Source organism: Streptomyces sp. NPDC027189 (assembly GCF_055566975.1).
In genome coordinates this window covers 1-55,397 of sequence record NZ_JBVHRI010000021.1, presented here as the reverse complement: position 1 = coordinate 55,397, position 55,397 = coordinate 1, and the positions used below count along the sequence as shown (strand labels likewise).

The following is a 55,397-nucleotide window of genomic DNA, read 5'->3' as shown; positions in this document are numbered from 1 at the left end:
GGTGGTGATGCCCCGGCGCACTCCGGGGGAGACCGGGCGGCTGCGCGCGAACGAGCTCATGGAGGGGTACCGGGCCGAGGCGCAGCAGCACGGTGTCGACGTACGGCACATCCGTGAGGACACCGGGAAGCTGGCCTCCGTCCTTGAGCCGAAGTACCGCAAGGCCACGGTCGACGACATCTTCAGGATGGAGATGAGCAACCAGGGTTACATCGCCGCGAAGGACCTGGCCACCTACCTGCTGCGGGCCAACGAGACCGGCCTGAGTCTGGACCTGTCGCACCACCACATGACGGCCGCGGAGTGGGACGCGGTTCAGCGCGACCCGCGGTTCTCCCCCGAAGTGGCGGCGCCGTTCGACTTCTCCACCGCCGAGCTGAAGGTCGTCGACCTCTCGCACGGCGAGGACGCCAACATGCGCAACGTCCTGAACGCGGGCTTCGAGCCGATGACGGAACAGCACGGCGACGCGAACATCGAACCCCAGATGATGCGGCACCTCGACGTCTTCGCCATGTACACGCGGGAAGGTACCCGCGGGCAGGAAGTGGCCAAGACAGCCGCGAACATGCACATCGGCTATCTCGCCAAGATGGCCCAGGACCAGGTGCTCAACGGCAATGTCACCTTCAACCCGAACGACTACGACAAGCGGTTCCGGCCCGACACCATCAATCTCGCGGCCGACAACGATCTGGGCGCCAAGTACAACCCGCAGGACGCGAGGCGCCACGACATCATCGGCCGCATGGCCATCAGCGCCCTCGCCGACGGCATGTACGCCGTCTACGGCACGCCCATGACGCCGCCCGGCGGGACCAAGCAGGACATGCCGGTGATGCAGATCGACCAGGCGACCATGGACGCCACCACCATGCAGGCCTTCCAGGTCGGCACTGTGCGGGTGCTGCCGCAGCTGAGCCTGGGCAAGGACAACCAAGGCGCCTGGCGTAAGGAACCCACACAGGATCCGAGCGACCTGACGAATCTTAAGGGCGAGGAGGTCACCCTCACCCAGGCCAGCAACATCGGCGTCAGCCAGGCGGCCGCGGCGGGCATACCAGGGCTGGACAAGCCGGCCCACCTTCCCTACACGGAGCACTACTCCAAGTCGGGCGGCAACTCCCCCGCCCGCACACCGAGTCCGGACTCCTCGAACGAGAGCGTGGGGACCCTCACCAGGCAGGTGGCCGGGCTGACAATGCCCCGGACCCCGTCCCCTGAGGGGCCGGACGCCACCGCCTCCGCCGCCGTCCCCCCGCCGCCGCCGAGGCCGGGGGCGAAGCGGGCGGCCACCACCGGGCCGGGGAAATAGCGGCTGAACCGCCGACCGTGCCCCGTCCGTTGTGCCCCTGGAACCGGTGATGGCGGCCGATGGGTACGCCGCAGCCGACAGGTCAGGGAGGAACTCACATGGCCGAACGGAATCCGGCCGGTCGTTTCGCGTCACGCGGGCTGTTGGCGCGGCGCCGCGCCTCGGAAGGCCAGGCAGGTCAGACAGGCCGTGCAGGGCAGGCAGCCCCAGAAGGGCCCTACTCCCGGCCGGCCCCGCCGCAGTTGGCCGGCCGTGCGCCGCGGCTTCCCGCGTCCCCGCTGCCCGCGTGTCTGCTCCCGCTGCCGCCGGGGTTCGAGTTGTCGCCCGCGGCTGCCGTGCGGCCGGCAGACTCCGGGCACGAGCAGTTCGCGGAGCGGTACGCCGGCTGACCGGGCTTGCGACGCCCTGAGAGGGCCCCGGAGCGAGGGGCGGTCCGTCCATGGCATCCATGGACGGACCGCCCCTCGGCCGTCTGCCGTCTCAGGCGCCCGGCCGCACCACCCCGAGAATCTCCATCGACCCCGCCGGCGACACGTACACCACCCGCCCGGGACGGGGAGCGGAGATGATCTTGCCGTCGCCGATGTAGAGGGCGACGTGGCTGGCGTCGGAGAAGTAGATGATGAGGTCGCCGGGGCGCATGTCCGCGACGGGGACGTGCTTCAGTTGTGCCCACTGGAGTTCGGACGTACGGGGGATGGTGACCCCCGCCGCCAGCCAGGCCTGGGAGGTCAGGCCCGAGCAGTCGAAGGAGTCGGGGCCCTCGGCGCCCCAGACGTAGGGCTTGCCGAGCTGGCGGGTGGCGTAGGCGATGGCCTTCTTGCCCGCGGCGGTCGCATCGGTGCCGACCTTCTCGAGGATGCCCGTGCCGACCCACTTCGCCTGTGCGTCCTTGGCGGCCTTCGCTTCGAGCGCGGCCAGTTGCCGACGTTGCTTCTTCGCCAGGCTCGACTCCAGCTTCTTCGCGGTGGCGATGTGCTCTTCGATCGTCTTGCGGTCGGCGTCCATGGTGCGGCGGTTCTTCTTCAGGCGCGTCAGGACGCCGGATGCGTCGGCGGTGCGGGTACGCAGGTCCTTGCGAGTCGCCGTCAGGGCGGTCAGCACGTTCTGCGTGGAGTGTTGGGCCCGCCGGGCCAAAGAGGCGTTGTCCAGGGCGTGTTCGGGGTCGGAGGCGAGGGCGAACTGCACCTCGGCGGGCAGGCCGCCGCTGCGGTACTGGGCCCGGGCCGCCGCCCCGGCCAGCGAGGTGAGGCCGGTCAGTTTCGTCTCGGCCGTCTTGACCTGGGCGTTGAGAGTGCGGACACGTTTCTCCTGCTTGGTCACCTGCACATCGACGGTGTTGTACTTCTCCGTGGCGACCTCGGCGTCGTGGTAGAGGCGCTCGAGTTCGGCGCGTACCTCGGTGAGGGTCATGGGGTCGGCTCGGGCGACCTGCTGGGTCGCCGCCGTCAGGGCGCAGGCCAGTGCGACGGCTGCCGCCGTCCGACAGCCGTGTGCGCGCGGGGGCCGTCTCATGTGGGCCGAAGCTCCCTTCGTCCGCGTCGGCCGGGTCGATGCCCGGAGGGTCCGCCCGCACAACGGGGGGATGCCGTCCTGTGGTTCAAGGGGGTGTGAACCAGGTGGTGCCCGGCATCCGTTGTGCGCGGGAAGGACGTGCGTCAGATGAAGGAGTCTTTATGGGCGCGGAGTTGGTGCTGCCGGGGCTGTGCGCGGGGTTCGGGATCGGGTTTCTGGTGCTCGCCGTGCGGACGGCTGTGGCGGCGCTGCGGCTGCGCGTGCGCGGACTGCGGGTGATGGGTGTCGTGACGGCGCGGGTGGCGGCCGACCGGCGGAGTGGCGGGCTCGTGGTGTTCTCCGATCACCTGGGGCGGGTCGTCGTCCTGGATCCGGGGATCTACGGGCCGCTGTGCGGGCTGCCGCTGGTCGGCGGGAGGGTGCCCGTGGTCTACGTACGGAACCGGCCCGCCGCGGCCCGGTTGTGGAATTCACGGCATCTGCTGGCACCGTCGTTCGGATGGTTCCTGTCGTCGACGGTGGCGTTCGGTGCCGCGGTCGTGGTGTCGCCGTGAGGTGGGGCCAGGGCCTGTCCCGCGGATCAAAGTGCAGACGCGGGGCCTCGCACGCACTCCCCCACTGCCTGAACGGGGTGGGAGTGCCCCAGCGGCATTGTCGTCGGGTGCCGTGTCCGGGTCGGCACCGCGCTCCCCTTCGCCGGATACGTGGCGTTGTACGCGGTCCAACTCGCCCTCGGCGTAAACCTGATGGGGCGAGTGCGGTACGGGCCGGTCGAGCTGTTGCTGCGTGCAGTCATGCCGACGCGGTATCCCGGCCGGCGGGTGGCTACTTCTCCAGCGTCAAGCCTGGCAGACGGCGTGCGGCCCGTTCGGTGATGGCCGCCGTCTCCGCCTTCGCCGCCGCCGAGATGGCGCCGGCGCCGGGCTCCTTGTACCAGGGGCGCAGCCGGATCAGGGCCGGCCGGACGCCGGTGGCGAGCAGGAGAGCGGTGCCCTTGGGCAGGGCGCGGATCTTGTCGGGGGGCAGGACGGCCTCCTGACGGTAGGAGTAGGAGCGCGAAGTGCCGTCCTTGCTACGGGAGATGCTGGGCGTACGGACGTCGTGCTGGCCGACGAGGGTGGAGATCTTCTGCACGAAGTCGGCGTCGTCCAGGCCCGCGCCGAGCAGCTTGACGGTCGCCGCGCTCCACAGGGCGTCCATGCCCACCTCGCCCCACACCCGGGCGCCCTGCCGGTAACTCTGCAGCAGTGTCACGACGTTGATGCCGCGGGAGCCGAAGTGCGAGTACAGGTCGGGCAGGTCGGAGATGCGGCAGACGTTGGCGGCCTCGTCGAGGACCGCTGTCAGCGGCGGGTCGAGGCGGCCGCCCATGCGTTCGGCGGCGACCACGCCCGCTCGCATCGTCGCGTCGGCGATGCCCGCGATGACGCCCGCCGCGGAGCCGCCGCCGTCCTTGGACAGGAGGTAGAGGGTGTCCTGGCCGAGGACATGCTCGTGGGGACGGAACTCCGGCATCTCGGGGTCGGGTGTGACCCAGGCGAGGATCTCGGGGTCCAGAAGGCAGGACACGGTCTGGCGGGCGGTCTCGTAGATGCCGTCCCGGGTCTCCACCGCGCCGCGGACCGTGCCCTGCAACTGCTCGGCCATCGCGACGAGTCCGGCCTCGCGGAGCAGGTCGACGGGAGTGCGGTCGGCGGGGTCGGCGAGCCAGCCGAGGAGGTCGACGACCCGGGCCTTGCCGCGGGCGGCGGCGAGGAAGAGGGCGGTGAGGGTGTTCTGGGCGGCCGAGATCCAGAAGTCCTTCTTCGCGGTGTCGTCGTTGACGGACGCCACGAAGTGGCCGGCCAGGCGGCGGGCGCCCTCGATGGTGTGGCACTCGCCGAGCAGGTTCCACCACATGGCACGCGGGGTGTGGGCGATGCCCTGCGGGTCGAACGTCCAGACCCAGCCCACCTTTTCGCGTTCGGCGCGGGTGGCGGCGTACACGTCGGCCTTGTTGGAGGTGAGCAGCACGGCGCCCTGGGCGCGCAGCACCCGGGGGACGGCGATGCCGGTGGACTTGCCGGCCCGGGGTGCCATGAGGTCGAGTTCCACGTCCTCGTAACTGCTGCGCAGCTCGGGGCCCTTGGGGTCGAGGTCGCCGAGGAGGTTGCCGGTCTCGTCCGGGTGCAGCCGCTCGCGGCCCTTGAGGGTGGGGCGCAGTTCGCGGGCCCGGGTCTCGATGCCCTTGGGGCACATGGCGGCGAGTTCGCGCCGTCCGGCGAGGCCCTTGGTGCGGCCGGCACGGTCCATGAGGAGGCGCACGCCGAGCGCGACGGGCACCGCGATGAGCAGCAGCAGGCCGAGCATGCCCGCGTAGACGGCGGCGGGCGGCGCCGTGGGCCACAGCGGGGCCGGTCCGTCAGTGGTCAGGCGGGAGACGGTGGACAGGGCGAAGGGCGGGGCGTCGAAGCCGTGGCCGGAGAGTCCGGCGCCAAGGGTGCCGCCGGCCCAGACGACGGTGAACAGGGTGAGGCCGGTGCCGGCGATCCCGGCGATGGCCCACGGCAGCTGGTCGGACAGGTCGCCGCCGGTGCGCGGGCCGCTCATGCGGTCCACCTCCTCGCCGCTGCTTCCGTGCCGGGTGCCGGTGGCAGCCCGGGGGCGCTGGGCATCCCGTAGGCCTCCTCCTGGGCGGCGCGTGCCACCTGCTCGGCGGCGCGGGCGGCGGCCTGCTCGATGGCCTCCTCGTTGGTCGTCCAGCGCTGGTTGGTGTTGTGCAGACGGCGTTCCGCGTCGGTGATGGCGACCTTGATGGGGATGCCGGGGCGACCGCCGACCTTGATGAGGAAGCGGCCGCGGCCCGGCGGTTCCTCGTTCTCGCCGTTGACGCCCCAGCCGGGGGGTGAGGACCAGGACGACACGAGTTCGATCTCGCGCCGGGACAGTCCCACCACCTTGCCCAGGTCCTCCATCTCGGCCTTCGGCAGACCGGCGCACACCACCATCCCGGCCCGTTCGACGAAGCCGCGGGCCTTGGCACGGTCGGCGTCCGTACCGAGTGCCTCGGCGTCCTTGAGGGTGTGGGTGATCTTCGCGTCGCCGAGGCCGAGGGAGCGGTTGAGGCGGGTGAGCGCGTCGATGCGGTCGACGATGCCGGTGGCGGCGCGCAGCGGGCGCCACAGCTCGTCGAGCACGGTGAAGAACCAGCGCCGGGGTGCGAGTCCGGCGTCCGCGAGGGCGTGCGAGGCGGCCACCGTGCCGAGCCCGTCGGACCAGGCGGCGAGCATCGCGGCGGCGGTCAGCTGGGTGTCGGCCTCGCCGATGCCGGAGATGTCGATGCACACGGCGGGCGCGTCGGGGTTGATACGGGTGGACGTCTCGGAGGCGAAGGTGTCGCCGAGCGGGCCGTCCAGGATGCCGAGCAGGGAGCGGTGCAGCGGGTCCACGGCGTCGCGGTAGCGGGTGTCGTCGCCGCGGTCCAGGGTGACCGCGCGGACCCGGTCGGGGCCCTCGGTGAGCACGCGCAGCAGGTCGGGCAGCAAGACCGTACCGCCCTCCGGGGTGCGTTCGCGCAGATGGTGCAGGCAGGCGCTCAGCACCGACTGCTCGTGGTCGTCCATCGGACGGCCGCGCACGATGGTGATGAGGGCGGCGACCATGTTCAGTACCCGGCCGTGGGCCTCGGCCTTCAGGACCTCGCCGGCCTCGCCGCCGATCTTCGCGGCGGCGGCGCCCATGGCGCCCGGGTCGAGGACGTTGATGCCACCCCGGCCGCGGCCGATGGAGATCACCTGGCCGCCGAGCGCGCGGATGGTGTCGGCGTAGTCGGGCTTGAGGTCGCCGAGGACCAGCGGGACGACGCCGGTCGCGGCGAGCCCGATCAGCATCCGGTTGACGAGGGTGGACTTGCCGAGGCCCGGCATGCCGAGCATGAACAGGGAGGGGTTGGAGATGTAGCGGGCCCGGGTGAACCAGTTGAGGGGGTCGCCGCAGACCGTGGCGCCGGTGAACAGGTGCTGTCCGAGCGGTACTCCGGTCATGGGCGAGCCGGAACCGGCGGCGAACGGCCACATGCCGCAGGCCTGCACGGTGGTGGCGCGCCACATGGTCGGCGGGTCTATGTAGCCGACGCGTCCGCCGCCCACGCCGTACCAGCCGCGGGGCGGGACGAACAGCTCCTTGGGGCGGGCCGGGGCTTTCTGCTTGCCGCTCTGCCGCGCGCCGGACTTCGACCTGCCGGACTTCTTCCGCCCGGACTTCTCCGTCCAGGACGCCTCCGTCCAGGGCTCTTCCTGCCCGGGCTGCTCCGCGCCCGGCGCCTCGCGCGCCTGCTCTTCGGCCAGCCGGTCGGCCCGTTCGGCCTTCTTCTCCTCGCTACGGCGGCTCACAGCGCCTCCTGCAGTTCGTGCGGGATGAGGGTCTGTTCCCACGGGAGGATTCCGGCGGGCAGCGTGCAGCTGAACGCTGCCGCCTGCATCCGGTCCGCGGGCCGCATCAGCACCCGGGAGGCCGCGGTCAGGTTGCGTACGGTGACGCTGGCGTCGGCCAGCTCCGCGATGTCGTCGACGGTGACCGTCAGCATCAGCGAGAACTCCACGAGCCCCGCGCCCGACGCCTCTTCCGCCGCGGTCTGTTCCGCCGCCCGCACCTCGGAGGCCGCACGGGCCTGCACCATGCCCTTTCCGGACGTCGCCATGAACTGGGCGCTGCGCCGGTCCGCCTCGACGATCCGGGCCGAGGTGGCCGGGTCGATGGGCCGGTAGACCAGGGCGACCCGCTTGCGGCGGGTGCCGGGGGCCGCCTCCAGCATGCCCCTCAGCACCGAGGACCGGATGGTGCCGCGCGGTGCCAGGGTCATCAGCCAGGTCCGGGACACGCCGGAGTCGTGGTGGTAGCTGCCCACGGTCTCGACGGCGGCGGCGGGGCCCGCGTCGGCCCACTCCAGGCCCGTTCCTCCGTGCGTGGCGCGGGCGTCGAGGACATCGGCGGCGACGCCGGGGTCGTAGGCGACCCGGATCACCTCGGCGATCCGCTCGGCCGACAGCGGGTAGGCGGCACCGCCGCCGGCCGCGACGAGCCCGCTGAGCAGGCCCGGGATACGGATGGCGAGGTCGGTGATCACGTCGTCCTTCTTGCGCCGCTGGCCCGGCGGGACGCCGTAGGTGAGCGTGATGTAGGTGTGCATCTCGGAGGAGGCGCTCGGGTAGCGGTCGACGACCTCCTCCATGACGGCACGGGCGGCGGGCGGCGCGTCCGGGTGGATGCGGGGCAGCACCTCGTGGGCGAGCCGGGTGCCCGGGTCGGGGGCGGTCTCCACGATCACGGAGGCGCCACGCAGGCCGGGTTCGTGGGCCAGCCGGGCCAGCCACTCGCCCCACAGCGCGACCCAGACGTCGACCTGGTCCGGGTCGATGAGGGAACCGCCGTCGGGGTCGCAACCCAGGACGATCGTGTACAGGTTGCGGTCCGGGTGGTGCAGGACGCCGAAGGGGCGGTCGTAGGCGTCCCGGCCCTCGGTCGCGGTGACCTTGTTGAGCAGACCCGGCGGACGGAAACGGCCGCCGGGCCGGGCGGACAACGGGCCGGAGACATAGAGGTGCGCGCCCTTCGCCTTCCGGCGCCACCAGCTGATGCGCAGCGTGATCAGCTGGTAGACGTTGCGCCCGTCCTGGGTGCGGATGGCGAGCGGTATCAGGAAGACGAGGACCGGGAGGGCCACGACGATCGCGGCGTACAGCGAGATCAGCGACGCCAGCAGGGTGGCGATGAGTCCGCCGAAGATCCCGAAGGTGCCGACGAGCCCGAGCGGCCCGAGCCCCGGCCGCCGTGGCCTGCGCCAGTTTCCGTAGGTCGGATGGGTGGCGGCTTCCGTGGACATGAGGATCCGGTTTCCCTTCGTGAAGTGGTGGGGCTACGGCGTCGCAGACACGGCGGTGGTGGTGGGACGGAGGCGGGGCGGGGAGACCGCCGAGCTCCCTCGGGGAAAGGAGCTCGGCGGCCGTTCGTCAGGGCAGGCGACGACGGGACGTACGGATGTACGGTCCGGGCGTCGTCGCCCTCCTGGGGATCACTTGTTGTTGCCCAACTCGCCGTCGGCGCCTTCGACGGCGCCGGAGACGGCGGAGCTTGCGGTCTGCGCAGCGGCCACCGCCGCGAGCACGGCGACACCTGCCGGGCCGCCGGCAGCCGCGCCCGCCGCACCGGCACCGCCGGCACCCGCACCGCCCGCGCCGGCGCCCGCGGCACCGGCCTTGCCCGCTCCCGCACCGGCACCGGTCGCACCGGCTTTCCCGCCCGAACCGGAGGAGCCGCCCGCACCGGACGAACCCCCGGTTCCCGACGCGCCGCTCGGACCCATCTGTCCGCCGGAGCCGCCGCCGCTGCCGCCGCTGGCGCCGAGCTGGACCGCGCCGCTCGCCAGTTGGCTTCCCGCCTGCCCCATGCTGGACATGGGGTTGCCGGTGCCCATGGCGGCGGCGGCGGGCACGATGAGCTTCAGCAGCGCGGGCAGGGCGATGGCGGAGAGCAGCATCACGCCGATACCGGCGATACGTGTGTTGATGGCGACGCCGTCGTTGCTGGCGCCGACGCCCCTGTTCTGGCCCGCGGTGATCATCGCCATACCCGCGTTGAGCACGAGGGCGACCGCGGGTTTGTAGATCAGCCAGGAGACCATCCAGCCGATGTGCTTGCGCCACCAGCCGGCGCCCCAGTCCGTCATCGAGGCCGCGGCGGCCAACGGGAGGGTGCCCAGCATCAGCATCATGACGCCGAGCCGGATGTACATCAGGACCGTGTGGATGATGCCGGCGATCAGCAGCAGGAAGGCGAGAATCAGCATGAGGAAGGACTCGTCGATCCCGCCGCCGCTGCCACAGGCACCGACGTTCTGCAGCGCTTTCTTCACGGCGTCGTTGAACAAGTAGTCGGAGTAGCTGTCCGCAACGCTGGCGGCGGCCATGACGACGGTGGTGGCGGCGCCCGAGACGAGAACCACCCGCATGATGCCCTTCAGCGCGGTCTTGCCTGCGTCGCCCTTCCGCTCGATGGCCATGCGGGCGGCGGCGAAGAGCAGCGAGCCGACCGCGAGATAGACCACGATCCACTGGGTGTCGCTGCTGATGCCCTTCGACGTGTCCGTCTGCTCCAAGGTCGGGACATGGGTGGCCAGCGCCCCGAACACCGCGACCGCGGCCGCGAGGATGGTCTTCGCGATCAGATCGATGATGGTCCCGATGGGGTCTCCGAGAAAGCTGAAGAAACCCTTGATCAGGTCGAGGGCCGGATTGCCCTGACTGCCGCAATCCACGTCAAACCCCCCAGAGAGTGAAGTCGTTGGTGTCGGAAACGGACGACAGCGGCGTGTACAGGGACCCGTCGCCGTCGGGCAGGACCTTCCAGTCACCGCCGTTCCAGCGCAGATCGATGGTGGTCGCCGTAAACCCCTGGGAACTCTTGAGAAGCAGTTTCACGCTCGCCGCCGAACTCTTGTACGAGGTCACCGAGAAACCGACGTACGAGGCGGGTGTCGCATCGGTGCTGTCACTGTCGCTGTCCGTGAAGGTGGCGCGCTTGAACTCCCACATCTCGCGTCCCGACCCGGCGACGACCTGCCGCTCGGTGACGGTGCGCCAGTTGGATCCGCTCATCTGTGAGGGGATGGTGGTGGCGGCCAGCGCGGCGCCGGTGGGTGTGTGCGCGAAGCACCACCACAGGTCGCCGCTGATCCGGATGGGCCCGGCCGAGGCGGAGACGGGCACCTGCACGACACCGAGCTTGCGCCGCTTGACGTCCTTGGGCGCGGCCGTGGGCAGCGCGGCGCCCGCGCTGTCGTCGGTACGGCAGCCGTGCGGCCGGCTGTCCTTCGCGCCGGAGCTGTCGGAGCTGCCGGAGTCGTCGGACAACGGGCCGTCGGACGCCGCCGCGTTCGCGCGGGCAGTGGTGGTGTCGGGGCCGCCGGACACCGCTGTGACGATCAGGCCCACCACGAGCGCGACGCCGAGGAATCCCGCCGACAGCCGCCAGTTGCGCTGCTTGTAGTACGGCCCGGACTCCTCGACCCGCCGCTCCCTGCGTTTGAACATCTCGACCGCCCGCCCGGCCTACGCGAAGACGAAGTTGACGAGCGGGCCCGCGGTGGCCACGAGGACACAGCCGCCGAGCACCATGCCGAGTCGGCTCATGTGCTCCGAACTCTCGCCCCGCTTCACGGAGATGGCCATCATCGCGCCGGTGATCAGCACCCCGGCGACACCGGCGGCGGTGCCGGCCCAGGCGACGATGCCGAGAACCGTGTTGACCTTGCCGGTGAGTTCGTCCGGGGCGTTGCTCACCGGCTTGGGCACGGTGCCGTCGGCCAGGAGGTGGGAGGCTGCGAGGAGAAAGGACATGAGGATCTCCGAGGAGTCGGCGCCCGGCATGAGCGGCGGGCGAGAGGGTGACTGAGTGATGGAGGGATGGAGTGACTGACAGCGCTGGAAGGCGTGTTGGGGACCGGAGGGTGTGAGGGGCTACGGGCCGCCGAGGAGCCTCAGATCGCCCAGAACGATGACGAGCGGTTGGGCGGACGTGGCGAGCAGGCAGGCGAGGGTGACGTAGAAGACCCCACGGAAGTGCTCGCCGCCTTCGCCCGGTTCGCCACGGCGCAGCTGGAGTGCCATCAGGGTGCCGACGGTGATGAGTCCGAAGACGCCGGCGGCCGTGACGCACCAGGCGAGCAGGTTGATGATCGTGTGGGCACCCACGGGCGGGGCGTAGTCGGCCAGGAGCCGGGCATCCGGCAGGGGACGGGTCACGACACGGCTCCCTCGCCGTAGTGCTCGCTGCCCACCAACGTGCCGAGCGTGGCGAGTTGCCTGGGCAGGGACTTCGGGCGGTCACCCGTACGCCATGCCGGTATCCACGGCACCCGGTGCACGCGGGCGACGGAGCGCAGCACGCGGATTCGGCGCAGCAGACTGAGCGGCAGCCGCCCGGGGGCGTCGGCGACGAGGACCACGCCCAGCAGATCGAGCCCCTGCGGGGCGCTGCCCTCCTTGAGCGCGCCCAACGCCCGGGAGACGGACCGCAGTCCGCGCGCGCTGGTCCTGCCGACCAGCACGATCCGGTGCGGTTCGCCCCGCGCGGGCTCCGGCCAGCGGGCTCCTAAGTCCACTCCGCCGAGCGTCTCGACCAGCGAGGTCACCCCGGCTCCGCCGTGCGCCTTGACCCACCCGACGTCGTCACGCGACCTGCCCCGGGCCGCCTTGGGCCGTTTCGGCCGAGCCGGGCCCGGCTCGGGGACCCGAGCCGGGGCGGGACGGCGCGCGGGGGCGGCCTGCGGGGAGACCCGGGCCGCGGGCCGGGGTGCGGTCCGCGGGGCGGCTTGGCCGTGGGGTACCGCATCCGCCCGCCGTCGGGCGGGGACCTGCGGGAACGCCTGTTGCCCGGCGGGAGCCGGGTGGCCGCCGGGTGCTGCCGGGGCCGGGCCGGCGGTCCTCCCCGGCGGGACGGCCCGACCGCCGCCCGTTCCCACTGTTGGACCGGTCGCTTCGCCGTCGGGAGCGGGCCGCGTTTGCGGGGGTGTCGGCCGTGGGGTCTTCGGTCCCCGTTCCCATGACTGCGGGCCCGACGGCGTTGCCGAAGGTGTGCCCATGTGTGCCCTGCCCCCCTCTTCGCTCGAACTTCCGCTGCTCTGGCTCATCTGGTTTCGACTGGTTTGAACTTATTTGCACCGAGGCCCGTTTCGATCTGTCGAGCCCGGCGGACAGCACAACGGGCCATGTGGCCACCGCGGTTCAAGGCGAGGGGAAGAAGGCAGGCGCTCATGAGTTCAGCCATGGGAGGGGGCGGAGGCGGAGAGAGCGGCATCTCGACCGCGCTCAAGGCCCTCATCGGCGCCGGCACCGGCTGCGGCTGCCTGCTGGCCGGGGTGCTCACGCTGCCCATCGTGATCGTCGTCGTGATCATCTACGGCGGGTTCGGGGTCCTGCTGGCCCCGCTCATCGCGCTGTACCTGCTCTTCCACGGCGGCAGCGGGGACCCGCCCAGCCAGGACGACGGGAACCAGACGCTCCAGATCTTCCAGGGCGACGGCAAGGGCGAGCTGGACACCTCGACCGTCCCCGAAGACCTGGTGGACCCCATTCAGAAGGCCGGCGCTCTGTGCGACGCCATCGGCCCGATCGTCATCGCCTCTCAGATCGAGAAGGAGTCCGGCTTCAACGCGGACCTGGTCGGCCCGAACGGCGAGCAGGGCCTCTCCCAGCTGCCGCCCGACATCTTCAAGCAGTACGGCAAGGACGACGACGACAACGGCAAGGTGTCCGCCCTGGACGCCAAGGACTCGATCATGGCGCAGGGCCGCTACCTGTGCGATCTGGCCGACCAGGGCCAGAAGCTGCTCGACAGCGGCGAGGTCCGGGAAACGGACGACGGCCGCGGGACCACCAACAGCGTCCTGGACCTCGCCCTGGCCGGCTACGACGTCGGGATGGACGCCGTCCGCGCGGCCAAGGGGGTGCCGCAGACAAACGAGGCTCAGGGCTACGTCCTCGCCATCCGCGCCCAGTTCGCCAAGTACCAGGGCATCGGCGCCCCGCCCTCGGGCGCCACCCCCGGCGTCACACCCAGCCCCACCGACTCACCGTCGGTCACTGCTTCGCCCACCGCATGAGCATGAGGAGGACAGCCATGGCCCACTTCGAGGTGCACATCTCCGACGAAGGGCTCGCCGAGATCGACGGGGACCCCCTCGTCCCCGAGCCGGGTCAGTCCGTGCACGAGGCCGTACTCGACCAGTTGCAGCGGTACGCGCAGGAGCGCGGCGCCGCCGTCGAGGCGACGGTGAACGACGGCCCCGGCGCCGCCCACTTCGCCCTTGAGATGTCGCCGGACGGTTCCAGCCGCATCCTCGTACCGGAGGAGCCACCGGCCCCGGAACCCGGACCGGTCCTCGTGGCCTCCGTGGCCTCCGCCTCCGCCCCCGCCCTCGCCCTCGCCCTCGCCCTCGCCCTCGCCCTCGCCGAGGCTCCTGCCCCCTCCGCCATCGCCACCGCGATTGCCCGTGCCCGCGCCACGGCCGCTGACCGTGTCGCCGCCGCCCCGGCCCAGCTCTCTGCCAGGACCATCGACCTCCCCGCCGAACTCTCCGAACTCGCCGAACCGATCGGCCGTATCAACGCGTTGGCGGGCGTTGGCCGGCTCGACGAGGCGTTCGCCGACGCGACCGCGCTGCGCGAGAGGCTGACCGGATCGATGGGTGCCGAGCATCCGCACGCGCTGGAGGCGCGGGCCGTGGAGGCGTACCTCGCGCACCTGCGCGGCGACCCCCGCGAGGCCACCGTGCTGGCCCTGGCCGTGGCCCGGATCAGGTGCGGGGCGGGGGACGACCGGGCGCCGGAGGAGGTGGCGCGGGCGGCGGCCGCCTGGCAGCGGCTCGACGACGACCAGGCCGCACTCACCCACGGGCGCGAACTGCTTCACATGTGGGCCAAGTTGGAGCACCGCGGACTGCTGCCACCCGGCCACTCGGAACTCGCCGAACAGGTCCGCAGACATGTGGAGGCACTGATGGCGTACGCCTGACCCACCCACGGGCAGGTCCCTCCCGGCACAACCGCCCCACCCTCCCCGGCCTGCTCGTCCATCGACTCGTACACCGAGCGTCAAACGAACGTGGAACTCACCTCGGAACACTCCGTTCCCCCGGAGGCCCCGGTTCTCAGTCCCCGGACTGGGGGCCGGTCATCCCAAGGAGCAGGAGCACACCATGAACGTGAAGGTCATCGGATCGGCCGGCGCTGAATCCGTCGAGGAACGAGCGCTGCGCGACCTCTACTTGGAACACGGCCCGGCGCTCTACGCGTACGTGCTGCGCATGCTGGGCGGGGACACGCACCGCGCGGAGGACGTCATCCAGGAGACGCTGCTGCGGTGCTGGAACAAGCAGAATCTGGTCGACGGCGAGGGGATGGCCGTACGCCCGTGGATGTTCCGGGTGGCCCGCAACCTCGTCGTCGACGGGCATCGTACGAGGATGGCGCGGCCGTTGGAGATCGGCGGCGCCACCTGGCTGTCCGAGCTGGGCGCCGAAGTGGACGACATCGAGCGGATGTTGTCGTCCATGGTGGTCCGGGACGCCTTAGAGGCACTGACCCCCGCGCACCGCGAGGTGATCAGGGCGACCTACTTCGCCGACCGTACGACCCAACAGGCCGCCGACGCCCTGGGCGTCCCGCAGGGCACCGTGAAGTCCCGCGTGTACTACGCCCTGCGCTGCCTGAGGACGGCGTTGGAGGAGCGAGGGGTGCGGTGAGGGCAGGGAGGAGCCGGGCGGAGGAAAGCTGAAACGTTGCCGCGGCTGGTGGGTCAGCGCTGCGGTCCGCCTTCGTCGCCCTCGTCGCCCTGTGCCAGCTCGCGCAGGGACTGCCGGACCTCGTCCGCCTCCGTGTGGCCGCCCTCCTCCAGCAGGGCGAGCGCCGCGGCCCAGGCCGTGCGGGCCGAACCGTGGTCGCCGGCGGCACGATGGGAGTCCCCGAGGTGCCGCAGGGTGTCGGCCTCCAGGTAACGGTTGCCGAGTTCCTGGTACAGCTCTACGGCGAGTTCGAACCGCCTGACGGCCGCGTCGTACCGGCCGAGATGGTGGTGGGCGTAGCCGACGCTGTCCTGCGCGGAGGCCTCACCGTTGAGGTCGGCGGCCTCCTGGTGCAGGGAGACGGACTTCTCGCAGTGTTCCAGCGCACGTTCGGCGTCGCCGAGCAGGATGTACGTCCAGCCGATCTCGTTCAGGACGCTGGCCTCGCCGCCGTGGTGGCCGAGGGACCGGTACAGCTCGCCGGCCTGCGCGTAGTGGTCGAGCGAGTCGTCATAGCGTCCCGTCTCGTTGGCCAGATAGGCGAGGCAGCGGTGGGTGCGGGCCTGGCCGAAGGCGTCGCCGGCCTGCTGGAAGAGGCCCAGTGCCCGGCTCAGCAGCCGTAGCGCCTCGTCCGTGTGCCCGAAACGGGTGTGGCCGAAGCCCAGACTGCGCAGGGCGTGCGCCTGGCCGACGGGGTCGCCCAGGGCGCGGGCGGCACGCAGCGCGGCCTTGTTGATCTCCATCAGGTCGTGCCGGTAACCGAGGCGGTCGAAGTACAGGTCCAGTGCGTAGGCCGTGCGCCAGGCGTGGTTGTGGTGGCCGTCGTCGGCCGCGTACTCGACGAGCGAGCGCAGCACGTGGCGCTCGGCGCGCAGCCAGGCGGTCGCCTGCTTGCCGTCGTTGAACCGCAGCGGCACGCTGTCCGATCTGCCCGGCGACAGGGGGATGGTCTCCCGGAACGGGTCGAGGACGGCGGACGCCTGGTGGGCGGTGTGCAGATAGTGGTCGAACAACCGCAGCACCGTGTTGTCCCGTTCGTACATGCTGTGTTGGTTCGTGATGAGTTCGTGGGCGTAGGCGCGCAGCAGGTCGTGGAAGACGAACCGGCCAGGGACGCGTTCCATGAGCAGGCTCGCCCCGGTGAGCTCCGTCAGCAGGGCGCGGACCTGACGCCGGGGCATGCCGGCCAGCGCGACCGCCACCGCGGTGCTGATGTCCGGGCCAGGGTGCACGGAGAGCCGGCGGAAGAGCCCGGCGGCCTCGGGCGACAGGGCGTTGTACGACCAGGAGAAGACGGCGCGGGCGTCGGAGCCGGCCTCCTGGCCAGCGGCGAACGCGTCGAGGCTGCCGTGGTCGCTGCGCAGTTCTGCGGCGATGTCGGCGAGCCGGAAGCCGGGGTGGTGCGCGGCGCGTGCCGCCACGATGGCCAGGGCCAGCGGCAGCCGGGCGCACAGGTCGACGATGGCGTCGGCCGCCTCCGGCTCGGCGTCGACACGGGCGCTGCCCAGCCGCCGGGTCAGCAACTCCCGCGATTCCTCGGCGCTCAGCAGCCCCAGGGTGAGCGGATGCGCCCCGTGCCTGGCGACCAGGCCGCTGAGCCGGCTGCGGCTGGTGACGATGACGAGACAGCCGGACGCGCCGGGCAGCAGAGGCTGGATGTGCTCGGTGTCACGGGCGTTGTCCAGCACGATCAGCACCCGGCGGTCGGACAGGACGCTGCGGTACAGGGCGGCCTGTGCGTCGAGCCCCTCGGGGACGGCATGCGGGGCCACCCCGAGCGCCACGAGGAACCTTTCGAGCGCCTCGCCGGAGTTCATCCGGGAGGCGCCGGGGTCCCAGCCGCGGAGGTTGACGTAGAGGCTGCCGTCGGGGAAGCGGTGGGCGATCCGGTGGGCCCAGTGCACGGCGAGGGTGGTCTTGCCGGCCCCGGCCATTCCGTCGATGACGGCGATGGCGGTGCTGGTGGCGGTGGTTGCGGCATTTTCGGTGTCGGCGGTGGTCGCCGGGGCGGGGTCGTCGTCGGGCAGCAGGGCGGCGACACGGACGAGTTCGCTACGACGGCCGGTGAACGTGGGTAGATCTGCGGGGAGTTGGGAGGGGCGGACCTTGTCCCCGCGGCGGGCCGGCGAATCGGGATCGCCCGGCTCCGGGCGGGGAGTGGCATCGGACGTGTCCCGAGTGTCAGGTGTGCCAGGGGTGTCGCCGTCCTCGTCGCCGCCCGCCCGTCCGCTCGGGATCGGCTGCGCCAGGGCAGGGTCCCCGGCCAGCAGGCGGGCGTGCAGGGCGCGCAAGGACGGCCCCGGTTCTATCCCCAGTTCGTCGACCAGCGTGCGGCGGGTTCTCGCGTAGGCTTCCAGCGCCTCTGCCTGCCGTCCGCACCGGTACAGGGCGACGAGCAGCAGCTCGCTCACGGACTCGCGCAGCGGATGCGCGTCGCGCAGCGCCAGCAGTTCCGCCACCACGGCCTCGTGCCCGCCCAGCTCCAGCTCGACGCGCAGCTTCAACTCCATGGTCCCCAGCCGTCGTTCGGCCAGGTCCGTCCGCGCGGATTCGGCGTACGGGCCGGGCACTCCGGCCAGTGCGGGGGTCCCCCAGGTGGCCATCGCGGTGTTCAGCAGCCGGAGGGCGAGGTCGCCTTCCCCGGCGGCCAGGTGGTGCTTGGCCTGCGCCACCGCCGCGTCATTTGCGGTGACGTCGCAGGCAACCGTGTCGGAAGCCATGACGTATCCGTCGCCGATGGAGAGCAGAATCCCGGGCGACTGCCCCGGCGGCCGCACCGGCTCCAACAGCTTGCGCAGCCGGGAGACATACGTGCGCACCACCGAGACCGCGCCCTGCGGTGGCTCCGTCCCCCAGACCCCGTCGACGAGATCGGCCACGCCCACCGTGTGTCCCCGGCGCAGCAACAGCATCGCGAGAACGGCCCGCTGCTGAGGTGAGCCGAGCGCCACTTCCTCGGTACCGCGCCAGGCACGCAGCGGACCGAGCAGGAAGAACTGGTAGGCCTTGAGTTCACTTTCCGCCACGGTCCGGACATTAGCGTCCGATCTTCCGAACGTCAGCTCGAACGACAATTTCCCGCCATGCGTTCACCGGGAAATGACACCCCGGAAACGCGCAGGCCGGAGGGGGTAGGAGGGAGGGGGGCCTTGGCCCAAGGCCGGGTAGTTAGGGCCTGCGGAGAAACAAGTCGTTGCTTCCGTCGGTGCTCGTCGTTGTTGTGCTACGGGGATGTCGGAGGGGGTCGAGGCGGGGCTGGCGGCGAAGTTCGAGGTGTTGTTGCCTCATCTGGATGAGCGTCAGCGCCGGTTGGCCATAGGGGCGGAGGCCCGGTCGTTGGGGCATGGCGGGATCAGGAAGGTGGCCCGCGCGGCGGGGTGCGTGAGGGCACCGTGTCCCGTGGGGTCGCTGAACTGGAGGCCGGTGCGGCTCCGTTGGGCCGGGCCCGCCGGGAGGGCGGAGGCCGCAGGCGCGCAGTGGACCTCGATCCCGGGCTGCGGCCCGCCTTGCCGGCCGTCGTCGAGCCGGATGTGCGCGGTGATCCGATGTCGCCGCTGCCCTGGAAAATGTCTGGCGAACAACCGCGACGGACGGTGTGGCGTGGTCTCCTCCAGTGCAGTCGTCATCTGTTCGATGGCCACGACGTCGCGGACTTCGAGACTGTGGGTGGCGGAGTTCACGCTGTAGAGCCGCTTGGCAGCCCACTCGAGCGCCGCGTCATGTGGAAGGACCTTGACGAGGCGGAAGGTGTCACTGCCGTCGTCGGGGGCGAGGACGACACCTCGCCAGAAGGCCGTGATGCGGATCGTCCTGATACGCGGGTCATGCGCGTAGCCCACGGTCTCCAGGTGCAGCCCCTTGTCTACACGCAACTCCGCCGCGGTCAGCGTCTGGAACTTGACCATGGCCTTGCGGACCCCCGCCCGCACCGGCTTCTCCAACTGCTCGTATTCGGCCTAGAGCGTGTTCGCGACGGCGAGCTGCGGCAAGGGTAACTCCACTGTGGTCAGGGCCTGGTGACAGTGTTCACCAGGCTATCGCCCAGTCCTGCCGCAACGGCCGCCACATCTGTTCAGTACGCCCGGCAGAGACCGGCGTACGTTGGGCGACCTCCTGGGCCGGTGCAAACGGCTGGAGCGATCTAGCGTCACCGTCGCCTCCATAACGCGTGACGTACCTGAAAGCGTCTGAAATACCCATTTCATCAACGCAGTGGTCGGGCAGTTGGAAGAGCCGCGCCATGCGCCCCGGCTCGCCACCGCCCTCACCGAACGGGCACCGCCGACCAACACGATCCCCAGCCCCGAGACCGCGTAGTCCCTCCGGCCCAAGACGGTCCCGAGGTGCGCGACCCCAGCACAAGGTTCCGGCGGCTGTCGCAAACGCCCTGTCCAAAGGCCTCGCCCGCCCCTCCGCTCCTGGAACTTTCCAGGGACTTTCAGCGCTGTCCGAGGGACTCCCGAGGGATTATTTGCCGCCCAACACGGCAAGCCCCTGAAAAATCGGAAAGGGCCTCCGGCGCAGGTCAGAGGCCCTTCCGAGGCAAAACCGCAGGTAACGGCAGACGAGTCGGGCTATACGCCGGGGAGAATCACCGCGGCGCTACCACCTGCGCAAACATGCAGAATAACTGGCTCGATGGCTACTTTGGCGGCTACTTACGTCTCCACCCTGCTCCATGCCTGGCGTGGCGGCAGCGCCCCAGGCACAGTACCAACGGGACGCCAGGGCCCGTCACCTTCCAGGGAACAGGGATGAGGACCCATCGTGCAGGCGCTTCATCCCTCCTTGGCGACATCCAGCATGTGGACACCACCTGTGATGTGCGCCACACGACCGTGGCGACCGGCGCCTTAGGCAGGCATTCCCGGGCGGGGCATCTGCGGAATTCAGAGCCCCAAGCTGCACCAGGCCACAATTCATCTCGGACAAGCTACCGCCTGACATCGGCTCACGCCGCCTGGACGCAGACGGGTTAATTCGATTCCAGCCCGTGATAGACGCTTGCGGGTCTGCCCTGGAGCATGCCCGGCAGTAGGTCGCCTGGCTGTGACTACGAGCCGTAGTTGGCGGCGAGGCCGATGAAGCCCACAAGTCAGCAAGGTTCGTTGATTCCTGGTTGGCGAGAACGTTGACCGCCTTTCGGCGGATCTACGCAACGACCCGGTGATGTCGGATGCCGTCAGTAGCCTGACGCCATGAAGGGGAGCGACTTCCTGATCTCGGTGAAGCAAGACTTCCTCGGGACACCGTGGGTGCGGCAAGTCCTGGACACCGAACGCGTGACAGCGCTGAGGTCCGGCCCTCTCGAAGACGTCCCGGACCTGGAGGCCGCCCAGGCCATCGTCCGCTTCGTTTACACCGAGCTGGAAGCCTTCGGCACCAGCGGCGGTGAGCATGTCGACGATGAAGGGAGCGAGGAACTCCTGCGCTGCCTCAAGGCGGTGCTGCGAAGGCACGGCATCGACTTCAACCCGCCCTTTCGCAGCCATGGGGGATTCCGCCGGTACTGGATCGAGAAGGGTATGGATGGCGGTGGCGGCTACGCGAAGCGTCGCGGCTACCTAGCGGAGCTGTTCGATCCGATCCGGGCTCGGCTGGATGCATTGGAGGTGGCCATCGAGCGCCTGGACGGCCTGCGCGGCGTCGACGGCACTCTCAAGAACATCGTCTTCGCCTCCACTGGCTACAAGCCCGAGATCATCATGAGCGAGATGATCGACGGCGCGATCGAGATCGTCGAGCACGCGGACACCTGCCTCGTCTACAACCGCCCACTGACGGACGCCGGACTCACCTGGGGCGAACTCGTCGACTGGTGGCGTGAGCAGAACAGCATGGCGGACGCCGACGATCGCGCTGTGGCCCTGTCACTGTACGAGCGGCTGAAAAAGTCCCTCGGCTCCGAGGCCGAACGCTTCCTCTTTCACGCCTTCGCCAGCCGCTACGCCGAGCAGGACGCGATGTCGCAGCCCGCGCTTCTTCCTCAGGTTTATGTGCACTTCGACCCGCTCACCGAACGGCAGCGGCAGCTTCTCGATAAGCCGCGCAGACTCGCGCGTGAACGCATGGACTTCCTACTTCTGCTGCCAGGTGGCGTGCGGATCGTTATAGAGGTCGACGGCAAGCACCACTATGCGCGGGAGGTCCCGAAGGGGTCAGACAACTGGGAGGTTGCAGCAGACCTCTACTCGGAAATGGTCGCGGAGGACCGCGCGCTACGACTCAAAGGCTACGAGGTGTTCCGGTTCGGTGGGCGGGAGATACTCCAGGCCCGCGACGACTTGACGTTCATCCGGCGGTTCTTCCTCGACCTCGAAGCGCGGTTCTGGGACCGCTGTCCCTAAGGCGAGGCCAGGTCGCCTGGTCAGCCAGCCGGAGACTTTTCTCCGGCTCCCATGCGTGCACGCCCTTCCGAGCCGCGCACGGGTCTGTACCGGTCTGCTACCTTCCGCTGCTCACTCACTGCGGCGCCGGCCGTGAGGCGGTGGGGCCGCGTGCCTCAAGCGGAGGGCGCGGGTCCAGGGGGGACGCCAGCGGCTACGCCGATGCAGTGTCCGGACGGCGCGGACCTACGCACCCCACAACCGTCGACACCTTCCGTCACTGCATGGCAACCAAACGTCATCAAGGCGCGTCTTGGGTGGCATGGTGGAGCCAACCGCTTCGATATCAGCAGGGCTTGGACGCGTTGCGGGGTCAGTCGCAGCCCGGGCGATCGCAGAACGGACTGGAAAGATTCAGGTCGGCGGCCCAGAGGAGCGCCGGGAAGCTTACGCAAACCTGCTACGCGCCGGCTTCGCTCTCGAGAAGGCAGTGTGGGGCCAAGGGTCCTGGGAGACGCTGTGGCGTGCGGCTACCGGCAAAAAGGCGATCAAAAACTCCTTGCGCAACCTGGAACTAGCTTGGGCGCAGGCCGTACTCGTGGGAAATGCCGCTCCTCTCCAGGCGGGTACTCACTGGATGTTGCTGCTCAAGGAGTCAGAGAAAGCCTTGTTTACACTCGATGGCTTTCATAAGTGGGAGGAACTGAGGCAAGCGCAGCTCGCCTACGTAGCGGCGTGCAGGCTTGATCTACTCTCGCCTCCGCGGCGATGGCAGCTTTGGCGTCCCTCTTTGTGGCGAACACGGCGGGAAGCGTCACGTCTGAACAAGGTGCTTCGAGAACTCATCGTCGATCTCGACCGGCATGCGCCCATCGAAGCCACCCTCAAACCCCGCGAGTTGGAGGCCTGACATCGCATTGTGCTGATCACGCGGTAGAGCTCACTTGCTGATCTTCCGGCTGCAACCGCTTCAGCGCCGCCGACGACCACCAGTCATGGACGCACTCACGCATGCGCGCGGACTCGGCACGGACGCCCAGGTCACATACCCGGCTTCGTCACTGTGGTACTGCCCGATGTCGTCGGTGAGGCGATGCACGAGGAACAGACCCGGCTCCTCCTCGGGCGCCGGCAACGGTTGATCCATCTCTCCGACGGTGATCAGGACGTGATCCCCGTCGTACGAGACCCGACCGCTCAGGTCGATGCTGGCGCGATGCCGGGCGGTGACGTCGACGAGTTCGGTCAGGACGGCGAGCGTCGCTTCCTCGACGGCTTTGGCGTTGGGCGCGCCGGCGAGCAGGGCCGGCAGCACCCTCGCAACGAAACCGCGGGCGCGGCGCATGCTCTGGACGGGGGCGTGCTCCGGACCAAGACGGAACTCGATCGAGTTCTCAACGTCCGGCAGCCCTTGCGGCGCAGCAGCGCCTTGCCTGGCGGCGGTCTGCAGGCTGGAGACCCAAAGCGGAGACATGGCGTCGGAGATCGTCACTAGCTTTCCGTCTCGTCGAATGGCACGAAGTCGAATGTTAGTTCGATAGCGGTGGGTGGGGCGAGCGTGCGTCAGCAAGCCTGGGGCGCAACGGGTCTACGTAAGCGGTTGCCGAACGAGCGTGCTGGGCCATGTTGCACCTTTCGTGCCGCCCGCGTGCGGGCATGGTTGGACAGAGCAGACGGTGATGGTCTAGCACCGGAATGTGTTGCTCAGGGTCAATCAAAGACGTCAACACCACGCACGTCAAACGATCTGGGCGACCAAGTGAGCTGGCCCCCTGATTGTTGGTTTCCCGCTATGGTGGCCTGGCCCTCACCATCCGCCCTAGAGAGATCGACCCAACGTGACGCCACGCCATGCCCCGGCGGGGTCCTTCACGGAACGCCTGAACCTCCTGTTCAAGGCCAGTGCCGTGGAGAACCCCGAACGACCCCGCACGTACACCGAATACACCCCCACCCAGGTGGCCCACGAGATCAACAAGAAGTTCGGCGCCGGCAGCATCACCGACGAGTACATCCGCAAGCTCCGGCGCGGAGACATCAAGAGCCCGAGCGTGCTCATGGCGTCGTACCTGGCGTGGTTCTTCAAAATGCCCCTCGACGTCTTCGCGGCCGTCACCGACGACGAGCCCAGCGAGCCGAGTGAGATCGCTAACAAGGTGTGGGCAGAGCTGCAACGAATCGCAGCGGTGAAGAGTCCTCAGCACGAGGACCCAGAACCCAACGAGACCATCCGGGGCCTTGCCCGGTCCGCTGGCCGTCTCTCACAAGAGGGACTTCAGCGTGCAGCCAGGTACGTCCAACAGCTCGAACAGCTTGAGCAGATGGAAGACCAGCTTCAGACAGACGTCCCGCCAGAGAACCACTGACCACTTCCCCCACAAGGTGCGCAACGCCGGTGATCCACCGCCCCGACAAACACGTCCAACAGGCGCTCCACGGCTTCCAGATACCTGTTCCGCTCACTCTCGAAGCCCTGTTCGCCGCCATCCAGGCGCACTACCCCCGCCCCCTGGAGATGCTCCGCGGGGAGTCACCTCTCCCCGGAGTGCCAGCCAGTGGCCTCTGGCTCACGCGCCCCGACCAGGGGTCGGACGCCATGTGGGTTGACCCGGGCCTCAACGGGGCGGCTGCTGTGCACGTTCTCGCCCACGAGGGCGGCCACTTCTTCCTCGGTCACGAACCCGTCGAGCTTCCGGCGGCCCGGCCGGCGGAGCCGTACGAGTTCATCACCGCCGACTTCCTCGACGGCTGTCTCCTCGGGCGAACTCGCTCACAAGAAGGTCCGCACGACGCGGAGTACGCGGAGATCGAGAGCCAGGCTGAAGCCTTCGCCTTCCTCCTGCGCAAGAAGGCGGACCAGTGCGCACGCGATACCCGCTACAAGTCCGACCCGCTACTGGACCGACTGCACCGCTCCCTGTAACCCATCCACTTCCTGTCAGGACCCTCGTTTCACCGTGCCAACTGACGACGTCATAGACCTCCTCACCACCGTCCCCCTGTGGGCGGTGGTGGCTTTCCGCCTCTACGCCCGTCCCACGACCAGCGGCCAGTGGGCCATCATGTGGACCTTCGCGACGCTCGCCGTCGGCGCCACCCTGCGCCTGACAGTCATCGAGCACGCCCTGGCCGACAGCACCGGCATCGACGATCTGGCGATCCTGCCTAAGCACCTGTTGGTGATGCTCTCGTGCATGCTTCTGCTCGGTTGGGTTGAGTCGGTCGTCCCGCCCCGCGACCCGGAGCCGGCCTGGCGCCGGTGGACGCAGCTGCGCCCCCGCTTGATCGTCTTCGCTGTCACCGGGGTTGCCGCCACCCTGGCGTTTCCGTTCGCCGCACACTCGGTCACCGCCCCCGACGGCTCCACCGACTTCGCCACCCCGCAGTACGGCGACCTTGCTGGAACCCTCCATCTGACCCTGTATCTGCTGCCCATGGGCCTCGCGCTGACCGCATCGGCCGCCCTCTGTCTCACAGCCGCCCGGCGCACGCAGTCGCGTCTGTTCCGGCTGTGCATGCGTCTCCAGGGCGCGGGGGCCGCAGTGGGCACGCTGTACCCGGTCTACCGGTTCAGCTACCTTCTCTGCGGCCTGACCGGCTGGAACTACCCACTTACTGAACTCCAGTTCCAACGCGGCGGCAGCCTCATCCAGTTCGTAACGCTTCTGATGACCATTGCCGGGAGTTCCGTGCGTGCGGCCGACGTGGTCATCCGAGCTGTCCGGCACCGCCGCAGTCTGATCGCCCTGCGTCCTCTGTGGGTGGAACTCGTCTCGGTCCTCCCGCCGGACACCATCGTGCGGCACCTCCAGACCGGCACGTCCCTCGCAGAGGACCGCCGCCGACTGCAAGACCTGTACGGGCGCCTCGACGAACGCGTCGTGGAGATCGTCGACGCCTCCGTCACGCTCCGCCCGTGGATCGAGAAGACCCTCCCGGCCCGCGCTCTCGCAGCCGCCCGCGCAGCTGGCCTGCATGGCGCTGAGGCCCGTGCTGCCTGCGAAGCTCTCTGCCTGCACGTTGCCCGTACGAAGGCAGTCGAGGGCGAACCGTACGAGCGGAGCCCCGCTGTGGCCTTCACTCTGTCGATGCGCGATGACCTTGAGAGCAGCGCTACTTGGCTGACACGTGTGGCCAGCCACCACGCCTCGACCGACATCGTTGACACGGCCCGCGCCCTCGCCAACCAGAACTCTCTCCAGGAAGTCTCGGCATGACCACCACCGCCCTCCCCCGCACTGAAAACGCCCTCGCCCGACGGATCACCGACGGGATGGAGCCGAGCAACGTCATCATCTTGGTCAGCCTCGGCGTCGGCGCCGCCCAGGACAACCCGCTCACCGGTCTCGCCTGGGCGCTGGAGGCGATCGTGTTCGCCGCAGCAATACCCATGGCCTACATCAAGTTCGGCATGCGGCGCGGCATGTGGGCCGACCGCCACATAGGCCAGCGGCAGCGCCGCATGCTGCTCATACCGGTCATCATGGCGTCGGTCGCCACCGGCATCGGCCTCATGGCCTGGCTCGACGCGCCGAAGGCTATGGTCGCCCTCGTCTTCGCGATGCTCGCCACACTCGCCGTCCTGCTCCCGGTCACTGCGTTCTGGAAAATCTCGGTGCACACCGCCGTCGCTGGCGGCGCCCTGGCGATGCTCGCCCTCACCTGGGGCCCGCTCGTCTGGATCACCTACCCGATCGTCGCCGTTATCGCCTGGTCCCGGATCTCCCTGCGCGACCACACCCTCGCGCAGACCATCGCGGGCGCGGCCGCGGGCACCCTGACGGCCGGTCTGGTCTTCGCCGGCATCGGCGCATGACGTAAGTCTCCCGACCTGTGCACCTTGCGCCCATGACCATGACCTCGGCTCCCACAGCTCTGTTCTCCGCGCTTCCGCGGCACATCGCGTTCATCGCCGACGGCAACCGCCGTTGGGCCAAGGCGCACGGCACGACCGTCAAAGAGGGGTACCGCCAGGGCGCGGCCGCCGTACACCGCGTCCTCGAGCACTGCCGATCCCTCGGAGTCGAGACCGTGAGCGTGCTCCTCATGTCCGACCGAAACTTCGAGCGTGACCCGGAGGAGGTCGCCGTCCTGGTCGACGTGATCGCAGACCTCGTCAACACCGAGGGAGCCGTCTCCACCGGTCCGGTGCGCATCCTGTCCAGCGGCGCCACCATGGCCGTGCACGCCCCGCAGCTCCTGAAGGACACGATCCGGCGCGCCGAGGAGCGAACCAGGCACCGTACTGGCATGACCGTCTGCTTCGGGATCGGCTACGACGGCCACGCGGATATCACCCAGGCGGTGTACCAGGCCGTCGCCGCTCCGGGCGGCAGGCACGAGGTGCCAGCCGTCGACGGCTATCTCTCCACCGCCGGGCTCCCCGACCTCGACCTGGTCATCCGCACGTCCGGCGAACGGCGCCTGTCCGGCTTCCTGCTGTGGCAGGCGGCGGACTCGACCTTGCACTTCGACGACCGGCTGTGGCCCGACTACGACGGCGCTGCCCTCGTTGAGGCCCTGGCTATCCACTCGGCCCAGATCCGCGCGTACGGCGCCTGACGGGTCGCCACAGCCCGATGGGAGCAATGGTGCCGGGCGGCACTGACACCGCCCGGCCGGCGCAGAACCAGCGGCACAGGAGTACCTAACGCGGTTGTGCGCACTTGGGCGGGAGAAGCCTGGCTTCCTTCCGCAATGACTCAGAAGCAAGCCAGTTGGGTGCTCTCCTGCAACGTGCAACACCCCCAGGCCAGCGACGCATTGAGTGTTAGTCTCCTCACGCGAAGGCCTGACGAATCGTTTTCAGACGAACCGTCAATCTCCACCAGCGCTAAAGGTCCGGATACATCCTGCCAGGATGGAGCACTGGATGAATCAGAGAGCATTCGACACCAACGGTTCGCCACAGGTGATGGTGGCTTAGTTCTTGGATTCCCCGAGTGCCGGGAAGACTGTGCCTAGGATCCTTCAGGACAGCGATAATTGATCAAGGGTCCGCCTTCTAGCACTTCCATACCCTCAACGCAAGCCCTTGAACTTCACCCAAACCTCGCGGTATGCACTACTCAGACTCGCCAGTGGCAGCAATCCGACTTGCTCATCTGGGTCACTCAACGTAGCTGAACGATTTCGTTCGGCGGAGATCATTTTGCCCAGGAGTGGAGACAGAGGTACCTTGATCGGGATGGACGGGAGCTCGAAAAGCCGGTGGCAGTTTATCCGGCGAGCCTGGGGATACGCCATATGCGTAACAGTCGGCATCAAAGAAATGGCGGTGAAGAAAATGATGGCGCCGAAGAATAGGGGGAGGCAGCCGTCTTCTTCTACGTCAGAGTTGACCCTAAGTGCCGATGAAGTGCAAGAGAAGTATTTTTCTTCCGATTCTCGCACTGACCATCCTTCCCCACAGCTGCTCTCCGTCTACGCGCGGAATCCTGCTTTGCTCCCAGAAAGCAGCAAGAAAATAGCCCAGCAGCATCTTACCGATGGTTGCACCCGCTGTCAGGCAGCTATTGCATGGTCGAAGAAGCATGCGTCGCACATTAATAGCCTGCCGCCGATCGTAGAGCCATGATGCACCACACCTAACCGCGCAAGCCACTTGGGGTCCCCTGCTCAGAAAAAGAGGAGGCGGCACGCGATGCAGCACATTCATTTCGGTGCCGGAGGACTCGGCCTGGGGCTGGTAACGCAGCTCACAGGGACGGAACTCCCTGGCGTACAAGTGACCGTGGTGAATCGCACGGGTAAACGCCTGTCAGCCCTGCAGCGTGACCGCTCTTATTACTGGCACTTGATCCCCGAAAGCTCTCCTCTTCGGAGGAAAGTTTCTATAGATGCGGCGCTGGACTTCAAAGAAGAAGCCGCGATTTCTGCCGTGCTGGCAAAAAGAGAACCAATATTGATCACGACAGCACTCACAGAAGCGGGGCTAGAGGAGCGCGTCAATCTCATCAGGCAACTCCTTCGTGAGCGCGCCGATGCCGGGAACACTGAGCACGCATATATAGTGCCTTGCGAGAACACAGTAGGACAGGGCTACAGGCAACTGGAGTCCGAAGACTTCGGGCCCAGCATACACTTTCTGCGTTGCATAGTGGATCGAATCTGCAGCCAGCCAGGGTTCACGGATAGCGGAAAGGTCTGCGTTAGGACCGAAGCTTACGCTTCATGGGTGATCGAGAGAGATCACCCACAGACACAATCACTGCAAAGTGCGATCGATGTCCCTGGTGTCCAATTCGTTGACGATTTGGGCCCCTATGAACAAAGAAAGAGATGGCTCGTCAATGGCCCTCACTTTGCACTTGGTCTCCTCGCCTGGGATAAAGGCTACGTCGCACTAGAACATCTCGCCCGCAGCGAAGGCGGAAGAATCTTCCTGGCTAGCGTGCAGGAAGAGTGCAGACAAGCATTCCTTTACGAGTTTCCGGAAACACGCGAAGACCTCACGGAATTCAATGACGAGATTCTTGAACGATTCTCGTCCTTCCCCTTGCCCTCAAGTCGCGTCATAGGGCGCCTGAAACCGAACAATTATGAACCCTTGCTACAGGCGGCGTACGACCGGCTCGTAGCACCCGCTGAAGCATTTCGCAAGGTGAAGCGACAGTGTCCGGGATTTCTTCATTGGGCTCTGCATATCCTGCATGAAAGCATCTATTTGCGCAACTATGTGAGTGCGGAAGATACGGCCTCGCATTCCATGGAGGAGGACGGGTCATGCTGATCAGTGCCGGAGCCGAACAGGCAGGTCAGTGCGTCCGGCACAAGGTCACAAAGGGGCTTGATCGCGTTCGGACGGGCCGGTGCTCTCCGGCCCCAGGGACAGGCAGGAACGCCGTCCACGGCGCCGCTCCCAGGGCTGGGGCGGGGCCGTGGACGGCGCGAGGGGTCTACTCAGCGTTGCGGACCGCGAGGACGCCGGGGGTGTTCCGTACGGCGTCTTGGGCCATGGACCGGACCATGCGGATACCGAGGACATCGGCGACTCGGCGAATCGTGTCGTCGTTGAAGACGGCCAGCTCCGGCCAGTCCGCCTTGGCGGCGGCGAGCTGCTCGTCGGTGAGGGGAGTGACGCTCCACGACGACGGGGCGGCACTGCCGATGCCGTGGTGCTTGGACATCACCTCGTCCACCTTGGCGAAGTCCTCCACGATCTTCGCGGCGATGTCGTCGCGGTCCTCCATCAACTCGACGTCCCAGGCGATGCCTCGCGTACGGCCGGGGCACGGTGGGGGCGCGCCCCGGCCGGCGGGGAGCTGCTACGCGGTGCGGGGCGGTGCGATGCCCAGCGCACGGAGTACGGCGTGCAGGACCGTCCCGGGGTCGGCGCCCTCCTCGCCCGCGGCGCCCTCAACGGCGTGCCATGCGGCGTTGTACTCGCCGGGCGTGAGCCGTACGGGCTCCTCCACGGTCCACAGCGGGGCCAGGTCGTTGCCCTGGATGGTCCAGTGGTCCTCCTGCACGAGGTAGGGGCCCTCCCACCGGCGCATGAAGGACGCGGGTACGTGCCCCTCCTCGCGGACCTCGGCGGCGTTCAGGACGGTCCCCGCCCAGGCGAACACCTCGCCGTCGCCCGGCTCGCCCCTACGGGAGATCAGCCGGTCCAGGCGGACCCGCATGCCGTGGGGGTGGAGCACGACGTCGCCCTCCTCGAGCTGGCTGGACTTCTTCTCAGTCGTCGTGGGAGTGGTGGTCTGCGTGAGCACGGTGTCTCCTCGGCGGGATGCGGTGAGTTGGGGGAGGGTGCCGGGGCGCGGCGCGTACGGTCGCGCCCCGGCGAGAGAGGGACCGGACTGGTCAGATGACGTCGGTGACGTCGTAGAAGCTGGCCAGGCCGCGCGTGAACCGCTCCAGGGAGAGCGGCAGCGTCGGGCAGGCGAACTCGTCGCGCACGGCGGTCTCGTAGGACAGCTCCGCCAGGACGCGCGTCGCGTGGTCACTGGCCCAGTAGCGGCGCACCGACCAGTAGTCGACGCCGTACCGCGTCCCCTGGGTGACCGGGTCGATGTACTCGACGCACCGGATGATCAGCACCGCCGTGCCGTCCGCACCGTTGATGACGGACTCGCGGAGCGTCTTCCCGCCCAGGATGTTGAAGCTGTAGGCGTCGGACTGCTCGCGCGGGGTGTCGGTGCGTCCCTCGGAGTTGAGGACGGTGCGCATCTCCGCGAACCGTGCGGTGACCTGGGGGGCGACTTCCATCGCCAGAACAGCGTTCATCGTGTTCCTTCCTTCGGGCTGTTGGCGGTGCTCTCCACCAACACCTCTGAGAGTACAGCAATGAGACTCTTCGTGTGCAGTACCCCTGTAAATAGGTTCGGCAGCTCCCCGCGAGTCTCCTTGCTGCGCTATTCGAGACTCGCGGGGAGCTGCCGGACGCGGGGCCGGTCAGGCTGCCGTGCCGTACCGCCCGGGATCGTCTCTCTCCACACCCGCCAGGAAGGGAACGACGGGAACCGCGGAGACGGCGCAGCGCCCGGTCGACGCGGCGGCCGGCCTCGACCGCACGGTGACGTCCTCGACCGCGAACAGCTCTCCCTGCTCCGGCTCCTCGGGCAGCATCCGGGCCAGGTGCGCGGCGACGTCCTCTTCCGGGGCCTCCGTCAGGTCGACGCCACCGGCCTGCGCCCACACCTCGGCGGCCACGGTCCCATGCTGCTCCCACAGCGGCCGGGAACTGTCCCGCACCGGGGAGTCCGGCACGGTCCCGCGCAGACCGCGCACCAGGGCGCTCAGGGCATCCGCACGGAACTCCCGGGACCGTACGCGCATGGTGGACGCGTCCTCGTACTCCAAGTGCGGCTCAGCGGCCACAGAGCGCTTCCACGCCCCGAACGCCCGTACCGCGCGGGTGGCGAGACCTTCCACGGTTTCCAGGACCCGCGTCAGGGCCGCGAGGTACCGGGCCAGGGACCGCCGGGGGCCGTCGACGCGCAAGCGCCGCTCGTCCAGCCACCCGTGCCGCTCACCGTTTCCCCAGTTCTCCTCGTAGATGGACCAGCGGGGGTTCACCTTGTACGGGGTCGACGCCTCCACGCCATGGACGTCGGCCAGGTGCCACGCCGCGTCGTGGTGCTGCTTCGCCCTGCGCTTCGACGCGGAGGGGAAGTGGAGCTCGACCGTGAACCGGCCGGGACCCGACTCGTACGGGCGAGGGATCTCTACGTACGCGCTCACGCGCTGTTCCTTCCTTCGGGTACGGCGGTTGCTCTCCGCCGCGGTGTGCGGCCCACCAGGTGGCCGGCCGCGGGGTTCCTGCTGCCGACGCCGGTCAGCGGAACCAGTCCTCATCGGTTTCCTCCGGCCGCCGCACTCGCTCGTCCGGCGCGTCGGGGTACGGGTACCGGGGCTGCTGAACCGGGTTGAAGCCGTGCCGGTGGGCGACGTCCGCGCGCATGATGAACACGCACGTGTTGTCGTCCTCGCCGGGCAAGCCGAAGACGTAGTCGTAGCAGTCGCCCCCTGGGTAGCTGCCTCGCTCGCGAACGGGCGCGCAGGCGTGGGACTTGGCCCAGGCGACGGCGGCCCGCATGGACAGCTCCACGCGCATCACGCCCTCGTCCATGTCGCACACGAGCCACGGCACCTTGCCGCCAGGGGCACACAGGTACTCACGAATGTCGGAAAGCAGGCTGTAGCTGCGGGCCTGTTCCTTGCCGGTTGTGTCCTTGACGATCCAGTCCGTAGGCCGTGACGCGCTCCCACGCTGAAGAGTGGGCGCGTACGCGGGCGTGACCTCGTACCGGCCGTCACTGGTGACGTAGCCGTAGCCGTCGCGAGCGCGCCGCAGCGTCCGGGGCTTGATCGGCAGGGGCAGCGTGCGGGGGCTCATGCGCTGTTCCCGCGGCGCAGCACCCGGGACAGCAGGGACCGGAGGGACCGACGACGGCCACGGCGCTCGTACGCCCGGACCATCGCGGCGATGACCGCCGGGTCCGGCGCATGGCTCCACCGCACGCTGAGGACCACGTACTCACTCACGTCCGGCCGGTCCAGACGCAGGTACGCCCCGCCCAGGTCGGACTTCCACTGCATCCAGACGTGATCCGTCTCGGAACTCCGCTCGAACTCCCCGGTGACCATCGGCGACGGCAGACCCATCACACGGGCCACCTCGTCGGCGAACGACTCGAACGTGTACCGGGGCGACGGCTGAGCAGACACGTGGGACTGGAGCCAGAACGGCAGCGGCATGGGGCTGGAACCTTCCTCGGAGCGGCGAACAGACCACCGGCGGGCCGGACGCCGAGAACGCGGGAGAAGCGCAGGCAGACAGGGTTTTGGGACTTTTGGGACCGTCCACACGCGCGCGTGCGCGTGCGAGGCTCGATGACGCCGCCCGACTCGACCGGCCGGGCGGCGCCGAGCGGGGGTCAGGGACGGCGGTCGAGGACGTAGTCGACGGGGACGGAGATGTGGAACAGGCGGCCGAACATCCGGCGGGTGTTCTCGGCGGCGTCCTGGCGGCCGTCGCGCTTGCGGAAGTTCACGACGATCGGCGGGTGGGCGGGGATGTGCCCGAGGGGCGTGTCCACTCCGGCGGTGATCGTGGCCTTCACGGTCCATCCGGTGCCGGAGTCGCTGGAGCAGTGGACGCGCACGGTGGGGGTGCCGGTCTCGATGGCGGACAGCTCCTCGGGCGTGCCCTCGACGGCGTCGTACGCGCGGGCTGCCGTACGGATGTCGTCGGCGGTCGCGGGCATGGCAGTGCCGTGCATCTGCTTGGCGTGCGGCTCGATGGCCAGGATGGCGGCACCGGCGCGCTTCACGGCGGCGCGTGCCTTGTCCCATGCGGCGTTGCGGGCGGTGAGGCTCCGGGTGGTGCGCAGCGCTTCGCGGGCGTCCTCGATGTCGGCGTGCGCGTCGACGAGTTCGGCATGCAGCTCGGCGGGGGCGGCCGGGCGGAGCGCGGTCAGGTGGGCGGCGAGGGTGTCCAGCTCGCGGGGAGTGACGCCGAGTGAGGCGTAGGCGAAGGACTCGTACGCGGCCAGTGCGGCGAAGCGGGGCGCAGCGGCGGCCGGGGCGGTCTCCTCGGCCACGGGGCGCTCCTCGGCGGCCGGGCGGCGCGGCTCACGCCACAGGCGGATGGAGACCGGCTTGCAGTTCCACAGGCGGCGCGCCTGCTGACGGTGGGAGAGGCGAACGGAGATGGCGTTCGTCAGGGCCTGGTCCCAGCCGCGGGAGTCGTCGTCGCCGCCCTCGGTGATCTCGTCGCGGAGCGCGTGTACCGCGTCGGTGCTCATGTAGTGGAGCTGTTCACGGATGGCCCAGTACCGCTCCTCCTCGGTGAAGATGACCCGTACGCCCTCGGATTCGGCGCGCTTGCGGATGATGCGCCGCACGTGCTCCTTGTTGGCCTTGCCGCACTCCTTGTGGGCGTCGCGGCTCATGACGGCGTCCACCAGGTCGTGAGTGACGACGTGGCCGTTGTGGAGGCGGGCGGAGATCAGGACCTGCAGCGCCATCCAGTCGGCGCGCTCCGTGGCAGTGATCACGGGTGTGTTCCTTCGTTCGGGCGTCCCGTTGCTCTCCGGGACTGGTGAGGGGCGGTGCGCCCTGCGCCTGCACCGGGCGGTCCGGTGAGGGGGCGGGGCGCACCGCCCGCCGGGGGGAACGGCGGGCGGTGCGGGTTTGTCAGGCGTCGTCGCCCATGAGGGCGGTCATCAGGTCCTCGAACGTGGTGGGCACGGGGGAGATGAGGCGGCGGGCCTTGAGGGCGGCGTCTCCGGCACTCACGGCGTGCAGCTCGACGTAGACCAGGCCGGAGACCTCGAAGCACTGCGCTTCAATGTCGTGGCGCTGGAGGGCCTGTTCCACGTCGCTGTCGGCGGCGCGCTCGACGGCCAGGACGTCAACGCGGTTTTCGGGGGTCTGGGGGGTCCACTGGCCCGTGGTGTCGGCGACGACGAAGAACAGGGCGGTGAGCTTGCGGAGTTCGACGCGGTAGGCGGGGGCGCGGTCCATGTCTTCCGGGCGGGGGGCGGAGGTCTTGTCGAGGGACACGGGCATTGTGGCGTTCCTTCGGTCGGGCGGGCTCCGGTTGCTCTCCGGGGCTGCGGGGTGAACCCGCTAAGAGAACAGTACAGCAATGCGACTCCAGTGCAATGCTGATGCCGTAAGAAACCGTAAACACACAGGTAGAACGGACGCCGCGCTTGCCGCGCACTCTCATGGCTGTACTTTCCTGCGGGGGTCCTGTACGTTCTGGAGCCCCGCCACCCGGCGGCCCGGGGAGAGCACCCCGGGGAAGCCCGAACGAAGGAACCCGTCCATGCGTCTGTCCCGCATGCTCCGTCGCCCCCGTCCCGCCGCGATCCTGGCCGCTGGCCTGACGATCGCCACCCTCGGACTCCTCGGTTCCTGCACCGCCACCGACCCGGACGCCGCACCCCGGCCAGCCCGCACGGTCACCATCACGCCGCCCGTCGTCGACGACCTCGTGGCTACGTACAACGCCGGTTGGAAGGCGGGGGTGGCCGACCTCGGCGACGGCACCGCACCCACCTACCCGGACGTCGTCGGCGACGCCAACGACCCGGGCACCGTCGCGTGGTCAGACGGATGGATCGACGGGCAGGCCAATGCCCTCGACGGCCGGATCGAAGAGGACGAGTCCGGGTGGGACTGCCACCGCATGGGTAACCACGTATGCGGCCCGCAGCGCGACGCAAGCGCCCCTCGGCGCTGACCTAGACGCCCACCGTCCATCCGGGGCGCACCACCCGCGCCCCGGCCCCGCCGAGCACAGACAGGAGAGACCGCAGTGACCGTCCAGCCCCAGGGCCGCGACTGGAGCCGCATGAGGCGCGCCGACTTCGACGACTCCGCCCCGCTCGACCTGGTCGACGCCGACGCCGTGTCCCGGCCCGTGCCCGCCGTGGCGCACTCCAACGGGACGGGAGCGCTGTTCGGGGAGGACCCGACGCCCGCGCGCCCCGCCCGCACCCGCAGGCCGGCCGCACCGCCCACCGAGGACACCGGCACCCTCTTCTAGCCCATTAAGGCAGTACAGCCGTGAGACTTACGGCGTACGCCGACAGCTCCCGCGTGTGCCGCTCTACCCGAAAAAACTTCGATCTCATCCCCGGATTTGCTGCACCTATTAGTCTCATTGCTGTATTGTGTGTGTTGTTGGCGGAGAGCACCGCCAACGGCCCGAAGGAAGGAACACCCCAATGGCTTCTGTCACCGCCCGCCGCGTACTCCGTGACCGCGTCCGCGCCAACCGCGCCGCCTCCACCGAGCGCCGCGCCGTCGCCCAGGCCGCCCGCCGTGTCCGCACCGGCGCCCGCTCCCTGGTCACCCACGTCATCGCCACCGGCGCCGACGCCGCCACCGTCAAGGGCGTCGTCAAGGCCCTGCGCACCGCCGCGAAGAACGCGGGCGTCAAGGGCCGCCGCGCCCGTATCCGCCGCTCCTTCGACGGCGCCCGGAACGTCGTCAAGACCGTCTACCGGTACACCCGCGAGCAGGTCTCCCAGATCGCCGAGCAGTACAAGCCGCGCAAGGCCGAGTACAAGACCGTCCGCGCCGCGCTGATCGCCGCCTGACCGACCCCCAGACCGCCGGGGCGCGGCCCTTCCCCCCGCCGCGCCCCGGCGCCCTCACCTCACCCTTCACGCCCGGAGACGGAGACACCCATGTCCATCCCGCACACCGCCATCGCCGCCGCCCACCGCGCCCGCACCATCGCCAACATCGCCCGCACCCGCGCCGCCTCCCCCGCGCCCACCCCCGACGCCCAGGGCCGCGCCGCGCTCACGCAGATCGCCGAACTCCTCGACACCGCCGCCCACTTCCTCGCCACCGAGGAACCCGGCGAGTGGAAGGGCGTCACCATCACGAACACGCTCCCGTGGGACACGTACAAGGCACTGCGCGCCGCCGAGCAGATCGCCGTCGACAACCCCGCCATCGGCTTCCCGCCGCACTTCGGCCAGTACGTCACCGCCCCTGTGTACGGCAACGACGTGGAGCTGCCCCCGTCGCTGCTGCCCGGCGGCCCCGTGCTGATCGCCAAGGAAGGCGACCTGTTCGCCCGGCTCCACGCCGTCCACGGCGTCCTCAAGGCATCGACGCTGGAGGAGATCACGGCCGCGCTCCTCGAAGCCGCGTTCACCCTGCACTGGAAGCATGCCCGTCTCGCCGACTCCGCCCGCGTCCCTTACGCCCGGCCCGACGCGCCGCCCGCCACCGTGGTCGAGATTCCCACCCCGGCCACCAACTTGGCGCTGGGCCGCGCCCACGACGAGCACGGCCCGACCCTCGCGTACGGGCTCAAGGACCGGCGCCTGCAGTGCTTCTCCACCGAGCAGGGCGCCACGCACACCGCCGACCGCATGGTGTGCCACCTCGGTGCCCGCATCCCCACCTGCGAGCAGCACCAGGACGCCGCCGCCGTCGCTGCGCGGGAGCTGTACGCCTCTCTCTCCTGACCCTGGCCCCGCCGGGCGGACGCGACGCAAGCCGCGCCCGCCCGGCCCACTGGCCCACGGCCACACCGCCCGCCGCGCCCCCGGGCCCGGACGTACGAGCCGCCCCGGGGCGCGACGCAAGCACCACCCGCATGACCAGATCACCCGGTCGGAGAGCACCGCGCCGGACCCGCCCGAACGAAGGAACACCAGCCGTGACCCTGCCCGCCGTCGCCGAAGCGACCACCGCCGCCCCGCTCGCCGCCTTGCTGCCCGCCCGCCGGGGCAAGGCGTGGGAGGTCGGCCCGGCCCCGTACGGCATCCGCAACAACGCCTCCACGTCCCGGATCACCGATGGCCGCCGCGCCCTGATCGTCGTGGAGGAGGGCAACCGCGTCGAGCTGTACGCCGACCGGCCCGACCTGTTCCCCGTCACCCCGGACGCCGTCGTCGACTCCACCGACCCGGCATCCGTCGCCGCGCTCGCCGCGCGCGCCCTGCGCTGGGTCCTGCCCGACCTGGACGCCGACGCCACCCGTGCCGCCGCCCACGACACCGCGAGCGACGGCATGCAGCAGTGGCAGCGGATCATGCACCACAAGGGCACGGAGCTGACGGAGTTCGGGTTCCACCTGATCGACCACGGCGCCAACCCCCAGGCAAGCGAGCGGTGCGACGGCCCCGGCCTGGAGTGGACGGCTGAGAGCGGCGCCGAATGGGCCGTGTGGGCGTACGGCTGCGCCGGGAACTTCAGCCTGACCTACGACGGCCCCGTGAGCGGCCTGTACGGCGCGTTGCCGGTCCTGCTGCCCCCGCTGGGTGGCCACGCCCCCGCGGACGCGGGGAGCGCCTTCACGCGGCACCTGGCGGACCGGTTCCCGCAGCTCCGCCCCGTCGACGCCGATGAGGTCGAGTTCGGCGGCTACCGGGACCTGCACGGCTGGATCGCGCTCCCCTCCCGCGCCGAGCTCGGCGACCCCGTCGACGGCGACACCCGCGTCTGCGCCCAGGTCGGCGCCGTCGGCATCGACTTCCTGCTCTCCGCGTCCGCACACCTGGTCTGACCCTCACCCCGCCCTGCCGCGCCCCCGCCTGCTCACGGGGGCGCGGCCCCCTCGAAAGGCCCTCGCCATGACCCCGACCATCACCGCCCCCGCCCGCCCTGTCTGCCCCGCCCAGACCCTCGCCGGACGCATTGCCGCGCTCCTCCCGGAGCGGGCCGGCATTCCGTGGACCGTCGAGCCCTACGCCGCGTGGTGGACCGCCCGGCACCCCGCCGCCCGCCTCGTTCAGGGTGGCCGCGCCCTGGTCCTGGTCGCTCGCACCTGGGACACGCAGATCGGCTGGCAGCTCCCCGACCGCGAGCCGCCCCGCCCCGACCTACAGCTCGAGAGCCTGAGCCCGGCCGCCATCGCGCGTGAGGCGCTGCGCCTAGTGCTGCCCGTCCTCGACGACGAGGCCGCCGGACGCGCCGCGAAGGACGGCCCGCGCGTCATGGGACGGCTGGAGTTGCTGAACGAGATCGGGCACGCGATGCGTCTGCAGGGCGCGGCGACGTACAACCGGATCGGCCTCCTGGCGAACACGTCCACCCTGGCGTGGGGCGCGCCGTCCGGCGCCCGGTACTCCGTCACCCTGCACGGCGCGAACCCCGTGGCCGACGTCCAGATACAGGGCCCGGTGCGCGCCGTGGAGAAGGCCGTGACCTACTTCCTGCCCCCGGCCGCCGATGGCCGCCCCGTGATCCCCCGCGTCCGCGGACGTCTGCAGCGCCGCCTGGCCGCCGTCCTCGTCCGGCATGGGCACGTTGAGCAGACCGAGCAGGGCGGACTCGCGTTCAGCACCGGCCCCGGCTCCGGCCCGTACGGCTACGCCACCCCGGCGGCCGACGCCCAGGCTCGCGCGCATGACACGACCCCGGCGTCCGTCGACCTGCACGGCATCGGCGCGGACTTCCTGATCTCCCTCGCCCCGCAGCTCTGCCACTGACCACCCCGGCGCCCCCGAGGCCGGCCTCGGGGGCTCACCCCACCCCTGGAAGGACACACCACGTTGTCTCAGTTCACCGTCATCGCAACGAACCTGGCGACCGGCCAGACGTTCACGCTCACCGGCCGCGGAGACGAGACCGCCGACCGTGTCATGGAACGCGCCGCTCGGGAGGGGGAGCTTCCCGGCGTCGACGGCGGCCTGCCGAGCAGCCTCATGTGGACGGAGATCGCCGACGGATACGAGTGGCGCCGCCTGCCTGCTGATCAGCCCGCGCCCAAGCCCGGCCACCGCCCCGGCGAGGACCCGCTGTCCGCCGAGCGCCTGGAGGAGATCCGCGCCGCCGCCGAGTCGTTGCCGGAGGTGCGCGACCTGCTCGGGGAGATGGACCGCATCCGCCCCCTGTTCGACTCCATGCAGGAGGCGAACGGCGTCCTCCTGGACCAGTGGGCCCGGTACGCGGGGGTGGCTCCGCACCCGTTCCTCGGCGTGTTCTGCCGGACGTGCCGGACGGAGGTGAAGCCCGGCGGGGAGGGGTGCCCGCGGCACGACCCGACGGTGATCGGGCGCGCCCTGTACCGGATGCACGAGGAGAACCGGACGCTCCTGGACGAGGAGGAGGTCGGCCGCCGCGCGTTCGCGATGCTGGACGCCGCTCTGCCGCTGCTCGCCGCGGTGCTGAACCCGGTGGACCACAAGGAGAGTTGCCGCCCGCATGACTGCCGGTGCGCGTGTGATCGTCGGCAGGACTGCCAGGACTGCTACCGGTGCGTGTGCCGGCGGTCGGAGTGCTGCGCGGAGAAGGCGATCCGGTGGCGCGCTGAGACGGAGTGGGAGCGGCTGACCGCCGAGGCCGGCCTCGGCGTCGAGTGATCCCGGGCGGTGCGCCTGGCCCCGACCACGCCGGGCGCACCGCTCCCTCATCGGAGTGCAGCCGTGCGAGTTCATCAGGGTTTTTCCCTGTTCCCGTGGCGCGTGAGTCTCATTGCTGTATTGTGTTGGGCGTTGGTGGAGAGCAGCCACCAACGAAGCCCGAACGAAGGACACCGCAGATGAGGGACCTGCCCGCCAAGGTCAAGACCGCAATCCACGTCGCCACGCTCGCCCGCAAGGCCGGTCTGCCCATCCCCGCCAAGGTCCTCCCGATCCTCGAAGAGGCCGCCGCACCCTGGCCCGCCGAGTGGCTGCTCGCCCCGCTCCCCGGCGACCCGATCCGCGTCGTCGAGCTGTTCGCGGGCCCCGGCGGCTGGTCCGAGGGCATCGCCGCCGTCCTCGGCGTCAAGGTCGACGCCGTCGGCGTGGACATCTCCGAAGACGCCTGCGCCACCGCCCGCGCCGCCGGACACCGCCGCATCTGCGCCGACATCACCACCCTGGACGCCGAGCACATCGCGCTGCGCCACACCGTCGCCGTCATCATCAGCCCCCCGTGCCCGACCTTCTCCCCCGCGGGCAAGCTCTCCGGCCTGGAGCAGGGCAACATCCAGATCCTGTGCGACGCCATCGCCTACGTCGGCGAGGCCGCCGGGTTCATCCCCATGGAGTGGCACCACAACGACTACGACGACGAATGTGGTTGCGACCCGGACGACCCCGACGGCAAGGGATGCCACGGCGACGGCTTCGCCCCTCGCTCCGGCGCCACCTGGGACGAGGTCCGCGAGATGGCCGCCGACGTCACCGACCCGCGCATCGCCCTCATGCTCGAGGTCGTCATCTGGCCGCTCGCCCTGCAGGCCGCCGGTGCGCCGATCCGCTGGATGGCCATGGAGCAGTCCAGCAACCTGCCCGAGGAGATCCTCGACGACCTGTCGTGCGAGTTCTCCTCCGCCGAGTGGTTCTACACCAGCCGCGAGATCATGGAGGCCGCCGACTACGGCCTGCCCTCCCGCCGCAAGCGCGTCTACATGATCGCCTCCCGCACCTACTCGCCCACCGTCACACGCCGCATCCGTCCTCTCCCCGCGACGACCATGGCGCAGGCCCTCGGCTGGCAGCCCGGCGAGCGCGTCAACACCCGCGGGACAAGGCCTGTCGACCCGAAGACCGGCCGCGCCAAGGGCGGGAATTGCTTCTCCGCCGACGGCCCGTCCTGGTGCCTCACCGGCAAGTCCCGCACCTGGAAGCGCGAGAGCGACGGGTACCGACTCACCGAGGCGGAGGCCGGTCTCCTCGTCGGGTTCCGCCGCTCCTACCCGTGGCAGGGCAGCCGTACGAGCGCCTTCCAACAGGCCGCCGACGTCGTCTCCCCGATCATGGCCGCCATCGTCCTCAGCGGCGTCATGGGCGGTCTCGGCGAGGCCCTGGTGCGTGACTACCTAGCCCAGCTCTACGACATGGACGACATGCTCACCCAGGACGACTACGAGCTGATCACCTAGCCCCCGGTAGGCCCGGCCCCCGCCCTCCCCGGCGGGGGCCGGGCGTTGTCGTTGGCTCGAACTACGCCTCGAGCCACTGAGCACGCCCGCCCCCGAGTCGTCCTCCGCTGTGGAGGGCGACTCGGGGGCACTGCCGCGCCCGGCGGGCTGCTGGGCGCGGCATCTCCCCCAAGTGCTCAGGTCAGCATGAAGGCCCGGACAGGTGGAGCAGCTGGAGCAGGCCGCGGACCAGCCCTCCGGCCAGCGTGGCGGAAGCGGCGTAGAACGTTGCGCGCCCGAGGCCCTGGGCAACACGACGCTTGGCGCGTTGCCGCTTCGGGACAGGGCGGTGCGTACGGTGGGACATGACAGTCTCCGTTCAGGGGATGAGTCGGCTGCCCCCGCACCGCGTGTTCCTGGCAGGGATACGGTGCGGGGCGCAGTTTCTGCTGCTCCAAGCCTTATGGCTTACGTCTGCTGAATGCAGCTCCCGGGGCTCGAATCTCGATGTAAGTTCGGCGCCATGAACGGGAATCGGGCCACCACGTGGGTCGAGGGAACTTCGGCCGATCTGGTCGCTGACGCGCTCGCTCTGGGAGTGAAGGCCAGTCCCAGGATGGTGACCGCCTGGGTCGAGGACGGACTGCTCGCCAACCCTGAACCGCGCAAGACCAGCTCGCACGGCAGCGATCCGCGGGGCTTTCCCCCCGAGCAACGCGAGTTGTTCACCAGGCTTCTGAAAGCTCGAGAGCGCTCCCCGCTGGGGCGTATTCCGCAGCGGTCGCTAGTCCGCGTCGTGCTGTACCTGTGGCTGATCGACGACACGGTGGTGCTCACCCCGCAGGCGCGCCGGGCCTGGCGTACTCACGCGCGCGCCACCGGCCAGACGACCGCCGTCCGGCGAAGCGAGAATGTGCGCGCCATCGTCGAGCAACTCGCCCACCCTGCAGCCAGCTTCAAGCAACGGCGCGCTGCTCAGCTTGTCATCGAGGAAGGCGAGCGGACCGGGCAGATCGACGTGGACAGACTGACGTCCGTCCTCACAGAGTTGTCCTCGCCCTGGCCAGCCCAGCCCGGCGTGCCGAGGATCGAACGGGCCCTTCCGGGCCCGTACGGGCCCATCACCGTCCAGCACCACATCGCAATGTGGAAGGCCAAACAGCAGACGATCCGCCGTCTTCGGCACGAGGAGATCAACGAACCCGAACTCGACCGGGTGCGTGCCGCCTATCGGCCGATGTGGGCTGACTACGAGGCCCAACGGTCCGCCGTAGCGGCTGGCGGCGCCGAAGAGTTCGCGTCGTACTTCGCTGAACCTGCCACCCTGGAGGGCCACGCCATCGAGGCGGTCGATGCCTTCGTGTCCACACTCGCCGGCGAACTCGGGCTGATCGAGGCCGCGTCCCATGCCGCAGAGACCGCCCGCCTCAAACTGGCGCGCTGACGGCCCCGACTACACCCGACGCGGCATCTCCCCCTGGCGCCGCTCGTCGGCCGCCCTGGACGGTGCTGAGCCGCTCCCGCGTCCCTTCCGCAACCCGGGCTGTGGCCACTGGTACGTGCGGATCGTGACCATCGTGTCGCCGCGCAGGTCCACCTCGACCTGGTAGCGCACGCTGCCGTCCGCCCAGTTCTGCCGCGCCATGACCCGCGCGTACCTCCAAGCCCCGCCTGACCACACCTTCAGCGACGGGCGATCGCCGTTTGGCCACGTCCACACCTCGGGTCTCGGCCCATCCTCCGGACGCCACGGGCGGGCCTGCTCCGGCTCCGGAATCGTGTTCATGCCTCGACTGTATGCGCGGCGCCCTCGAGCAGGAACAGCAGGCCAGGGGCGGTGAGGGCATGAAAACGCACGGCCTCTGCAGGGGAATCGAACCCCTCGTGGCACCGGAGGCGGTTGATCGTGACGGCCTCTTGGCCCGCCCCGCCTTGCTCCAGTTGATGCGCAGCGCCGTGCGTGATCACACCCTGGCCGGCCGAGGCCGGTTCGGGCGGGCCGATTCCGCAGCGCGCGACGCAAGGGCCTCGCGGCCTCCACGATCCGTGGCCTCATCCCACCGTGTGGAAGGCCCGCCGTGAAGACTCAGTTCCCGCACACCGACGACCGCCGATCCCGCCTGATCATTGCCCTCGCCGTCGGTGCCCTCGTGTTCGCCCTGGTCGTGCTGGTCGCTCTCCTGGTCGCCGACACCGACCCCGACAGCACGTCCCGCCGCTGCCCGGGGCAAGTCGTCGGCACCGTCGACCCCGTGGCGTGCCTGCCGTATGTCGGATCCGGCGGCGCGGCCGCGGGGAGCAGCCACCCCGGGAGCACCACCCGGCGGCCCGCCCAGCAGCCGCGGCAGAAGGCGCCCGCCGCCAAGGTCCCGGTCGCGCCGAAGGCCCCCGTCGTGCCGAAGGCTCCGGTAGCGCCGCCCCGCGTATCGCTACGGAAGTGACGGTCATCGAGTAGGACGCGACACAAGCCGCGCGCGTCGGAGATCTTCCACGCCCAACTCCCGTACGGAAGGACTCCGATGCGACTCTCCCCGTCCACGAGACGCACCCTGGCGACGATCGCCGCGTTCTTGATGCTCCTGGCTGGCCTCCTGCTCGCCGTGTCCAAGGTCGGTGACGACTCCTCCGGCGGCACGACCCCGACGCCGTCCAGCTCGCCGTCGACGCCGGCATCGACCGCGCCCGCCGACCCGCCGCCCGGCAGCAGTACCCCGCCCACGAGCGCACCGACGACGTCTGGGCCGATGCCGAGCCCGACCGGCACGGCCTGCAACATCTTCGATCCCGAGTGCCCCGGCACCTCGGGCGGTGCTTCGGCCGGTACCGAGTCCTAGCTCCATCCCGCACACGCCGCGCCCCGGATGGCATTCCGCTGCCCGGGGCGCGGCCGTTAGGCCTCGTTGAAAGTGCTCGTCACACCGCCGGAGCCTAGGCCGCCCGCTGCTCGGATCCTCACTCCGCCCCTAACTGCGACGACTCCTGATCTACAGTCGACGGGTCAACGTCCCGAGGGGCCGGGGGAATTGTGGAGAATTTCTTTGAGCGGGTCGAGCAGGCGTGGCCAGTGGGACGCCGTGATCTTCACTGGCACGTGCTGCCTGCCCCGGCCACCGAGGCCGTGACGCTCGGTAGGCCGTATGTCGCCCTGACCCTGACCCGCGGGCTCCATCGGGTCATACCCGAGTGGATGCACTGCACCGTTCTGCACGCCATCGGTGCCGACATCGACAACGACCCGGCCGTCAGCGCCGGAATCGAGCTTCTTGTCGACGACGTCGCGCGACGAGTCGCCAACGTAGAACCGTTCACGATCACCTTCGGCCGACCGGTCATCGCCCGGTCCGCGATCGAGGCGCCCGGCTCGCCGAATCGCCCGCATCGCACCCTCGTCGAGCACGTCATGGCGGCCCACCGCGCCATGTGGGGCGACGCACATCAGCTGTCCCCCAGCAAGTCCCCGCACATCTCCCTCGCGTACGGCGGCGAGGGCGCTGACGGCATCGACCCGGACCAGCTCGACTCCCAGCTCGACTCCCAGCTCGCCGCCATCGAGGGCGCCGATCCGGTGGACGTGTACGTGGACCGCCTGTACCTGGTCGCCCAGCGGCACGACGGCGCCCAGATCACCTGGCAGCCGCTCGCCGAAGTCCTGCTGAAGGGCGTCGACGACGAGGCCTTCCTCGACAGCATCATGGCCGAGTTGGGCGGCTGACGGGCCACACGATGACATGCTCCCGCGCCCGCGGCTACTTCGCTCGGGTCACAGTCACGACCGCGTGCCTGGTCGTACCTGACAAGACCTCCACCACCGCGTCCACCGCGACCGCGACGTACGGCTCGCCCCTGCCGGTCCGCGCCCGTCGCCCTGGTCCCGCGGCTGTGAGGAGCGGCGCCACCTGCGCGGCCAGCGGAGCCTTCAGGGACTGCGACAGCGCGATACCCCCATCCGGGAGTCGGACGGCTAGGTGCCGCGGCCGCGCGGCTGGCCCGGTGTAGCCGACAATCACCGCGTCCACCGTCTCCGCGTGCCGGAACTTACGCCACTGGCGAGAGCCGCCCTTGTAGGTGGACGATCCGACCTTGATCATCAGGCCTTCCACGCCCTGAGCCTGCAGCGCCTCGTACCAGACCCGGGCCAGGGCGACGTCCGTCGTCATCGGTACCGCCTGGATCGGCGGGCCCATGCCGTACTCCTCCAGCAGATGCTCGAGGAGTGCCCTCCTGCGCACGTACGACCAGCCTCGGGTGTCCCCGTGCTCGGGGTGTCGTAGGACATCGAAAACGGCGTAGTGAGCTGGGTGCCGATCGGCGAGCAACCGGGCCCGTGACGGGGTCGAGTTCGCCCTCGACTGTGCCGCGCTGAAGTTGATCCTGCCGCTCACGTAGACGACGGCCTCGCCGTCGAGGACGACTCCGGCGGGGAGTTGCATGCCCGCGAGTGCTAGATCCATCCAGACTGCGGTGACGTCCCTGCCTGACCGGCTCTGGAGGCGCACAGTCTCCTCGGTGCGCCACAGCACGAGTCGGTGGCCGTCGAGTTTGGGCTCGTAGTGAAGATCCTTGCCGACCGGGAGGGTCTGCACGGCTTCGGCGAGAGCGACAGAGAGAGGCCAGTCCACATACCTGAGCCTGCGGCCGGCCCGCGTGGTGCGCCTGGTGAGGTACTCCGTCCGCTCCGCGACGATCCACTCACCGCTGTGCCCCGGCGTGGCCACCCGACAATTCCGCGAGCGGACGCAAGGGTTCCGCGGGCGGCAGGGTGCACCTCCTTGCCCGCGTCGTGCTCCGCGGCCGCCATCCGACGGCCCCGCGACCTGGGCAGATGGGAGGCAGCGTGCAACCACACGTCACCCAGGCACTCGATAGCTGGTACGGCGCGTGGGAACTCCACCAGGAGACGGCTCAGGAAGCTTTCACCGCGGCGTTCCCCGCACTCAACCCCGCCGACCGGTGCCAGTGCTTCGGGCCCACCCTGCGTTGGGTAACGCCCGGCGAGGGCAGGGGGAAGGTCTGCTTGGACGACCACGGGCGTGCCACGATCGAGTTCGAGAACGTCCCGAAGGCCGCGGTGGGCACAGCCATGACGGAGTGCTGGGGCGCCGACTGGTTCGACGAGGGGCCCGGCGGCTTCGCCGAGGCGGAGCCCGGCCAGTACCACTACGCGGACGAACAGACCTACGCGGAGTACGAGTTCGACGTGAACGCGGACGGCACCGTCACGTTCGGGATCTCCTACGTGAAGGTCGACGACATCGTGACGATGCTCGACGCCCTCGAGCGGGCGCTCGCCGCCCAGCGGGCCTGACCCCGTGAGGTGAGGTGACGCGGTTCCCAGGCCCGTTCCGCGTCACCTGACCTGGGCGGCGCGGGTATGCGCGCTACTCCTGGGCAGATCATCGCTACTCTGCCCGCAGCGCAATCGTCATGAGGGGGCGACATGGGGAAACTGTCGGAGCAGGAGCTCGACGCCATCGTGCAAGCCGTCGCAGCAAGCGTGTACGGACAAGCAGTCGAGAAATTCTCCGTGAGGGGCTTCACGGTTGAAGCAACGTACCGAACCCGTTCCAGGAAAGGGACTTGGGTCGCAGACTTCATCTTCAACGAGGAGACGGGCCACTACAGGTATTCGTGCCCCTACCGGAGCGCAGGATCTCCCTGGACGTTCGGCGACGAGATCGGGCGGAGAATCCGAGAAGCAGTAGCCGACTGACCGGCGAACCTGGGTCGGTTGTCGGCACCGCCCCGGCGCCAACTCCACATGTCGGGTGGCAGCAGCTACACGAGCGCAGGGCCTACTTCGGCGTCGTCGTACGCCGCTCCCTCGCCGGTCTGTGAGGTGAGGTGACGCGGCCAGAGCTGCGGATTCACGTCACCTCACCTCGGCGAGCACGGTAGCCCACGACGCAAGCCGCGGCCGTCCCTACGGTCCGCGGCCATGCTCCCGACCGCCGCAGCGCCTCGCACCCGGATCGCCGCTCTCGCCGGCCGCGCCCGGAACATCGTCGACAGCGGCCTGTGCACCCGCACTTCGGCCGTCCCTGACTGGCTCGCCCGCCTCGACCGGCTCGAGCACCTGACCGCGGCCGCGGCCGCCGACCGGCGCGCCACCCTCGCGATCCTGGCCGACGACGTCGTGGTCGACCTCCTGGTCCTGTCGTACCTGCGACACGGCACCCCCTTCGCCCTGTGGGCCGACACCGTCGCCGGATTCGCCGAGGACGTCCTCGGCATCACCACCTGGGCGCAGCTCCACACACGGCTGGACGCGACGTAAGCCTCCCCGACGGCTCATGGTCCCGGCTCGCTCCCGCCGTCTCCTCGCGGCCGCCACCCCCGGGCCGGCCCGACGCGCGGGACGGGACGGAGACCCCGTGGCGGCAACGAGCCTCGCCCCCGCAGGGCAGGAAGCCCTGATACCCGTGGAGGAGCTGACCGGGCCTGAGCCGGTCGTGCACTGCGCCGACGCCCTCGCGCATCTTCGGACCCTCCCCGATGCGTCCGTGGACGCGGTCGTGACCGATCCGCCGTACGAGCTGGGGTTCCTCGGGAAGGCGTGGGACGCCTCCGGCATCGCCTACAGCGTGGAGCTGTGGGCGGAGTGCCTGCGCGTCCTCAAGCCGGGCGGGCACCTGGCCGCGTTCGGCGCGACCCGCACCTACCACCGCATGGCCGTGGCCGTGGAGGACGCCGGTTTCGAGATCCGCGATTCCCTGCACTGGCTGTACGGCACCGGATTCCCGAAAGGTCAGGACGTCGGCAAGCTGATCGACCGGCGCCGCGACGATCACCCCGCCCGGCGCCGCTTCACCGCCGAGTTCGCCGCGCTCCGCGACCGGTGCGGGTGGACGAACCCGCAGATCGACGCCCTGTTCGGCTTCAACGGCATGGCGCAGCACTGGACGGCGCAGCGCCAGTCCGCCGCGGTGCCGACCGTCGCGCAGTGGCGGCGGTTGAAGGCGGAGATGGGCTTCGAGGCCCCGGCCGTGCTCGAGGACCTGGTGCACGAGCTGAACGGGCGGAAGAACACCCCGGGGGAGGCGTGGGAGGACCGGGAGGTCATCGGCAAGGGCCACCGGGCGCGCGCCGGGTCGGGGGTGTTCCCGCAGCTCCAGTCCGACACCTTCGACGTCACGGCCCCGGCGACCCCGGAGGCCGCGCGCTGGGACGGCTGGAACACCGCCCTCAAGCCCGGCCATGAGCCGATCGTGCTGGCCCGCAAGCCGCTCGATGGCACGGTCGCCTCCAACGTCCTGGCGTACGGCACCGGCGCGATGAACACCGCGGCGTGCAGGACCCCGCCCGGTGACCCGGAGGGGCGTTGGCCGACCAACGTGCTGCTGTCGCACGCGTGGGCCGTCGACGCGGACGGCTGGATCGTCGACGGCTGCGCGGACGGTTGCACCGAGGGGTGCCCGGTCGCCGAGCTCGACGGCCAGTCGGGGGAGCTCACCTCCGGCGCGAACCCGCGGCGCCGCGGGTCGGACAAGTTCCGCGACGTGTACGGCGACTTCAAGGGCCAGACCGCCTGCAGGCCGATACGGGGCGCGGACTCGGGCGGCGCCTCCCGCTTCTACCCGGTGTTCCGCTACCAGGCCAAGGCCCCTACGAGCGAGCGGCCGCGCCTGCCGGACGGCACCGTGCACCCCACGGTGAAGCCCGTCGCGCTGATGCGGTGGCTGGTCCGGCTGCTCACGCCGCCCGGCGGGCTCGTCCTGGACCCGTTCGCCGGTACTGGCACCACGTTGGAGGCCGCCCGCCTGGAGGGCTTCGACTCCATGGGCGTGGAGGCCAAGGCCGAGTACGCGACGCTGTGCCATCTGCGGCTGCGCCGCGAAGCGCTCGGAGTGCCGTCGGCCCGCAGGCGCCCGCCTGCAGCTGTCGCGAGATCCGCTCAGGAGCCCGGTTGACCCTCGACCTTGTTTAGGGACCAGAGTGCTGGGTGTGGAGAACGACATGCGCAGCATTGGCGATATGGCCCGCGACAGCGGTCTGGGCGTGAGCGCCCTGCGGTTCTACGACCGTGCCGGCGTGCTGGTCCCGGCCTGGGTGGATCCAGTGAGCGGTTACCGCTGGTACGAACCCGAGCAGCTCGAAGACGCCCGGGTGCTGGCCCGCTTGCGCCGGGCCGGGATGCCGCTGGCGGATATCCGGCTGGTGCTGGCCGGCTGGTCCGGCACGGACACCGATCTGGTCCGCAAGCTTCTCAAGGCGCACCTGTGCCGTCTCGAACACGGGCTGTCCGATGCCCGTAGCGAGTTCTCCGCGCTCCGAGCTCTACTCGATCACAGGGAGAATGTCATGACCTCGCTCCGCATCGCCACCGTACGGCTGTCCATCAGCGCACCCGAGCTGGCAGCCGCGCTGGACGCAGTCCGTTTTGCGGCGAGCACCGACCCGGAGCTGCCGATGCTCGGCGGGGTCCTGTTCGACATCGAGGGCGGGAGCCTCCACCTCGTGGCCACCGACCGATACCGAATGGCCGTCGCGCACGCCGGTATCGCTGGGCACGAGGGGAGCCGGGTGCAGGTCATCGTGCCCACCCCGCTCGCCGACTCGATGCGGGCGCTGTTGGACAGCGAGGGACCTGTGCGGCTCTCCGTCGACGGTGACCGCGTGACACTGGAGGCCGGGGACAGGCAAGCGGCCGGCCGCTGCCTCGACCACGACTTCCCCGATTACCGTCGTCTCCTCCCCCAGGCCGCAGGGCGCCGCACCGTCGTCGAGGTGGCGGCCTTCCGGAAGGCCCTGGAGACCGGCCCTGTCCGTTCCGAAGAGGCCGGAGCGCCCGACCTCAGCGTGCTCAGGGTGGAGGACGGCGGCACGGTGGCCCTCTGCACCGACGGCGACGAAGACCCGAACCGCGTCGCCGTCAACCGTGCATTCCTGCTGGACGCGCTGGCCGCCGGGGCACGAGACCGACTGATTCTGGAGCTCGGCACGCCCACAGTGCCGATCGTGATCCGCCGACCCGACGACGAGGGCGCCTTCTCGCTCCTGATGCCGGTCCGCCTAGAGGACTGACAGTCGTTCACCCTGATCTCCGCCCAGACCAAGCGGACGGAGCGGTCAGGGCCAGCCCGCGACACAAGCCGCGGCCGCCATCCAATCTCCTCGCCTCGCCCCGGGCGCGATCACCTGGACTGCGCTCCCCGCCGTCCGGCGCCCGGGGCAGGCGAGGAGACCACTGCTGTGGCACGACGACGGACCGGCCCCACCGACGTGGTGAAGGCGATCGTCTACGACCGGGACGGCGGCGCCTGCGTGCGCTGCGGGACGCGGCAGGCCCTGACCATCCACCACCGCGTGAACCGCGGGATGGGCGGCGCCCGCGAGGAGTACATCAACCAGGCCCACAACCTGCTGCTGGTCTGCACCGTGTGCAACTCCTGGTTCGAGGACCATCCGCGGGAGTCGTACGAGGCCGGTTGGAAGGTCCGCCGGCCGGAGCTGCCCGACGAGGTCCTGGTGCGCTACCCCGACGGCCGCGAGTACCGGCTCACCCCCGACGGTGTTCGCGCCACGACCGTGGCGGCTGCCCGATGAGGCGCCTCGACCGGTTCTGGCGACGGCAGTGCCCCACGTGGGCCCACTCCTCGGTCGGTCTGCGCTGCCAGCGGCGCGCCGGGCACGACGAGCCGCACGGTGCGTCGTACTGCGAGCGCTCGACCATGCACCACTCCTGGGCGGACGGCGCCGACTTCTTCGAGTACCGGTGGCTGCCCGGCACGATCCACTACCGGCCGACCCTGACTCGCTCCCGCGCGTTCCGCGTCGGCGAGTGGACCGTGTCCGTGCTGCTCGCCCTTCTGCTGTGGTGGGCGGTGTCCCTGGTCACGGCCATCGTGTTCCTCGTCGGTGAGCTGTGGCTGTCCGTCCGGCGGCCGCACTTCGTCGATGTCGGCCGGTTCACCTCAGGCGTGTTCTTCGTCAGCCGAAAGAACTCCCCGCCGTCCTTCGCGGTCGGCTTCACCCGGTACGGGCCGGAGGCCGACGCCAGGCGGAGCGGCCTGCAGGTCATCATCGGGCGCCGCTCGCTGATGGTGTACGCCCTGCTCCCGCGCGACGAGTGGGCCGACTACAAGCAGCGGAACGCCGAACGTGAGGCCCGACGGAAGGACAGCGCCCGGTGAGCCCTCGGATCACGATGCAGACCCGCGTGCGGCGGCCGCGCGGGCTGCGCCTTGGCCTGGTGCTGCTGTGGGCTGTGCGCATACCGAACGGCCCGAACCTCGGCGTAGGGCGGATCGCGGTCACGGACACCCCCCGCGACCCAGCCCCCGGCCAGACGCTGGCACGAGACGGGCAAGGGCGCGTCCTAATCGTGGGCGGCGTGGCGTTCGCGGCGCTCCGGTGCAGGTCAGTGCCGGTGCGTCGCGCCCCACTCTGACACGGGAGTCTCGTTGCTGTACTCTTTCGGGCTGTGCGCAGGCGTGGGGGTACCCCAGTCGGCGCGAGGTGCAGAAGCGCCACAGCTTGAGATGGGAATCGCCAGCCATGCCCACCGCCGGAATCACCTACTCGAAGAAGAAGATCGAACGGACCGACTTCAAGGCCCTGCGTGAGCGCGAGGAAGGGGCCGTGAACGCGGAGCTGGGCCGGATCGCCCGCCCTGACGACCGGATTGAGCGTGCGGCCGACATCATCCGCCAGGCGGACGCCGAGATCGCCCTGCATCTCGAAGACCGCGACAAGGCCGTGGCCGCCCTGTGGTTCTACGAGCGCGTGAAGGGCCTCGCCACGACGATCGGCGTCGCCCCCACCGCGTACCGGGAGATCCTGAGCAAGGCGCTGTACGGCAGGAACTGGAAGCGCACCGAGAGCGGGCACGTCGAGTTGGAGCCGGTTCCCGCCCACATGCCGACCCCGGAGCTTGCCAAGCTCGCCGAGGAGGCTGGTGTGCCGCGCGCTGAGAACGCGTCCGAGGAGCTGCCGCGACTGGCCCGGGTCGTGGCCGCGGCGCGCGCCCGCCGCGGTGCCGCGGTGGTCTTCATGCGGGAGGCAGCCCTCGCCCTGTCCGAGGAGCCCTACGGCTGGGACGGCGAGAAGATCGCCAAGCACGCCGGCGTGGCCAAAAAGCTGATCTGGCAGCAGCAGCGGACGGCCCGCCTGGCACGCGAAAGCTGACTGCCCTCCTTCGTTCCAGCGGCCGGTCCCGAGCACCTTCGGGGCCGGTCTTCCCTTTGCACCGCAGGTCAGACCGGAGCCTGAAAATCAGGCGCCGGTCACCGGGGCCTGAAAATCCGGCTTCCGGTGTAGGGGCCGCCGGGAGACCGGGTGCCGGTGGATCAGGCGCCTTTAGTAACAAGATCAAGCACCACAATGAAGTAAGAGTTCCGATGCCTTCGCTTCGCTCAGGCATCGGCGCGCATCGACCTCCGAAGGCCCTCGAACCAACCACCGGACACCGCTGCGACAGGGCAGCAGGGGGAGGGGTGTCACAGATTTCGGCTGTTGGCGTTCCCTCAGACATGACGATGCGATCCATGCCCACGCGCACGATGCTTCCGCCGAACCTGACCCGGCACTTCTATGAGACCCGCCGGGTGTTCCTCCGGAGCGCCGGCCAGGAGTCCACCCCGTGGTTCCAGCTCTCCCCGATGGAGCGCGCCGTGGTCGAGTCGGAGATGGAGATCTTCCGCCAGGCGATACGGAGCGCCGAGGAGGAGCAGGACCTGATCGCCAGCCTCGATGCGACCCGCGCCGCCGCGGCCACCGACGAGTCCGTCGAGGAGCCGGAGCCAGCCGCAACCGTCGACGAGGAAGCTCGGGAGGATTGTTGCCTGGAGTGCGCGGCCGTCGCCGCGGTCCTGACCCTCATTGGGGAACTGGGCGGGAAGCTCGACGGCACAGCGCCGGGCGTACCGGTCACCTTCGACACCCTCCCGATCAGCGTCGAGCGCTTGCTGGTGATGACCTCCCCCTCCGACGACATCCGCGCCGAGTTCTGGCGCAGGAAGCCCCCGACCGCTGACAAGACGTAACGGAATTCGGCGCGCGACGTACTACAGAGTGCGGCTGGCCCTCTGACCCCGACACCCCCTCGGGGAAAGCACTCCGGCCGCGCCCCCTCGGCCGGGGCGAAGACCCTGCTCCACCTCCCCGGTGCAGTGCCCTCGCCCCGGCAACAGACATCCGGCACAAGTCCCCCTGGCGGGGTGGCTTCGTTCTCGAGATCGTGCCGGAACCGCGCGGCCTGGTCGGCGGTCTGGGCATGGGCCCCGGCCAGGCCGCGACACTAGATCCCTGCGGGCGGCACCTTCCCCGCCATGTCCCGCACGCAGCTCTCGCCCCCTGCACGCTCCCGCGTCGTCCCACCGGCCCGGGACCTGCGGAACGGGCGTCAGCCCGGCGTCGTATCCCGCGACGCCACCAACATCGCCGACATCCTGCTCCGCGCCCCCGCGGACGCCCGCCGCCACGCCTTCAAGCACGACATCACCGCCCGCGAACGACCGCATGTCATGCGAGAAGTCGAGCGGGCCACCGGCTCGATGTACGGGCTCTGGTACGACACCCCCAGCGGCTTCATCGAGGACGTACTGGGGGAGAGCATCTGGAGCCGTCAGCGCGAGATCGTCGACGCCGTCCCCTTCAAGAAGCGCATCGCTGTCCCGGCCGGCTTCGGCGTCGGCAAGACGTGGATCGCCGGGCGCCTGGTCGCGTGGGCCGGAGCCGTCAACGCCCCCGGGACCATGGTCATCGTCACCACGGCGACGCGATTCCGGCAGGTCCGCAACCAGCTCTGGCCGCACATCAGGAAGACCGTCGCCCGCGCGGGCCTGCCCGGCTACTGCGACACCACCCAGTGGAAAATCCCTGACCAGTGGGGCAATGACGTCATCGTTGCGTACGGCTTCACCGCGCCCGAGAACGACGAAGCCGCGATGCAGGGCATCCACGGCACGCCCAAGCTGCTCATTGTTGTCGATGAGGCCGGCGGTATCGCCCGCACGATCGGCAATGGCACCAACAACCTCCTCACCGGTGACGCGAGGATGTTGGCGATCGGCAACCCCGCGATGGATGATCCGCGGTCCTGGTTCGAGACGCTGTGCGAGGAGGGCGAGGACCCCGAGGAACCGTCCACGGTCACCATCCCCATCGCGACCTTCGACTCCCCGGCCATCACCAAGGAACGCGTCCCGTACTGCAACGACTGCCCCGACGGCGTCCCCCCGCACTCCCTCGCCATCCACCTCCCAGACCAGGACTGGGTGGACCGCACCATCAGGGAGTACGGCGAAGATCACCCATACGTCATCGCCAAGGTCCACGCCAAGTTCCCCAAGGGCGGAGGCGGCCTCGCGATACCCGTGACCTGGGTCGAGGACGCCCAGAACAACGACGACCCGACTGGCCCCGGCTGGCACCGACTCTGTGACCTCGGCCTGGAAGGGGAGACCGCCAAGCACACCGTGAAGCAAGGCGCCTGGATCAGGCTCGGCGTCGACGTCGCCGCCGACGGAGGCGACGAATTCACGATCTACAGGGCGGTCGGAGACGCGATCGAGATGCGGCACGCCAGCTCCGGCACCGCCAACGACAACCAGGTGAAGGTCGCGGAGAAGATCCTCGAGGAGATCCGCGCAGCGCAGCGCCTCGCGGCTGCCCTGAACTCCCCGCACCCCGTCCGCGTGAAGATCGATAAAAACGGTATCGGCCACGGCGCCACCAGCATGCTGGAGGTCTGGGCGGAGAACGGCACCCACCAGGCGCAGATCGTGGGCGTCATGGTGTCCGAGTCCCCCAGCCAGGACGACCCGGGCGCCGTCATGCGCCCGTACCGCAAAAGGGATGAGATGTGGCTCGCCACCAGGGCGCTCCTCCAGCCGGACCCGTCGACCGGCACCGGCCGGCTGCGCCTCCGTGTCGACCGGCAGGCCGGTATCCAGCTCTCCACCCCGAAGCTCGGGTCGAACACCGCCGGGTACAGCATCATCGAGTCGAAGAAGACCATGAAGGCCCGCGGCATGAAGAGTCCCGACCGAGCCGAGGCCGCCCTGCTGGCCGTGTACGAGCCCGAGCCGCTGAACCAGCCGCGTCGCCGCGGCCTCCTCAACTAGTGCCGCATCAGGCAACGTTTGCCCTGTCCACGAGGGCGCATAGGCGCCGGTCATCGGCGTGGCGGTTTCGCCAGATGATGTAGCGGCGGAT

Annotated in this window: 57 protein-coding genes and 2 pseudogenes (1 of these 59 running past the window's edge); 37 read left to right on the top strand and 22 right to left on the bottom strand. The window is 69.8% G+C overall.

Annotated elements, in window-relative coordinates; translation table 11 throughout:
- Positions 1-1,315, top strand: partial view of a hypothetical protein gene (locus tag ACZ4RZ_RS36585; RefSeq protein ID WP_467751228.1) — the 3' portion only. It extends 131 nt beyond the left edge of the window; 1,315 of the gene's 1,446 nt are visible here — the last part of the coding sequence; its start codon lies off the left edge, out of view; it ends in the stop codon at positions 1,313-1,315.
- A 480-nt stretch (positions 1,316-1,795) separates the two neighbouring features.
- Here the strand turns inward: ACZ4RZ_RS36585 and ACZ4RZ_RS36580 are convergent, their stop codons facing one another.
- The gene (locus ACZ4RZ_RS36580) at positions 1,796-2,830 is read right to left on the bottom strand and encodes a C40 family peptidase (protein ID WP_467751226.1); all 1,035 of its coding nucleotides are present in this window, start codon (positions 2,828-2,830) and stop codon (positions 1,796-1,798) included.
- 161 nt (positions 2,831-2,991) lie between these two features.
- Here ACZ4RZ_RS36580 and ACZ4RZ_RS36575 point away from each other — a divergent pair, with 161 nt between their 5' ends.
- Positions 2,992-3,384: a hypothetical protein gene (locus ACZ4RZ_RS36575; protein WP_467751225.1), complete on the top strand. Its 393-nt coding sequence runs from the start codon at positions 2,992-2,994 to the stop codon at positions 3,382-3,384.
- 271 nt (positions 3,385-3,655) lie between these two features.
- On the opposite strand, the gene ACZ4RZ_RS36570 is transcribed toward ACZ4RZ_RS36575, so the two are convergent.
- The 8 genes from ACZ4RZ_RS36570 to ACZ4RZ_RS36535 all read right to left on the bottom strand — a co-directional run bounded on the left by ACZ4RZ_RS36570 (position 3,656) and on the right by ACZ4RZ_RS36535 (position 11,996).
- Positions 3,656-5,419, bottom strand: coding sequence for a type IV secretory system conjugative DNA transfer family protein (locus tag ACZ4RZ_RS36570; protein WP_467751223.1), 1,764 nt, complete (start codon positions 5,417-5,419; stop codon positions 3,656-3,658).
- Positions 5,416-6,987 carry an ATP/GTP-binding protein gene (locus tag ACZ4RZ_RS36565; protein WP_467751343.1) on the bottom strand — a complete coding sequence of 524 codons (1,572 nt, stop codon included), beginning with the start codon at positions 6,985-6,987 and terminating at the stop codon, positions 5,416-5,418. The genes ACZ4RZ_RS36570 and ACZ4RZ_RS36565 overlap by 4 nt, the downstream gene beginning before the upstream one ends.
- Before the next feature lie 209 nt (positions 6,988-7,196).
- Positions 7,197-8,690 (bottom strand): SCO6880 family protein, encoded by a 1,494-nt coding sequence (locus ACZ4RZ_RS36560; RefSeq protein ID WP_388884465.1) that lies wholly within the window; start codon positions 8,688-8,690, stop codon positions 7,197-7,199.
- A gap of 189 nt (positions 8,691-8,879) precedes the next feature.
- Entirely contained in the window at positions 8,880-10,121 is a 1,242-nt protein-coding gene (locus tag ACZ4RZ_RS36555; protein WP_467751221.1) for a hypothetical protein, read from the bottom strand.
- Between the two features lies 1 nt (position 10,122).
- Positions 10,123-10,896 (bottom strand): DUF8175 domain-containg protein, encoded by a 774-nt coding sequence (locus tag ACZ4RZ_RS36550; protein ID WP_467751220.1) that lies wholly within the window; start codon positions 10,894-10,896, stop codon positions 10,123-10,125.
- 18 nt (positions 10,897-10,914) lie between these two features.
- A complete protein-coding gene (locus tag ACZ4RZ_RS36545; RefSeq protein WP_467751219.1) occupies positions 10,915-11,202 on the bottom strand; it encodes a hypothetical protein in 288 nt (95 codons plus the stop codon).
- A gap of 120 nt (positions 11,203-11,322) precedes the next feature.
- Positions 11,323-11,607 (bottom strand): hypothetical protein, encoded by a 285-nt coding sequence (locus ACZ4RZ_RS36540; protein WP_388884469.1) that lies wholly within the window; start codon positions 11,605-11,607, stop codon positions 11,323-11,325.
- A complete protein-coding gene (locus ACZ4RZ_RS36535; RefSeq protein ID WP_388884470.1) occupies positions 11,604-11,996 on the bottom strand; it encodes a hypothetical protein in 393 nt (130 codons plus the stop codon). The genes ACZ4RZ_RS36540 and ACZ4RZ_RS36535 overlap by 4 nt, the downstream gene beginning before the upstream one ends.
- Positions 11,997-12,617: 621 nt before the next feature.
- Between ACZ4RZ_RS36535 and ACZ4RZ_RS36530 the strand changes: the two genes are divergently transcribed.
- The 3 genes from ACZ4RZ_RS36530 (at position 12,618) to ACZ4RZ_RS36520 (ending at position 15,107) form a co-directional block, all read left to right on the top strand.
- A complete protein-coding gene (locus ACZ4RZ_RS36530) occupies positions 12,618-13,466 on the top strand; it encodes a lytic transglycosylase domain-containing protein (RefSeq protein WP_467751218.1) in 849 nt (282 codons plus the stop codon).
- Between the two features lie 17 nt (positions 13,467-13,483).
- On the top strand, positions 13,484-14,377 hold the full coding sequence (locus ACZ4RZ_RS36525; protein WP_467751217.1) for a hypothetical protein: 894 nt from the start codon (positions 13,484-13,486) through the stop codon (positions 14,375-14,377).
- 184 nt (positions 14,378-14,561) lie between these two features.
- The gene (locus ACZ4RZ_RS36520; RefSeq protein ID WP_467751216.1) at positions 14,562-15,107 is read left to right on the top strand and encodes a sigma-70 family RNA polymerase sigma factor; all 546 of its coding nucleotides are present in this window, start codon (positions 14,562-14,564) and stop codon (positions 15,105-15,107) included.
- Positions 15,108-15,160: 53 nt separating this feature from the next.
- Here the strand turns inward: ACZ4RZ_RS36520 and ACZ4RZ_RS36515 are convergent, their stop codons facing one another.
- Positions 15,161-18,172: an AfsR/SARP family transcriptional regulator gene (locus tag ACZ4RZ_RS36515; protein ID WP_467751214.1), complete on the bottom strand. Its 3,012-nt coding sequence runs from the start codon at positions 18,170-18,172 to the stop codon at positions 15,161-15,163.
- A 205-nt stretch (positions 18,173-18,377) separates the two neighbouring features.
- Between ACZ4RZ_RS36515 and ACZ4RZ_RS36510 the strand changes: the two are divergent.
- Positions 18,378-18,709 (top strand): annotated as a pseudogene (locus ACZ4RZ_RS36510) (ISAzo13 family transposase); the annotation flags it as partial.
- 3 nt (positions 18,710-18,712) lie between these two features.
- Here the strand turns inward: ACZ4RZ_RS36510 and ACZ4RZ_RS36505 are convergent.
- A pseudogene (locus tag ACZ4RZ_RS36505) lies at positions 18,713-19,087 on the bottom strand (DNA helicase UvrD); the annotation flags it as partial.
- Between the two features lie 1,257 nt (positions 19,088-20,344).
- Between ACZ4RZ_RS36505 and ACZ4RZ_RS36500 the strand changes: the two are divergent.
- Together ACZ4RZ_RS36500 and ACZ4RZ_RS36495 are read left to right on the top strand one after the other, a co-directional pair.
- Positions 20,345-21,493, top strand: coding sequence for a hypothetical protein (locus ACZ4RZ_RS36500; RefSeq protein WP_467751213.1), 1,149 nt, complete (start codon positions 20,345-20,347; stop codon positions 21,491-21,493).
- A gap of 301 nt (positions 21,494-21,794) precedes the next feature.
- Positions 21,795-22,382, top strand: coding sequence for a hypothetical protein (locus ACZ4RZ_RS36495; RefSeq protein ID WP_467751211.1), 588 nt, complete (start codon positions 21,795-21,797; stop codon positions 22,380-22,382).
- A gap of 60 nt (positions 22,383-22,442) precedes the next feature.
- Here ACZ4RZ_RS36495 and ACZ4RZ_RS36490 read toward each other — a convergent pair whose 3' ends face one another.
- Entirely contained in the window at positions 22,443-22,964 is a 522-nt protein-coding gene (locus tag ACZ4RZ_RS36490; protein ID WP_467751209.1) for a hypothetical protein, read from the bottom strand.
- 415 nt (positions 22,965-23,379) lie between these two features.
- Here ACZ4RZ_RS36490 and ACZ4RZ_RS36485 point away from each other — a divergent pair, with 415 nt between their 5' ends.
- The 7 genes from ACZ4RZ_RS36485 (at position 23,380) to ACZ4RZ_RS36455 (ending at position 29,204) form a co-directional block, all read left to right on the top strand.
- Positions 23,380-23,838, top strand: coding sequence for a hypothetical protein (locus ACZ4RZ_RS36485; protein ID WP_467751208.1), 459 nt, complete (start codon positions 23,380-23,382; stop codon positions 23,836-23,838).
- 29 nt (positions 23,839-23,867) lie between these two features.
- On the top strand, positions 23,868-24,395 hold the full coding sequence (locus tag ACZ4RZ_RS36480; protein ID WP_467751207.1) for a hypothetical protein: 528 nt from the start codon (positions 23,868-23,870) through the stop codon (positions 24,393-24,395).
- Between the two features lie 34 nt (positions 24,396-24,429).
- Positions 24,430-25,689 (top strand): MAB_1171c family putative transporter, encoded by a 1,260-nt coding sequence (locus ACZ4RZ_RS36475; RefSeq protein ID WP_467751205.1) that lies wholly within the window; start codon positions 24,430-24,432, stop codon positions 25,687-25,689.
- Positions 25,686-26,288, top strand: coding sequence for a hypothetical protein (locus ACZ4RZ_RS36470; RefSeq protein ID WP_467751204.1), 603 nt, complete (start codon positions 25,686-25,688; stop codon positions 26,286-26,288). Before ACZ4RZ_RS36475 ends, ACZ4RZ_RS36470 begins: the two co-directional genes overlap by 4 nt.
- 32 nt (positions 26,289-26,320) lie before the next feature.
- Positions 26,321-27,034, top strand: a complete 714-nt coding sequence (gene uppS / locus ACZ4RZ_RS36465) for a polyprenyl diphosphate synthase (RefSeq protein WP_467751202.1) — start codon at positions 26,321-26,323, stop codon at positions 27,032-27,034.
- A gap of 625 nt (positions 27,035-27,659) precedes the next feature.
- A complete protein-coding gene (locus ACZ4RZ_RS36460; RefSeq protein ID WP_467751201.1) occupies positions 27,660-28,049 on the top strand; it encodes a hypothetical protein in 390 nt (129 codons plus the stop codon).
- A 66-nt stretch (positions 28,050-28,115) separates the two neighbouring features.
- Positions 28,116-29,204: a mannitol dehydrogenase family protein gene (locus ACZ4RZ_RS36455; RefSeq protein ID WP_467751199.1), complete on the top strand. Its 1,089-nt coding sequence runs from the start codon at positions 28,116-28,118 to the stop codon at positions 29,202-29,204.
- 166 nt (positions 29,205-29,370) lie between these two features.
- On the opposite strand, the gene ACZ4RZ_RS36450 is transcribed toward ACZ4RZ_RS36455, so the two are convergent.
- The 8 genes from ACZ4RZ_RS36450 to ACZ4RZ_RS36415 form a co-directional block, all read right to left on the bottom strand.
- Entirely contained in the window at positions 29,371-29,664 is a 294-nt protein-coding gene (locus ACZ4RZ_RS36450) for a hypothetical protein (protein ID WP_467751197.1), read from the bottom strand.
- Between the two features lie 75 nt (positions 29,665-29,739).
- Positions 29,740-30,186, bottom strand: coding sequence for a hypothetical protein (locus ACZ4RZ_RS36445; RefSeq protein ID WP_467751196.1), 447 nt, complete (start codon positions 30,184-30,186; stop codon positions 29,740-29,742).
- A 91-nt stretch (positions 30,187-30,277) separates the two neighbouring features.
- Positions 30,278-30,700 carry a hypothetical protein gene (locus tag ACZ4RZ_RS36440; RefSeq protein WP_467751195.1) on the bottom strand — a complete coding sequence of 141 codons (423 nt, stop codon included), beginning with the start codon at positions 30,698-30,700 and terminating at the stop codon, positions 30,278-30,280.
- A gap of 168 nt (positions 30,701-30,868) precedes the next feature.
- Positions 30,869-31,657: a hypothetical protein gene (locus ACZ4RZ_RS36435; RefSeq protein ID WP_467751193.1), complete on the bottom strand. Its 789-nt coding sequence runs from the start codon at positions 31,655-31,657 to the stop codon at positions 30,869-30,871.
- Positions 31,658-31,751: 94 nt separating this feature from the next.
- Positions 31,752-32,312 (bottom strand): hypothetical protein, encoded by a 561-nt coding sequence (locus tag ACZ4RZ_RS36430; RefSeq protein ID WP_467751192.1) that lies wholly within the window; start codon positions 32,310-32,312, stop codon positions 31,752-31,754.
- Positions 32,309-32,674, bottom strand: a complete 366-nt coding sequence (locus ACZ4RZ_RS36425; RefSeq protein ID WP_467751191.1) for a hypothetical protein — start codon at positions 32,672-32,674, stop codon at positions 32,309-32,311. Before ACZ4RZ_RS36425 ends, ACZ4RZ_RS36430 begins: the two co-directional genes overlap by 4 nt.
- A gap of 179 nt (positions 32,675-32,853) precedes the next feature.
- Positions 32,854-33,975, bottom strand: coding sequence for a hypothetical protein (locus ACZ4RZ_RS36420; protein WP_467751189.1), 1,122 nt, complete (start codon positions 33,973-33,975; stop codon positions 32,854-32,856).
- 139 nt (positions 33,976-34,114) lie between these two features.
- Positions 34,115-34,489, bottom strand: a complete 375-nt coding sequence (locus ACZ4RZ_RS36415; RefSeq protein ID WP_467751188.1) for a hypothetical protein — start codon at positions 34,487-34,489, stop codon at positions 34,115-34,117.
- A 262-nt stretch (positions 34,490-34,751) separates the two neighbouring features.
- Here ACZ4RZ_RS36415 and ACZ4RZ_RS36410 point away from each other — a divergent pair, with 262 nt between their 5' ends.
- The 9 genes from ACZ4RZ_RS36410 to ACZ4RZ_RS36370 all read left to right on the top strand — a co-directional run bounded on the left by ACZ4RZ_RS36410 (position 34,752) and on the right by ACZ4RZ_RS36370 (position 42,687).
- Positions 34,752-35,168, top strand: a complete 417-nt coding sequence (locus tag ACZ4RZ_RS36410; protein ID WP_467751186.1) for a hypothetical protein — start codon at positions 34,752-34,754, stop codon at positions 35,166-35,168.
- A gap of 75 nt (positions 35,169-35,243) precedes the next feature.
- Complete coding sequence (locus ACZ4RZ_RS36405; RefSeq protein WP_467751185.1) at positions 35,244-35,474, top strand: hypothetical protein; 231 nt, start codon at positions 35,244-35,246, stop codon at positions 35,472-35,474.
- A 181-nt stretch (positions 35,475-35,655) separates the two neighbouring features.
- The gene (locus ACZ4RZ_RS36400) at positions 35,656-36,030 is read left to right on the top strand and encodes a hypothetical protein (RefSeq protein WP_467751184.1); all 375 of its coding nucleotides are present in this window, start codon (positions 35,656-35,658) and stop codon (positions 36,028-36,030) included.
- A gap of 90 nt (positions 36,031-36,120) precedes the next feature.
- A complete protein-coding gene (locus tag ACZ4RZ_RS36395) occupies positions 36,121-36,915 on the top strand; it encodes a hypothetical protein (RefSeq protein ID WP_467751183.1) in 795 nt (264 codons plus the stop codon).
- 194 nt (positions 36,916-37,109) lie between these two features.
- Positions 37,110-37,958, top strand: coding sequence for a hypothetical protein (locus ACZ4RZ_RS36390; protein ID WP_467751182.1), 849 nt, complete (start codon positions 37,110-37,112; stop codon positions 37,956-37,958).
- A 67-nt stretch (positions 37,959-38,025) separates the two neighbouring features.
- Entirely contained in the window at positions 38,026-38,883 is an 858-nt protein-coding gene (locus ACZ4RZ_RS36385; protein ID WP_467751181.1) for a hypothetical protein, read from the top strand.
- Positions 38,884-38,946: 63 nt separating this feature from the next.
- The gene (locus ACZ4RZ_RS36380; RefSeq protein ID WP_467751179.1) at positions 38,947-39,756 is read left to right on the top strand and encodes a hypothetical protein; all 810 of its coding nucleotides are present in this window, start codon (positions 38,947-38,949) and stop codon (positions 39,754-39,756) included.
- Positions 39,757-39,935: 179 nt separating this feature from the next.
- The gene (locus ACZ4RZ_RS36375) at positions 39,936-41,264 is read left to right on the top strand and encodes a DNA cytosine methyltransferase (RefSeq protein ID WP_467751177.1); all 1,329 of its coding nucleotides are present in this window, start codon (positions 39,936-39,938) and stop codon (positions 41,262-41,264) included.
- A gap of 460 nt (positions 41,265-41,724) precedes the next feature.
- Entirely contained in the window at positions 41,725-42,687 is a 963-nt protein-coding gene (locus tag ACZ4RZ_RS36370) for a hypothetical protein (protein ID WP_467751175.1), read from the top strand.
- 9 nt (positions 42,688-42,696) lie between these two features.
- On the opposite strand, the gene ACZ4RZ_RS36365 is transcribed toward ACZ4RZ_RS36370, so the two are convergent.
- Entirely contained in the window at positions 42,697-42,888 is a 192-nt protein-coding gene (locus ACZ4RZ_RS36365; protein WP_467751174.1) for a hypothetical protein, read from the bottom strand.
- A gap of 433 nt (positions 42,889-43,321) precedes the next feature.
- On the opposite strand from ACZ4RZ_RS36365, the gene ACZ4RZ_RS36360 reads away from it, so the two are divergent.
- The 3 genes from ACZ4RZ_RS36360 (at position 43,322) to ACZ4RZ_RS36350 (ending at position 44,955) form a co-directional block, all read left to right on the top strand.
- Positions 43,322-43,684 carry a hypothetical protein gene (locus tag ACZ4RZ_RS36360; protein WP_467751173.1) on the top strand — a complete coding sequence of 121 codons (363 nt, stop codon included), beginning with the start codon at positions 43,322-43,324 and terminating at the stop codon, positions 43,682-43,684.
- Positions 43,685-43,762: 78 nt separating this feature from the next.
- Entirely contained in the window at positions 43,763-44,077 is a 315-nt protein-coding gene (locus tag ACZ4RZ_RS36355; RefSeq protein ID WP_467751171.1) for a hypothetical protein, read from the top strand.
- Between the two features lie 257 nt (positions 44,078-44,334).
- Positions 44,335-44,955, top strand: a complete 621-nt coding sequence (locus ACZ4RZ_RS36350; protein ID WP_467751170.1) for a 2'-5' RNA ligase family protein — start codon at positions 44,335-44,337, stop codon at positions 44,953-44,955.
- 34 nt (positions 44,956-44,989) lie between these two features.
- Here ACZ4RZ_RS36350 and ACZ4RZ_RS36345 read toward each other — a convergent pair whose 3' ends face one another.
- Positions 44,990-45,958 (bottom strand): ATP-dependent DNA ligase, encoded by a 969-nt coding sequence (locus ACZ4RZ_RS36345; protein WP_467751168.1) that lies wholly within the window; start codon positions 45,956-45,958, stop codon positions 44,990-44,992.
- A 119-nt stretch (positions 45,959-46,077) separates the two neighbouring features.
- On the opposite strand from ACZ4RZ_RS36345, the gene ACZ4RZ_RS36340 reads away from it, so the two are divergent.
- From ACZ4RZ_RS36340 to ACZ4RZ_RS36295, 10 genes are all read left to right on the top strand, one after another.
- Positions 46,078-46,548 (top strand): hypothetical protein, encoded by a 471-nt coding sequence (locus ACZ4RZ_RS36340; protein WP_467751167.1) that lies wholly within the window; start codon positions 46,078-46,080, stop codon positions 46,546-46,548.
- 132 nt (positions 46,549-46,680) lie between these two features.
- Positions 46,681-46,953, top strand: coding sequence for a hypothetical protein (locus tag ACZ4RZ_RS36335; protein WP_467751166.1), 273 nt, complete (start codon positions 46,681-46,683; stop codon positions 46,951-46,953).
- A 225-nt stretch (positions 46,954-47,178) separates the two neighbouring features.
- Complete coding sequence (locus tag ACZ4RZ_RS36330) at positions 47,179-47,517, top strand: hypothetical protein (RefSeq protein ID WP_467751165.1); 339 nt, start codon at positions 47,179-47,181, stop codon at positions 47,515-47,517.
- 97 nt (positions 47,518-47,614) lie between these two features.
- The gene (locus ACZ4RZ_RS36325) at positions 47,615-49,150 is read left to right on the top strand and encodes a DNA-methyltransferase (RefSeq protein WP_467751164.1); all 1,536 of its coding nucleotides are present in this window, start codon (positions 47,615-47,617) and stop codon (positions 49,148-49,150) included.
- Positions 49,151-49,196: 46 nt separating this feature from the next.
- Entirely contained in the window at positions 49,197-50,264 is a 1,068-nt protein-coding gene (locus ACZ4RZ_RS36320; protein ID WP_467751163.1) for a DNA polymerase III subunit beta family protein, read from the top strand.
- Positions 50,265-50,432: 168 nt separating this feature from the next.
- Positions 50,433-50,786, top strand: a complete 354-nt coding sequence (locus tag ACZ4RZ_RS36315; protein WP_467751162.1) for an HNH endonuclease — start codon at positions 50,433-50,435, stop codon at positions 50,784-50,786.
- Entirely contained in the window at positions 50,783-51,373 is a 591-nt protein-coding gene (locus tag ACZ4RZ_RS36310; protein ID WP_467751161.1) for a hypothetical protein, read from the top strand. Before ACZ4RZ_RS36315 ends, ACZ4RZ_RS36310 begins: the two co-directional genes overlap by 4 nt.
- 364 nt (positions 51,374-51,737) lie before the next feature.
- Complete coding sequence (locus tag ACZ4RZ_RS36305) at positions 51,738-52,367, top strand: hypothetical protein (RefSeq protein WP_467751160.1); 630 nt, start codon at positions 51,738-51,740, stop codon at positions 52,365-52,367.
- 359 nt (positions 52,368-52,726) lie between these two features.
- The gene (locus tag ACZ4RZ_RS36300; protein WP_467751159.1) at positions 52,727-53,224 is read left to right on the top strand and encodes a hypothetical protein; all 498 of its coding nucleotides are present in this window, start codon (positions 52,727-52,729) and stop codon (positions 53,222-53,224) included.
- Positions 53,225-53,509: 285 nt separating this feature from the next.
- On the top strand, positions 53,510-55,306 hold the full coding sequence (locus ACZ4RZ_RS36295) for a hypothetical protein (RefSeq protein WP_467751158.1): 1,797 nt from the start codon (positions 53,510-53,512) through the stop codon (positions 55,304-55,306).
- Positions 55,307-55,397: the final 91 nt, after the last annotated feature.

Coding starts and splice junctions, on each gene's coding strand:
- ACZ4RZ_RS36335 (WP_467751166.1), top strand. CDS start 46,681: ATGGGGAAACTGTCGGAGCAGGAGCTCGACGCCATCGTGCAAGCCGTC.
- ACZ4RZ_RS36570 (WP_467751223.1), bottom strand. CDS start 5,419: ATGAGCGGCCCGCGCACCGGCGGCGACCTGTCCGACCAGCTGCCGTGG.
- ACZ4RZ_RS36365 (WP_467751174.1), bottom strand. CDS start 42,888: ATGGCGCGGCAGAACTGGGCGGACGGCAGCGTGCGCTACCAGGTCGAG.
- ACZ4RZ_RS36495 (WP_467751211.1), top strand. CDS start 21,795: ATGGTGGAGCCAACCGCTTCGATATCAGCAGGGCTTGGACGCGTTGCG.
- uppS (WP_467751202.1), top strand. CDS start 26,321: ATGACCATGACCTCGGCTCCCACAGCTCTGTTCTCCGCGCTTCCGCGG.
- ACZ4RZ_RS36430 (WP_467751192.1), bottom strand. CDS start 32,312: ATGAGCCCCCGCACGCTGCCCCTGCCGATCAAGCCCCGGACGCTGCGG.
- ACZ4RZ_RS36305 (WP_467751160.1), top strand. CDS start 51,738: ATGCCCACCGCCGGAATCACCTACTCGAAGAAGAAGATCGAACGGACC.
- ACZ4RZ_RS36295 (WP_467751158.1), top strand. CDS start 53,510: ATGTCCCGCACGCAGCTCTCGCCCCCTGCACGCTCCCGCGTCGTCCCA.
- ACZ4RZ_RS36580 (WP_467751226.1), bottom strand. CDS start 2,830: ATGAGACGGCCCCCGCGCGCACACGGCTGTCGGACGGCGGCAGCCGTC.
- ACZ4RZ_RS36370 (WP_467751175.1), top strand. CDS start 41,725: ATGCAGCTCCCGGGGCTCGAATCTCGATGTAAGTTCGGCGCCATGAAC.
- ACZ4RZ_RS36500 (WP_467751213.1), top strand. CDS start 20,345: ATGAAGGGGAGCGACTTCCTGATCTCGGTGAAGCAAGACTTCCTCGGG.
- ACZ4RZ_RS36545 (WP_467751219.1), bottom strand. CDS start 11,202: ATGTCCTTTCTCCTCGCAGCCTCCCACCTCCTGGCCGACGGCACCGTG.
- ACZ4RZ_RS36375 (WP_467751177.1), top strand. CDS start 39,936: ATGAGGGACCTGCCCGCCAAGGTCAAGACCGCAATCCACGTCGCCACG.
- ACZ4RZ_RS36410 (WP_467751186.1), top strand. CDS start 34,752: ATGCGTCTGTCCCGCATGCTCCGTCGCCCCCGTCCCGCCGCGATCCTG.
- ACZ4RZ_RS36560 (WP_388884465.1), bottom strand. CDS start 8,690: ATGTCCACGGAAGCCGCCACCCATCCGACCTACGGAAACTGGCGCAGG.
- ACZ4RZ_RS36460 (WP_467751201.1), top strand. CDS start 27,660: ATGGACGGGAGCTCGAAAAGCCGGTGGCAGTTTATCCGGCGAGCCTGG.
- ACZ4RZ_RS36415 (WP_467751188.1), bottom strand. CDS start 34,489: ATGCCCGTGTCCCTCGACAAGACCTCCGCCCCCCGCCCGGAAGACATG.
- ACZ4RZ_RS36530 (WP_467751218.1), top strand. CDS start 12,618: ATGAGTTCAGCCATGGGAGGGGGCGGAGGCGGAGAGAGCGGCATCTCG.
- ACZ4RZ_RS36440 (WP_467751195.1), bottom strand. CDS start 30,700: ATGAACGCTGTTCTGGCGATGGAAGTCGCCCCCCAGGTCACCGCACGG.
- ACZ4RZ_RS36425 (WP_467751191.1), bottom strand. CDS start 32,674: ATGCCGCTGCCGTTCTGGCTCCAGTCCCACGTGTCTGCTCAGCCGTCG.
- ACZ4RZ_RS36455 (WP_467751199.1), top strand. CDS start 28,116: ATGCAGCACATTCATTTCGGTGCCGGAGGACTCGGCCTGGGGCTGGTA.
- ACZ4RZ_RS36320 (WP_467751163.1), top strand. CDS start 49,197: ATGCGCAGCATTGGCGATATGGCCCGCGACAGCGGTCTGGGCGTGAGC.
- ACZ4RZ_RS36470 (WP_467751204.1), top strand. CDS start 25,686: ATGACCACCACCGCCCTCCCCCGCACTGAAAACGCCCTCGCCCGACGG.
- ACZ4RZ_RS36450 (WP_467751197.1), bottom strand. CDS start 29,664: ATGGAGGACCGCGACGACATCGCCGCGAAGATCGTGGAGGACTTCGCC.
- ACZ4RZ_RS36525 (WP_467751217.1), top strand. CDS start 13,484: ATGGCCCACTTCGAGGTGCACATCTCCGACGAAGGGCTCGCCGAGATC.
- ACZ4RZ_RS36300 (WP_467751159.1), top strand. CDS start 52,727: ATGCCCACGCGCACGATGCTTCCGCCGAACCTGACCCGGCACTTCTAT.
- ACZ4RZ_RS36520 (WP_467751216.1), top strand. CDS start 14,562: ATGAACGTGAAGGTCATCGGATCGGCCGGCGCTGAATCCGTCGAGGAA.
- ACZ4RZ_RS36385 (WP_467751181.1), top strand. CDS start 38,026: ATGACCCCGACCATCACCGCCCCCGCCCGCCCTGTCTGCCCCGCCCAG.
- ACZ4RZ_RS36575 (WP_467751225.1), top strand. CDS start 2,992: ATGGGCGCGGAGTTGGTGCTGCCGGGGCTGTGCGCGGGGTTCGGGATC.
- ACZ4RZ_RS36330 (WP_467751165.1), top strand. CDS start 47,179: ATGCTCCCGACCGCCGCAGCGCCTCGCACCCGGATCGCCGCTCTCGCC.
- ACZ4RZ_RS36310 (WP_467751161.1), top strand. CDS start 50,783: ATGAGGCGCCTCGACCGGTTCTGGCGACGGCAGTGCCCCACGTGGGCC.
- ACZ4RZ_RS36395 (WP_467751183.1), top strand. CDS start 36,121: ATGTCCATCCCGCACACCGCCATCGCCGCCGCCCACCGCGCCCGCACC.
- ACZ4RZ_RS36355 (WP_467751171.1), top strand. CDS start 43,763: ATGCGACTCTCCCCGTCCACGAGACGCACCCTGGCGACGATCGCCGCG.
- ACZ4RZ_RS36400 (WP_467751184.1), top strand. CDS start 35,656: ATGGCTTCTGTCACCGCCCGCCGCGTACTCCGTGACCGCGTCCGCGCC.
- ACZ4RZ_RS36550 (WP_467751220.1), bottom strand. CDS start 10,896: ATGTTCAAACGCAGGGAGCGGCGGGTCGAGGAGTCCGGGCCGTACTAC.